Below are 55,684 nucleotides of genomic sequence, written 5' to 3'. Positions count from 1 at the left end.
CCGAGATGATCGGCGCCGTCGCAGGGTCGATATCCCGCCGGACGTAGAGCGCCTGCACCAGCCGCCCGATTTTCTGGGCAAAATAGCCTTGCTGTTCCGGCACCTTGCTCATGCGCAACGCGATGTCGGCATCGCCCCGCGCAAGGTCGAGCTTGTCGCGGGTGCTGATGATGACGATTTCGATCCCTCCGGCGGCGGCGGAGATCGTCGTCGCATGCATGGTCAGGAACAGGCTGATCGAGGTCGTGGCGGTGATCCTGACCGGCGCGCTATCCGAGGCCCGCGCTGCCCGCGCCCGACTGGCGAAACGCTCGGCAGCGGCGGCGACCTCGCTTGCATCCTGCGCCAGGGCCTGGCCGAGCCCGGTCAGGATCAGGCGATTGGCGGCGCGCCGGAACAGTTGCAGCCCGAGCCTTGCCTCGAAAGCCTTCAGCCTCCGAGCGACTGTAGCGTCGCTCAGTCCGAGTTGCGCCGCCGCCACGGCCAGCGCCCCGCTTGTGGCGATGGTGTGGAAGATTCCGATGTCGTCCCAGCCGGGGGAAACCAGATCGCTGTGGCGTCGAGCTTGAGAGGGAGGAGGCTGCCCCATGCGGTCACTGGCCAGGCTTGCGGGGAGCGAGCGACATGGCTCGCAAAGACGTGACGGGGATCGCGGGAGGGCTTGTTCGACATGCCGGCAGGGTGCCGGCTCCGATCCGTCTTGGCAGCCCCGTAACCGTGACGGGCAGGCCTCCAAAAACGACGGGGTGCCAATGGCCTGGCCATGCTTGCCAGGCCAGACGCCTCACAGGTCGATCAGCTCGCCGGCGAAGGCCGCGCGCTCCTGGATGAAGATGAAGCGGGCTTCCGGCTTGTTGCCCATCAAGCGCTCGACAGTCTCCGAGGTCTCGTCGCGGGCCTCGTGCTCGACCATGACCTTGAGCAGGATGCGCTTGGCCGGGTCCATGGTGGTTTCCTTGAGCTGGGCCGGCATCATTTCGCCCAGGCCCTTGAAGCGGCTGATCTCCGGCCTCTTGCCCTTGAAGATGCTCTCGATCAGCTCGTCCTTATGGGCGTCGTTGCGAGCATAGACCGACTTGCCGCCATGCTGGAGCCGGTAGAGCGGTGGCACGGCGAGATAGAGATGCCCCTTCTCGATCAGGCGCGGCATCTGCCGCCAGAAGAAGGTCACCAGCAGCGAGGCGATATGGGCGCCGTCGACGTCGGCGTCGGTCATCACGATGACCTTCTCATAGCGCAGATCATCCTCGCGGAACTGGAGGCCGATGCCGCAGCCCAGAGCCAGGATCAGATCGGCGAGCTGCTGGTTGGCGTTGAGCTTTTCGCGAGTGGCATTGGCGACGTTCAGGATCTTGCCTCGCAACGGCAGAATGGCCTGCGTCGCACGGTTGCGCGCTTGCTTGGCCGAGCCGCCGGCGGAATCGCCCTCGACGATGAAGAGCTCCGAGCCGGCGGCGCCCGCGCTCGAACAATCCGCAAGCTTGCCGGGCAGGCGCAGCTTGCGGGTCGCGGTCTTGCGCGAGACTTCCTTTTCGAGGCGGCGGCGAAGGCGCTCCTCGGCCCGGTCGACCGACCAGTCGAGCAGGCGCAAGGCCTGCTGCGGCGCAGCGGCGAGCCAATGGTCGAAGGCGTCGCGCACCGCGTTCTCGACGATGCGGGCAGCCTCCAGCGTCGCCAGCTTGTCTTTGGTCTGGCCCTGGAACTCCGGCTCGCGAATGAAGACCGAAAGCATGGCGGCGCAGGTCGCCATCACGTCGTCGGACGTGACCTGGGCCATGCGCTTGGACTGGCCGATGCGCTCGGCATGGTCGCGCAGACCGCGCAGCAACGCGACGCGCAGGCCCTGCTCATGCGTGCCGCCTTCCGGCGTCGGGATCGTGTTGCAATAGGAGGAGGAGAAGCCGTCCTCGCCGGTTGCGAGCCAGGCGATCGCCCATTCGAGCGAGCCATGGCCGCCATCCCTGGTGATCTTGCCCGAGAAGATCGGCTCGGCGACGAGGTCCTTGCCCTCGATCTCGCGGCCAAGATAGTCGCGCAAGCCGCCGGGGAAGCGAAAGACGGCTTCCGGCGCGACATCGCCTTCTGGCTGCAACAGCGAGGGTGCGCAGCGCCAGCGGATCTCGACGCCGCCGAAGAGATAGGCCTTGGAGCGGGCCATGCGGAACAGGCGCGCGGGCACGAAATGCGCACCCTCGCCAAAAATCTGCGCATCGGGGTGGAAGCGCACGCGCGTGCCGCGCCGGTTGGCGACCGGACCGACCGTCTCCAATGGACCCTGCGGCAAGCCGCGCGAGAAGTGCTGGCGGTAGAGCGTCTTGCCGCGCGCGACCTCGACCTCGAGCCGATCGGACAGCGCATTGACCACGGAGACACCGACGCCGTGCAGGCCGCCAGAGGTCTCATAGGCCTTGGAGTCGAATTTTCCGCCGGCATGCAGCGTCGTCATGATGACTTCGAGCGCCGATTTGCCCGGGAATTTCGGATGCGGGTCGACGGGAATGCCGCGGCCGTTATCAGTCACGGCGATCGAGCCGTCGTCCAGCACCTCGACATCGATGAAGCTGGCGTGCCCCGCCACGGCTTCGTCCATGGCGTTGTCGATCACCTCGGCAAAGAGGTGGTGCAGGGCGCGCTCATCCGTGCCGCCGATATACATGCCGGGCCGGCGCCGCACAGGCTCCAGCCCTTCGAGCACCTCGATCGCCGAAGCGTCATAGCCGGCTTCGGACAAGGTACCATTGCGTGGCGGCGCCGAGGCCGGAGAGGGCTTTGCGGGAGTGGCAGGATTGGCGGGAGTGGCAGGTGCGGAAGCCACGGCGCGCGGCTCCGGCTTTGGCTGCGCCGGTGGCTGCCGGTCGCCATCCCCGCCGAAAAGATCGCCGTTCTCCGTCATGGCCGTGGTCGATTCCCTGATTCGCAACTGCGAATGATAGCGCAGGCGGATACAAACCGCGCTGCGACACTGCCTATAGGCGCAAATGGTTTGAGGAAAAATGCGACAGGGCGCATCATACGATGTGACGCTGTGGACAGAGTGTCGCGCACTTGTCACGGGACTCGGTAAATGAGCTTGGAACCGGACCCGTTCAGCCTGCGTTAACCACACCGGAGCGAGGATCATCAAATGGCTACCGGGGCTATGCGGATCGCCGCGAGGCGATAGGGTTCCGGATAGGGGAGGTTATCGTGACGTTGCGTCAGTCTGTGCCAAGCATCAGGGTTGCGGGTCTCGAACGGGCGGCCCGCATGGCCGGCGAGGCTTTCGGCCACGAGGATCTCGGCCCGCTTCCCAGCTTCTCCTCCCAGGCGCCGCAGACCTCGCATCTTGTCTGGCTGCTTGCCGCGCTCGCGGCGGCCGCCGGTTTCGCGGCGATCCTCTTGCGCTGACATCCTTGGCGCTGACATCCTTGGCGCTGACATCCTTGGCGCTGAAACGACGCGCCCGGCTTCCTCCGACGAAATATCAACCTTTCGCTGCGTAGGGTGCTCTCCGATCCCTAGGTTTCGGGAAGCCTTCAGGCTTTTCGTTTCGACGCATCGTCGTGCCGGCGGGGTTCGCTTCTCCCAAGGATCATTCGGGCGAAGGTCGCGGGGGTGTCGGCATGCGCAGCGTGATCATCAGCGATTTCGGTTCGGTCAATGGCGGTGCCGCCAAGGTCGCGATCGAGAGCGCGCGGGGGCTGGCCGAGGCGGGCGTCGAGATCGTCTTCGCCTGCGCCATCGGCCCCGTCTCCGACCGGCTCGATCATCCCCGCATCCAGGTCGAAATGTTCCGAGGCGAGGAGATCTGGAAGGTCGGCAGCAAGCTTGCCGCCGCGCGCCAGGGCATCTGGAATGCGCCGGCCCATGCCTTCCTGAGCGCGCTGCTGTCGCGCCAGCCGGCCGGGACGCTGGTGCATCTGCATCAATGGACCAAAGCCTTCAGCCCGGCCGCGATTGCGGCGGCAGGTGAAAGCGGGCTGCCGGTCGCAATCACCATGCACGACTATTTCTCGTTTTGCCCCGTCGGTGGCTATTTCGACTTCAAGGCTGGCGCGCCCTGTATGCGAGAGCCGATGTCGGTCAGCTGCATCGCCAGCAATTGCGACCGTGCCTCTTACGTCCACAAGCTGGTGCGCGTCGCCCGGCAATGGCGTTCGGACGAGGCGATGCGCAGTCTCAAGGCGCCGCTCTTCATCCATGTCAGCGATTTCGCTCGCCGCTTCGCCGAGCCGTTCCTGCCCAAGACCGCGCGCCATGTCGTGGTCGAGAACATGATGGAAGCCGAAAAGCGCCCGCCAGCGGACGTTGCGAGCAACCGGCATGCGCTGTTTCTCGGGCGTTTCACGCAGGAGAAGGCTGGCGACATACTGGCGCGCGCAGCGCTAATCGCCGGCATGCCGGTGCGTTTCGTCGGCGAGGGGCCGCTAGCGGAGGAGATCGGGCGGATCAATCCTGACGCCGAGATTCGTGGCTGGGTTCCAGCCGAGCGCGTCTTCGACGAGATCGGGCAGGCGCGCTGCCTCGTTCTGCCTTCGCTCTGGTACGAGCCGGGGCCTTTGGTGATCGCCGAAGCGCGCTCGCTTGGCGTACCCGTCGTGCTTGCGCGCACCACGGGACCGGCGAGCTGGATCGTCGATGGCGAGGATGGGGTTCTGGTCGATGGTGGCGATATCGAAGGGCTGGCAGCGGCGCTCGACCGAATGAAAGACGATGCCGTGGCAGCCGCGATGGGGCAGGCTGCCTATCGCCGCTATTGGGCCGACCCGCTGACGACCGAGCGCCATGTGACGCGCACGATCGACGCCTATCGCGGCGCCATCACGGGTGAGGTGCTACGAACCGTTTCGGCCTGAGGTCAGCCCGGTTTGCGGAACCAGGCTCCCGACCGGACCGCGGCCAACAGCATCATGCCGTAGACCACGAGCGCCAGGCCCAGCGCTGCAAACAGCGCCTGAAGCGAACCGCTCAGGCGCAGCACGAGCCAGCCGCCGCCGAGCGCGATGGCGAAGCGGACGAAGCCCGCCGTCACGGGCCACAACAACCGGCCAGCGCCCTGCGAAGCGAAATAGAGAGCGAGACCCAACCCGAAGAAGCCGTAGGTCGGGCCGACATAGCGCAGATACTGGCTGCCCGTCTCGATCGCGCCCGGAGCCGTCGTGAACAGGCCGAGCCAGGCGGCGGGCCAGAGCGCCGCCGCCAGTCCGATCGCCTCGGTCATGGCGAAGGCGATGCCGCCGCCGATCATCGCAACCCGCATCGCCCGCCCGGGCTGGTCGGCGCCGATATTGGTACCGACGAGTGCGACCAGCGGCGCGCCGAGGCCGAAGACGAGCGGGATCAGGAGATATTCCAGCCGCGCCCCGGTGCCGAAGCCTGCCACCGCATCGACCCCGGCATGAGCCGCGACCATCGCCGTCGACAGCGCGATGGTGACGTTTGTGAAGAGCGAGGTGATGGAGCCGACGGCGCCGATGCGCAAGATGTCGGCGAAGATCGCCCAGCGCAGACGAATCCAGGCGAAGCGCACAACATTGCGGCCGGACAGGATGTACCAGCCCAGCACAAGCGCGCCGCCGAGATAAAAAAGCACCAGCGCAGCCCCGCCGCCGGCGATGCCGAGCGCGGGAACCGGCCCATAGCCGAAGATCAGCAGTGGCGAGAGAGGCACCAGCAGCGCGACACCGACGCAGATCACCAGCGCCGGAACCAGCATGTTGCCGGTGCCACGGATGATGCTGGCGAGCCCATTCATGATCCAGAGGAGGGCGGTGCCGGCAAAGACCACGTCGGAATAGGCTAGCGCCGCCTCGAGTTCGCCTCCCGTGCCACCGAGCGCCTGGTAGATCGGCCGGCCGAAGGCGAGCATCACGACCGAGAAGAACAGGCCGAGCGCGAGATTGATCAGGATCGCATGCAGAACGACGGCGTCAGCCTCGATGCGGCGACCGGCACCGAGTGCGCGCGCCACAGCAGACGAGATACCGCCCCCCATCGCGCCGGCGGAGATCATCTGCATCAGCATGACCGGAGGAAAGACCAGCGCCATGCCGGCAAGCGCGTCGGTCCCGAGGCGGGAGATCCACCAGGTCTCGATCAGCCCCGTTGCCGATTGCGCCAGCATGATCAGGATATTGGGCCAGGCCATGCGCAGCAGCATCGGCAGGACCGGATCCTGGAGCAGCCGCAAGGTGCGCGCGCTATGGGCCGGCGGCATGGCGGTCGTCGGAGCGTGAACGGCGCTCATGCGCTCGACTCCGCCGTGGCGGCGTAACGCTGCTTGATTGCTGCCGTCGCGGCGGGACCGGGCGCATTACGGAAGACCGGGTCCGAGAGCGGCCGGCCGCTGACGCGATCAACCAGGATCGGCTCGGCCGCAGTTCCGGTTTCGCCGTTCAGAATGATGACGCTCGCACCTTCCGGCGCGAAATGACGGTTGCCCCAGGTCAGCAGCGCTTGCAGCACGGGGCGGAAATCACGTCCTCGCTCGGTCAGCAGGTAGTCGAAGCGCTTCGGACGGTCGCTATAGGGGCGCCTTTCCAGCAAGCCGCTCTCGATGAGACCATTGAGCCGCAGCGTCAGCATGTTCGGCGCGATGCCGAGGCTGGCCTGGAAGCCGTCGAAGCGCGTGATGCCGGCGAGGGCGTCCCTCAGGATCAGGATGCTCCACCATTCCCCGACGCGCTCCAGGCTGCGCGCGACCGGGCAGGCCATCGCGCCGAAATCCTTGCGTCGCATCCAGATGACTCCCGTTCAGTGACTTGCATCATGATAGCTAGTTTGCGCCGGCTTTCATTATGCAAGTTGCAACTGGCTCCCTTGCGTCCAGGCACAAAAAAACCGGGGCATTTCTGCCCCGGTTTCGCAGGTGGACCGCAAGACGCGCGGTCGGGAGGAAGCGTGATTCCGCCTGAGCCCGATGGCTCAGTAGGAGTAGTACATCGCGAACTCGACCGGGTGCGGCGTCATCTCGAAGCGCATCACATCCTGCATCTTGAGCTCGATATAGCTTTCGATGAAGTCGTCGTTGAAGACGCCGCCTGCCTTGAGGAAGGCGTTGTCCTTCTTCAGGCAATCGAGCGCTTCACGCAGCGAACCGCAGACGGTCGGGATCTTCTTCAACTCGCGCGGCGGCAGGTCGTAGAGGTCCTTGTCCATCGCCGGGCCCGGATCGATCTTGTTGATGATGCCGTCAAGACCGGCCATCAGCATCGCGGCAAAGGCGAGATAGGGGTTCGCCATCGGATCGGGGAAACGAACCTCGACGCGCTTGGCCTTGGGCGAGGTCGTCCACGGAATACGGCAGGAGGCAGAGCGGTTGCGCGCCGAGTAGGCGAGCAGAACCGGGGCCTCATAGCCCGGAACGAGACGCTTGTAGGAGTTGGTCGAGGGGTTGGTGAAGGCGTTCAGCGCCTTGGCGTGCTTGATGATGCCGCCAATGTACCAGAGGCACTCCTGCGACAGGTCGGCGTATTTGTTGCCGGCCATGATGGGCTTGCCGCCCTTCCAGATCGACTGGTGGACGTGCATGCCCGAGCCATTGTCGCCATAGATCGGCTTCGGCATGAAGGTCGCGGTCTTGCCGTAGCTCTGCGCGACGTTGTGGATCGCGTACTTATACACCTGCATGGTGTCGGCCATGTGGGTCAGGGTGTCGAACTTCAGGCCGAGCTCGTGCTGGGCCGAGGCGACCTCGTGGTGATGCTTCTCGACCTTGGCGCCCATGGCCGCCATGGCCGCCAGCATTTCGCCGCGCATGTCCTGCGCCGAATCCTGCGGCGGGACGGGGAAGTAACCGCCCTTGGTGGCGATGCGGTGGCCGAGATTGCCGCCTTCATAGTCGGTCATGCCGTTGATCGGCAATTCGACGTTGTCGAGCTTGAAGCCCGTGTTGTACGGGTCGGCGGAGATCTTGACGTCGTCGAAGACGAAGAACTCGGCCTCGGGGCCGACATAGATGGTGTCGCCGATACCGGTCGACTTCAGATAGGCCTCGGCCTTCTTGGCGATGCCGCGCGGGTCGCGGTTATAGGGCTCGCCGGTGGCGGGCTCGAGCACGTCGCAGGTGATGACCATGGTCGCGGCGGAGAAGAACGGGTCCATGACGGCCGTCGTCGGATCCGGCATCAGCAGCATGTCGGACTCGTTGATGGCCTTCCAGCCAGCGATCGAGGACCCGTCGAACATCGTGCCCTCGGCGAAGATGTCCTCATCGATCATCGTGATGTCGAACGTCACATGCTGCCACTTGCCGCGCGGGTCAGTGAAGCGGAAGTCGACATACTTGACGTCGTTGTCCTTGATCGCCTTGAGGACATCCTTGGCGCTCTTCATCTCAGCATTCCTCTTGAAAGCAGTTTCTCAACATTGACTGATCCGCGGTGTGTCCAGACCACCGGGACGCAGAACCTTCGGGTTGGGATTGAAGCCCTTAGATCGCGTCCGCGCCGGTCTCTCCGGTGCGGATGCGGATCGCCCCCTCCACCGTCGATACAAAAATCTTGCCATCGCCGATGCGGCCCGTCTGGGCCGCCTTCTTGATGGCCTCGATGGCGGCCTCGACCATCTCGTCGGCGAGCACGATCTCGATCTTCACCTTGGGAAGAAAATCGACGACGTACTCGGCGCCGCGATAGAGCTCGGTATGGCCCTTCTGGCGCCCGAAGCCCTTGGCCTCCAAAACGGTGATGCCCTGCAGGCCGACCTCCTGAAGCGCCTCTTTCACCTCGTCCAATTTGAACGGCTTGATGATCGCCTCGATCTTCTTCATGCGCCGACCGGCCTCCCTCGCGCGTGATGAGACCTGGACTTCCCTCCAGGCTTGCGAACCGCCTGCTCGCCGCCGAAAACAGCAAAGGCTCCGTCAGTCACGGCCCCAGCGTCTCGTCAGGCGAGCGAAACACCCGCTCTTCTTGCTCATAGCATCGGCGTATGCCCCCCGCCACGTGGAAGAAAGCCTCCCGACGCCTGATGATAGGGCACAAAATAGCACATAAATTGATCATTTGATTAATTTAAGAGCAATCACCTTTGTGTCACTCCGTGCTTGCCGGACATGAGCGGCTTCTGGATGATGCCTTCGTGGATAGAGCTGACAAAACCGGGCTGGTGCTGCTGAGCGTGGCCGATATGGCTGCGGCCGATCGCGCGACGATCGCGGCCGGCACGCCGGGGCTCGCGCTGATGGAGCGGGCAGGGCGAGCGGTCGCCGATGCGGTCAGCCGGCGCGCTCGCCCAGGCGACGGCGTGCTCGTGCTCTGCGGCCCGGGAAACAATGGCGGCGACGGCTTCGTCGCGGCGCGCTTGCTGCGCGAGCGCGGCTTTGGTGTCACCGTCGCGCTGGCCGGCGAGCGTTCGGCCTTGACGGGCGATTCCGCCGCCATGGTGGTGCGCTGGACCGGGGCGATCGAGCCGATCGCGGCCATCGAGCCGCGCGATCACGCTTTGATCGTCGACGCGCTCTACGGCGCAGGGCTCAACCGGCTCCTGGCCGGCGATGTTGCCGGGCTCGTCGCAGCGATCAATGCAGCGGACAGGCCTGTGATCGCTGTCGATGTGCCGAGCGGGCTGTCAGGCGATAGCGGCCGGGCCGAGGGGGCGGTCGTGCAGGCCGACGAGACCGTGACCTTCTTTCGGCTGAAGCCCGGCCATTTGCTCGAGCCCGGGCGTGGGCTGTGCGGGGTCGTCACGCTCGCCCAGATCGGCCTGAGTCCGGAGACCGTCTTCGGCGCGGGCGGATTGCGCCCTGCCATGTTTCGCAATGGCCCCGCCTTGTGGCGCGAACTCTGGCCGAGGCATCGACGCGATACCCATAAATACCGCCGCGGCGCCGTCCTCGTCGTGGCTGGCGGACTTTCCGGGGTCGGCGCGCCACGGCTCGGCGCACGGGCGGCGCTCCGCATCGGCGCGGGTCTCGTCACGGTTGCTTGCCGTCCCGAAGCCTTGGCGGCTCATGCCGCGCGCGGGCCCGACGCCTTGATGCAGAGGCCGATCCCGACGGAGGCCGCGCTTCAGGCCCAGCTCGATGACGAGCGTCTTGGCGTCGTCCTGATCGGGCCGGCTCTGGGGCTCGATGCCGAGGCGAGGGCTGCCGTGATGGCAGTATTGCGCGCCGACATTCCGGCGGTGTTCGATGCCGATGCGTTGACGCTGCTCGCCTCGCGGCCGCGATGGCTGCGCCGCCGGGCTAAGCCTTGTGTGCTGACGCCGCATGAAGGCGAGTTCGCGCGCTTGTTCGGCGACAACGAGCGAATCGTCACGCAGGCGTCAAAGCTGGAACGGGCGAGGCTGGCCGCTGCCGCCTCGGGCGCAGTCGTCGTGCTGAAGGGGCCCGATACCGTGATCGCCGACCCCGATGGCAGGACGGCGGTCAATGCGACCGGGTCCTGGGCGCTGGCGACGGCAGGGGCGGGCGATGTACTCGGTGGCCTCATCGCCGGATTGCTGGCGCAGGGAATGCCGGCCTTCGAGGCGGCCTGTGCCGCAGTCTGGCTGCATGGCAAGGCTGGCGAGACGCTCGGTCCGGGCCTGATCGCCGACGATCTGCCGGAAGCGATCCCGCCTCTCGTCGCGCCCGCCTTGGCGGATGATGATGCCTGAAGGGGCTTCAAGCCTTCAGGCCCACCCTCCGAGGAAGGTGGGCCTGATCAGCTATTTCCTGACCATCAGGCAGGATAGAACGCGATGCCTATCAGTCCCGAAGTTCGATCAGGTGCCGGCGGCATAGGAAACGGCAGGCGCGGCGTGAAGCTGATCCTTGGTCAGGCTGATCTTGCCGTGATCAGGATACATCGCCGGAGCCCTGGGGGCCGGCGGCGCTGAGGCGATACCGCCTCCGGCCATGCCGCCAGAGCCGCTGCCTGCGCCGCCACTTGGAGCCGGGACAGGCGCTGCGGTGACCAGGGGCTGGTCGCTCCAGCTCACCTGCTCGAAGGGAATGGCGACATCCTTGGCGCCGATGCCGAGGAAACCGCCGACGCCGACGGTGATCATCTCGACCTTGCCGGTCTTGTCGAACAGCACCTCTGTCACGCCACCGACCTTCTTGTCGTCGGGGCCGTAGATATTGACGCCGATCAATTTCGAGGCACGCCACTTCCCCTGGCCGGCGAGATTCTGCTCCGGAGCCTTGGTGCTGCTAGCGGACGGGGCCGGCGCGGAGGTGGAGGGCGACGGCGCGTTCGGGCTCGGAGCACTGGTCTGGGCGATGGCGGTTGCCGCGAGCATGGCGAAACCGATGGACGTCAGAGCGATACGACGCTTGAACATGTGAGCCTCCTGTCAGTAACCGCAAGTAGCGGTATGCAGGAGCAACGCGCGGGCAGCGCATTTGTTCAGGTCGTGGGCGGGTGAATTTGTTTTTCCTGGCGGAGATGCGCTTGAATTCGAGCTGATGCGCATCTGCAACATGTGTGTTGCAGATGCGAAATCGTCAAGATGCGATTCTATCGCCCATATTTTGCCTCAATCCCGATCCGCCAAGAACGCCTATGTCATATGCCATTTGAAATGCCACTGCGGAGACTATGCGCCCTCGGCGGACATCCTGCGAATCGGCTGGCCCTGCGATCTCAATTGACCGGGCTGCACTCCATTCGCACCCGCTGGCCTGGCTGCGCGAATGTCTGGCAGGACACGGAGGTCGGCAGCGGTGCGGGGCTCTCCGCGGTCGAGGCCGGAATGAGCTTGGGCGTGGGCGCCGCTGGCCTTGGCGTGGCGAGATGCGTCGGGGCGGGCCTAGGCTTGCTCGGCTGCAGATGTTTAGTTGAAGGAGCCGCGATCGGCTGAGGCTCTGTCGCCGGCATCGTTTCCACGAGAGCGACCTGGGGCTGCTGCGGCCTCTCTTCCTCCTTGGGCCTCTCTTGCACCTTGGTCTCTTGCACCTTGGGTTGCCAAGGCCGCCAGGCGCTCAATTGCGTGAAGGCCTCCATGGTCGGCTTGGTGATCGATTCCGCTGCCGGCATCGCTTGTCCCATGCATCCCGCAAGAGCCAGGCCGGTCAGGCACGCCGCAGTTGCGCGGCAATTGATGGTCATCATCGTCGCCCCTTCCTGCTACTTCTTCCGCCGCTATAGCGAAGTGTCGCCTAAATCGACGACATGCGTGTGTAAATCTGTGCAATTCGGCGTTGCGTGTCAATTTTTCCGGCTTGGCTCAGCGGATAGAAGCGCAGAAACCCTCATATCACGAGGCGTTAACGCGGGTTCCGCGAGATTCTCAACCTTGGAAATCTGCTTCCGAGTGCCCAAGCAGGAGGCCGTTCACGTCTTCAATCACAACGTTGCTGAAGGCGCTGGTGAGCGGGGAGGGGATCGAACCCTCGACCACATGATTAAAAGTCACGTGCTCTACCACTGAGCTACCCGCCCTCACCGGTGCGCTGACATAGGCAGGCGTCGCGCGCGGGTCAACATTGTTCGTAAGGCCGCTTCTGTGGCAGAAGCGCGCCGGAGGTTCGCGATGTTCGTTTTGCCCAGATCCACTACAGCAGGAGCCGCCGGTCTCGATGCCGTTCGGGATTGATACGACGATGGCTGCTGCGCCTGGAGCGCAACGCCCGGTCTGGCTGGCCTGGACGATGGCGTTTCTGGTTTCGGCCCTCGTGCTGGGCGGGGTGTTGTTCGGATTCGTCGTGGCGCTCGATCCGTTCGGGCTGCGGGTGCAGGCCGGCGTGCCGGCGCGGCCGCTCATGGATCTCAACCAGCGCTATATGTATCCGCAGCTCGTGCGCTCGGGTGCGTTCGATTCGGGGGTCTTCGGCACCTCGACCATGCGCTTGCTCGATCCTGCGATTCTGTCGCGCTCGATCGGCGGGCGCTTCGCCAATCTCGCAATGAATGCGGCCACGCCCTGGGAACAGGTGCAGATGGCTGACCTGTTTGCGCGCACTGTTACGGCGCCGAAAGCCGTGATCTGGGGACTCGACCTGACCTGGTGCGAAAGTGACGCGACCACGCCGGCCAAACGCCTGACGCCACGACCGTTTCCGCCCTGGCTCTATGACGGCGCAAGCTGGGCCGACGCGCCCAGGCAGTTGAACCTGACGACGCTCGAGATCTCGGCACGGTTGCTCGCGCACAGGCTCGGTTACCTGCCTGCACGCATCCGCGGCGATGGCTACGAGGTCTTCACGCCGCCCGAGGCCAGCTATGATCTGGCGCGGGCGCGAAGCCATCTTTATCCCGACAATCACGGTTTCGCGCCGGATTTAACACCGCTGTCGCCGCCAGCGGCCGTCAGCGAAGCCGAGCGTCTGAGCTGGCGCTTTCCAGCCTTGGCCTGGCTAGACGAGGCCTTGTCTTCGTTTCCCGCCGGCACCTCGAAGCTGATCGTGCTGCCGCCGACGCATATCGCCGCGCAGCCGCGCGAAGGCTCTGTCGCTGCGCAGCGCTACAACGCTTGCAAGGCCGCCTTGCGCGGGCTCGCTGCGCGCCAGGGCGCGACCATCGTCGATTATGCGCATGGATCGGCAGTGACTGAGGTCGACCAGAACTACTGGGACCCCCTGCATTTCAGGTTGCCAATCGCGCGGCGCGTCGAGGCCGATCTGGCAGCCGTCTCGCATGGCCAGCCTCTTGCGCCCGATGGTGCCGCACGGCTCGTGCGGCCTTCGCGTTAACCCGCCGGAAACCAACCCGGCCTAGCCTGCCGGCATGGTTATTCGTCGCGGTGTCAGATCCGTCCTCGTCACGCTCGCGCTCTACCTCGTCTCGGGCGCGGTGGTGAGCTATTTCCTGTTCCACGCCCAGCACGGCGCGCGCGGGCTGGAGGCGCGCGACACCTTGCAGGGGACGTTGCGCGGGATGGAGGCAGAGCTCGCTGCCCTGACCGTCGAGCGCAAGAGCTGGGAGCAGCGCCTGTCGCTGGTACGTGACGAGGCGGTCGATCGCGACCTGCTCGAGGAGATGGCGCGCAACACGCTTGGTCGCATTCACAAGAACGACGTCATCCTGATGGGGCGCTGAGCGCTGCGGATGCCGGTCAATAGTCCCCGGCACATCGATTAACTGGATTCCAGTTAATTCTTGAAAATTCTGCAATTGCAATGATTTAGCAAATGCTGCAGTGCGAGATGGCTCTCTCGCCAAGGGTTTTGCGATCCTCTACAACCAAGGTCGAATGACCCTGGAGGACCGCTGATGGCCGTTGCCGCGCGTAAGACAAAAGCTCCCGCTCAATCCAAGGCCGCCGCGAAGACGGCGACCAAGACGGGCTCCGCCAAGGCCGGAGTCGACAAGGGGGCGTCCAAGGCGCTCAGCAACATGCCGACCTTCGACAAGGCGGAAGAGCTTCACGCTTATCGCGAGATGCTGCTGATCCGCCGCTTCGAGGAAAAGGCCGGCCAGATGTACGGCATGGGCCTGATCGGCGGCTTCTGCCACCTCTATATCGGGCAGGAAGCCGTCGTCATCGGCATGCAGATGGCCTCCAAGGATGGCGATCAGGTCATCACCGGCTATCGCGACCATGGCCATATGCTGGCATGCGGCATGGAATCACGCGGCGTGATGGCAGAGTTGACCGGGCGGCAGGGCGGCTATTCCCGCGGCAAGGGCGGCTCGATGCACATGTTCTCCCGCGAGAAGAATTTTTATGGCGGCCACGGCATCGTTGGCGCGCAGGTCTCGCTCGGCACCGGCCTGGGCTTTGCCAACTGGTATCGCAATGACGGGCGGGTCTCGTTCGCCTATTTCGGCGACGGCGCGGCCAATCAGGGCCAGGTCTATGAGAGCTTCAACATGGCCCAGCTCTGGAAGCTGCCGGTCGTGTATGTGATCGAGAACAACCGTTACGCCATGGGCACCTCGGTCAGCCGCGCCTCGGCGCAGACCGATTTCTCGCGGCGCGGCCTCTCCTTCGGCATCCCCGGCGAACAGGTCGACGGCATGGATGTGCGCGCCGTGCGCGCCGCCGCCGAGCGCGCCATCGAGCACGCCCGCTCCGGCCAGGGACCCTATATCCTGGAAATGCAGACCTATCGCTATCGCGGCCATTCGATGTCCGACCCGGCGAAGTACCGCTCCAAGGACGAGGTTCAGCGCATGCGCGAGGAGCACGATCCGATCGAGCAGGTGAGGGGGCGTCTGACCCGCGACTTCAAGGTGAGCGAGGACGAGCTCAAGGCGATCGACGCCAAAGTCCGCGAGATCGTCAACGACGCGGCCGAATTCGCGACGCACGATCCCGAGCCCGACGTCTCTGAGCTCTGGACCGACATCACGCTGGAGACGGCGCGCGCCTGAGGGGCGCGCCCGCTTCCGCAGGCCTCTCGGCCTTAATCCTAATCCCCGCGTCTTTCAGAAATCCGGGTGCGTTCATGCCGATCGACATTCTCATGCCTGCTCTTTCGCCGACGATGGAGCAGGGCAAGCTCTCCAAATGGCTGAAAGCCGAAGGTGATACGGTCAAGGCCGGCGACATCATCGCCGAGATCGAGACCGACAAGGCGACCATGGAGGTCGAAGCCGTCGATGAAGGCATCCTGGCCAAGATCCTGATCGCCGACGGCACCGAGAATGTCGCTGTCAACACGCCCATCGGCGTGATTGCGGCCGAGGGCGAGGATGTCAGCGCGGCGAGCAAGCCGGCCGCTGCCAAGCCTGCCGAGAAGCCTGTCGAGCCCGAAGCCAAGGCTGCGCCGGCGCCAGTAGCCTCCGCGCCGCCAAGCGTACCGGCTCAGGCAAAGTCCTATGACGCGTCCTCCGAATTCCCGGCAGGCGCCGAGGTCGCGACCATCACGGTGCGCGAAGCCTTGCGCGACGCCATGGCCGAGGAAATGCGCCGCGACGGTGATGTCTTCGTCATGGGCGAGGAGGTCGCGGAATATCAGGGCGCCTACAAGGTCACCCAGGGGCTGCTGCAGGAATTCGGCGCCAAGCGCGTCATCGATACGCCAATCACCGAGCACGGCTTTGCCGGTATCGGCGTTGGCGCGGCGCTGACCGGCCTGAAGCCGATCGTCGAGTTCATGACCTTCAACTTCGCCATGCAGGCGATCGACCATATCATCAACTCCGCCGCCAAGACGCTCTACATGTCGGGCGGCCAGATGGGTTGTCCGATCGTCTTCCGCGGCCCCAACGGCGCTGCGGCCCGCGTCGGCGCGCAGCACAGCCACGACTACGCCGCCTGGTATTCCAATGTGCCGGGCTTGAAAGTCGTCGTTCCCTACAGCGCCTCGGATGCCAAGGGTCTGCTCAAGAGCGCCATTCGCGATCCGAACCCGGTCATCTTCCTCGAAAACGAGATTCTCTACGGCCGGACCTTCGAGGTTCCCAAGAGCGATGATTTCCTGGTCCCGATCGGCAAGGCCAAGATCGTGCGCCCGGGTACGGACGTCACCATCGTCTCCTTCGGCATCGGCATGACCTATGCGCTGGGCGCGGCCGAAGCGCTCGCCAAGGAGGGCATCGAGGCCGAAGTCATCGATCTGCGCACGATCCGGCCGATGGACATCGAGACGGTCGTCGCCTCCGTGCAGAAGACAAATCGTTGCGTCGCCGTCGAGGAGGGGTTCCCGCAGTCGGGCGTCACCGCCGAGATCGGCATGCGCATCATGGAGGCAGCGTTCGACTATCTCGACGCGCCGGTCGCCCGCGTCACCGGCAAGGACGTGCCGATGCCTTACGCCGCGAACCTCGAGAAGCTCGCCTTGCCGAATATCGGCGAGGTCGTCGCTGCGGCCAAAGCCGTTTGCTATCGCTGAGAAGGGTGAGCCATGGCGTCCTGTGAGCCGAACGGAAATCGGGCATTGCTGGCCGCGTGTCTGTTTGGCATGGGCGCGCTGCCGACAGCGGAGGCTATGGGGGCCCCGATGAGGGCCTCGGTGAAGCCGACGCCCTTCGTACATGCTGAGTTCGAGCGGCTTTCAGCCACGAGTCGCGCCCAGTCGATCAATCAACTGGCCCAGCGCGTCTGGGGTCGGTCCTGCGTCAACTCCAGTCAATCCCTGGCGGCGCTTGGACCAAAGGCGGCTTCCTGGCACGTCTCCTGTGATCGGAGTGGGCAGCTCGACTACATGCTCCTCCTCCCGGTCCAGTCTCGGAGCGAGAGCGCTGTCTTAATCTATTGCGGACCGTCGACCACCGGCGGCCGCGCCTGTGCCGCGAATTAACAAGCCCATGTGCCCTGATACGCGTTTTTCAGCGATCAAAAGTGAGCTGATGCCATGCCCGTGAACATCCTGATGCCCGCGCTCTCTCCCACCATGGAGAAGGGCAATCTCGCCAAATGGCTCAAGAAGGAAGGCGACACGATCAAGTCCGGCGACATCATCGCCGAGATCGAGACCGACAAGGCGACGATGGAGGTCGAGGCCGTGGATGAAGGCATCCTGGCCAAGATCCTGGTGCCGGACGGCACGGCCGATGTCGCCGTCAACGAGATCATCGGCGTGATCGCGGCCGAGGGCGAGGATGTGAAGGCGGTTGCCGCTCCGGCCAAGGCTGAGGCTCCCAAGGCCGAGGCTGCGCCCAAGGCGGCTGCTCCCGCGCCGACCGCCGAGGCGCCCAAGGCGAGCGAGGCTCCCAAGGCTGCCGCTCCGGCGGCCTCGGCCAGTGGCGAGCGCCCCTTCGCCTCGCCGCTCGCCAAGCGTCTGGCCAAGGAAGCCGGCCTCGATCTCGGAAAGATCCAGGGCTCGGGCCCGCATGGCCGCATCGTCGAGAAGGATATCGAGGCTGCGAAGGCCGGCGGAACCGCCAAGGCGGCGCCATCCGCTGCTCCTGCGGCCGCACCCAAGCCCGTTGCAGCGCCGCTTGCCGCCGGTATGTCCGACGAGGCGGTCAAGAAGCTGTTCGCGCCGGATTCCTACGAGGAAGTGCCGCATGACGGCATGCGCAAGACGATCGCGCGCCGCCTGCTCGAATCCAAGCAGACGATCCCGCATTTCTACCTGACGATCGATTGCGAGCTCGACGCGCTGCTCAAGCTGCGCGCGGAACTCAACGCCGCCGCGCCCGAAAAGGACGGCAAGCCGGCCTACAAGCTCTCGGTCAACGACCTCGTGATCAAGGCGTTGGCGCTTTCGCTGCGCGCGGTGCCTGAGGCCAATGTGAGCTGGACCGAGAACACCATGCTCAAGCACAAGCATGCCGATGTCGGCGTCGCGGTCTCGATCCCCGGAGGGCTGATCACGCCGGTGATCCGCGATGCCTGCCACAAGACGCTGAGCCAGATCTCCAACGAGATGAAGGACCTGGCTGCCCGCGCCAAGAACCGCAAGCTGAAGCCCGAGGAATATCAGGGCGGCACCACGGCGGTCAGCAATCTCGGCATGTTCGGCGTCAAGGACTTCGCGGCGATCGTCAATCCGCCGCATGCGACGATCCTGGCGGTCGGCGCCGGCGAGCAGCGCGCTGTCGTCAAGGGCGGGCAGCTCGCGGTCGCGACCGTGATGTCAGTGACGCTCTCGACCGACCACCGTGCGGTGGACGGCGCACTCGGGGCCGAACTGATGCAGGCCTTCAAGGGCTTCATCGAGAAGCCCATGGCGATGCTGGTGTGAGGGGTGGCCGTTCAGTAGTCCGCCGCCCACTCCAAATCCCTCCCACAAGGGAGGGAAGCGCTCAGGCGATCCCATGTCCGATTACGATGTCACCATCATCGGCTCCGGCTCCAGCGGCTATGTCGCTGCTGCACGATTAGAGAGGGCGCGAGTTCCCGGAATGAGCTTTGGTTTTTTTGCCCCTGCGGTACTGTTTCTCGCGCTGGCGGGATGCGTATCCAATTCGCCGCCGCAGGCGCCGGTAAGCCGCGAGCCGAGCGACCCTGCCGTTCACGCCGCTGGCCTCAAGATTGTCGGCCGGACTTTCTTTGCGGGCAGCGAAGGCAATCTCAAGGGCAGCATTTATTTCGGGCCGGGCCGCCAGGCACTCCAGGTCGCGCCGGAGCGCGGTATCAGGCGCCTGCGTTGGGGCATCGTGAAGAACGCCGAAGGGCTGAATGGCCCCGCGGTCTGTGTGAGCGGCGACTACTATAATATTGCGCCGGCAAGCAGCACGGTCACGGTCCAGAAAAACGGAGTGACCGGGCTCTGCGCGCCTGTCTCCGTATTCGCCCGGATCCGCAGCAGCCAGGGCAACACGCTTGGCTTGGGAACCATCATTCAATGACGGGAATGTTGGCAACAGCTGGCGATGCGCTTGCTCGGATGCGAGCAGGCAAGGGGCGCGTGTTGTACCGGATCGCCGGGTTGCTTGCGCTGGTGCTGTCCGGGACCTTGGAGGCGTATGCACAACCGGCCATTGTCGAATTCGGGCCAGCCGTTTCGCAGCAGTTTCGCAGGCCGCGCGGCCTGTTCGCGGCGCGCTCGGTCATGACGCAGGCAGAATACGGCGCAAGGAACACCCTGCCGAAGGGCAATAGTGGCCCAGCCTCGCTGCCCCAGGCCCATGCCGATCCCGACGTGATCGCGTCGTTCTTCGGCGACCGCACGATACTGACCCACAGCCAGCAGCATGGCACGCAGATCGAGTATATCAGCCGAAGTGGCGAGACATCCCTCTGGTATCCCGGCGATGACATGATCCTGCGGGGGGCGTTTGTCGTGCTGTGGGAGAAGGGCGCTGCGGAGATCGACGATCCGCAGGATGGCCGCTACCGGGGCCAGATCAACCTCAACTATGTCTGCTTTCGCTATGCGGCGAATTCCTACAACCCGACTACGGGCCATCGTGGTGGCGGCTTCGAATGCGGGACTTACGCGAGTCAGCGCGCTAGGCTGAAGGAAACGCGCAAGGGCGATGTGTTCGGCCTTGCCAGGCGCGACGCTGCACCGTTCCCGCTCGGGCGCGAGGCACAATCGATAGCAGCGCTTCAGAAACGTGTAGGGGCGGTGCGGCCATGAGATTTGGCCGGACGGCCTTTGGTTCCATGCGCCAGGCATGGCGAGATGTGGCTTAAAACAAGGGGCAGCAACATGTCCGACTACGACGTCATCATCATCGGCTCCGGCCCCGGCGGCTATGTCGCCGCCATTCGTGCGGCGCAGCTCGGTTTCAAGACCGCGATCGTCGAGCGCGAGCATCTTGCCGGCATTTGCTCGAACTGGGGCTGCATCCCGACCAAGGCGCTGCTGCGCTCGGCCGAGATCCTGCATTACGGCCAGCACGCCAAGGATTACGGGCTGAAGCTGGAAGGCAGTTTCACGGCCGATCTCGCCGCTGTGGTGGCGCGTTCGCGCGGCATTGCGGCGCGCATGAACAACGGCGTCCAGTTCCTGATGAAGAAGAACAAGGTCGACGTGATCTGGGGCGAGGCAAAGCTCACCAAGCCCGGCACGATCGCGGTCGCACCGACCAAGAAGCCCGCCATGCAGCCGCAAGTGCCGCCGCCCAAGGGGGCCAAGGGCGAGGGCACCTATACCGCCGACCATATCGTCATCGCGACCGGCGCGCGGCCACGCGCTCTGCCCGGCATCGAGCCCGACGGCAAGCTGATCTGGACCTATTTCGAGTCGATGGTGCCGGCGAAAATGCCGAAATCGCTGCTCGTGATGGGCTCGGGCGCGATCGGCATCGAATTCGCCTCGTTCTACCGGACGATGGGCGTCGAGGTCACCGTCGTCGAGGTGATGCCCCAGGTCGTACCGATCGAGGATGCCGAGATCGGCGCCTTCGCGCGCAAAGCCTTCGAGAAGCAGGGCATGAAGATCCTTACCGGCGCCAAGGTCACCAAGGTCGAGAAGGGCGCCGATAGCGTCACTGCTCATATCGAGGACGAGAAGGGCGGCAAGCAGACCATCACCGCCGACCGGATGATCTCGGCCGTCGGCGTCGTCGGCAATATCGAGAATCTGGGCCTGGAAGCACTCGGCGTAAAGACCGATCGCGGCTGCATCGTCATCGATGATTTCTGCCGCACCAATGTGAAGGGCGTCTATGCGATCGGCGATGTCGCGGGTCCGCCGATGCTGGCGCACAAAGCCGAGCATGAGGCGGTGATTTGCGTCGAGGCGATCAAGGGGCTGCATCCGCATGCGATGGACAAGCTGATGATCCCGGGCTGCACCTATTGCCATCCGCAGATCGCCAGCGTCGGTCTGACCGAAGCGAAGGCGAAGGCGGCCGGCTATGAGCTCAAGGTCGGGCGCTTCCCCTTCGTCGCCAACGGCAAGGCGGTGGCACTCGGCGAAGACAGCGGTCTGGTCAAGACGATCTTCGACGCCAAGACCGGCAAGCTCCTCGGCGCGCATATGGTCGGCGCTGAAGTGACCGAACTGATCCAGGGCTTCGTTGTGGCCATGAACCTCGAGACCACCGAGGAAGAATTGATGCACACCATCTTCCCGCATCCGACGATCTCGGAGACGATGAAGGAGAGCGTGCTCGACGCCTATGGGAAAGTGCTGAACGCGTGATCAAGCGACAGGCCACGGTGGGAGAACGAGCTGTTTACGGGTTCGTAGACAGCCTCCTGTTCCTTGTTTTGTGGTTTGTTGTGACGGTTTGCGCCAAGGTAAAATCGCCCTTTGGCTTTCACAAGCTGCCTTATACCGAAGCTCATTTGCTCAGGTATCTGGAAGTCATGTCGTGGATGACGTTGGCATTTTTCATTGCCAGCATCATTTTTCACCGATTTGCGGGCGGATCGCCGGGAAAGCTTATGATTGGCTATCGGACGCAACGCGTCGACGGCAGCCGCATAAGCTGGCGAGGCGCAATTGTGCGAGCGCTGGCAATGTTTGGTCTCGGGATGGTGATACTCGCCCCTGGACCGCTCGCATTCTATGTCTTTGGACTTGATCCTGCGCAGGTGTCCCGGCCGCTGCTTCTCGCTGGGCTGATGCTTTGGTTTGGCATTGCGTTGTACCCCTTTCGTGGCAACGATGCCGGAGCACGAAGACCAGCAATCGAGCAATGGTTGGGCATTGAAACAGTTTGGGTCGAGACACCCGCCGATGTGAAACTTGGACTATAGGCGCGCGCAATCAGGCGAAGGCCGCTAGGAGAGCACCATGGATATGCGAGCAATTCTCGTCGCCATCGTCATCGGTCTTGTCGCAGGCTGGCTCGCCAGCATCGTCGTAGGCGGTGGCGGGCTGGTCCGCTACATCATCACCGGCCTGATCGGCGCCTTTGTCGGCAGCTTCCTGCTCTCGGCACTCGGCATTAATCTCGGCATCGGCAATCCGCTCGTCTCACAGATCATCACGGCGACGATCGGCGCGATTGTGGTGGTCCTGCTGGCACGGCTGATCGCCTGATACTGTGATCGATCCTGCAATCCGCGCGGTGCGGGAGGGGCTATCGCTGCGATGACCACCCGCCCGCGCAAACCCCGTGGTCCCGAGCGGACCATCCCAGACGACAAGGTCGAGATTCTGCCGCCCGGCGACGGCCTGATGCTCGACTGGCGCGTGCTGGCGCCGACGATCGCGTTGGGCACCGTGACTGGGTTCGTCGCCAGCCTGATCGTGGGCGGTGGCGGGCTGGTCCGCCACGCCGTCGTCGGCGTGCTCGGCATGCTGGCCGGACAGGGGCTGGTGCGGTTGACCGGTTGGCGTGTGCGCACCGGCCATGGTTTTCTCGACGAGATGGCGATGGCTGTATTGGGTGCAATTCTTGTGGTTCTTCTGGCGCGCTTTATCGCGTGACTGCAAATAGTTGCGTAGGATGGTTCCGTTTCTGCCCTGTTTCACAATGAGCTGAAAGGTCAAGGACGATGGACTCTATCAATGCCGCGATGTCGGCGCAGCCGGGCTACGGCTTCTTCGCGACGATCTTTATCGGCCTTCTTGCCGGTTGGATCGCGGAGCGCATCACGTCTTCGAGCCATGGCATCCTGACCAATATGCTGGTCGGCGTCGCCGGCTCTTTCCTTGGCAGCCGGCTGGCGGAATTGCTCGATATCCCGATCTTCGGCTTCGTTCGCACCCTGGTCGCCGCGGTCGCGGGCGCGGTCATCGTCATCGTGGTCTGGAACGCCTTCCGTAAGCCTGTTGCCTGACGCGACATCGGCTCCTGTTGTCGTCCGCCTCAAGGCGGATTAGCTAGAGGGCAGGCGGGGGCGTTGACCCCGGTCTGCCACATATATGGAAGTTTTTGAGCATGGCGCTCGTTCTTGATCTGCTGAACCGCGATCCGCGACCCAATGTCGGCAATCCCCAGGCGGAGGCTTCGCCGCCGGCCGCGGAACTGCGCCATCCCGAGAAGCAGAAGCGGCCCGAGAATCCGATCCTGCGCAAGCCGGACTGGATCAGGGTCAAGGCGCCGGGCTCGCCGAAATGGGCTGAGACCCAGAAGATCGTCAAGGAAAACAAGCTCGTCACGGTCTGCGAGGAGGCCGGCTGCCCCAATATCGGTGAGTGCTGGGAGAAGAAGCACGCCACCTTCATGATCATGGGTGACACCTGCACGCGGGCCTGCGCCTTCTGCAACGTCAAGACCGGTGTGCCGCAGCCTCTCGACCAGGATGAGCCGCATAAGGTGGCGCAGGCCGTCGCCAAGCTCGGGCTGGAGCATGTCGTCATCACGTCGGTCGACCGCGACGATCTCAAGGATGGCGGCGCCGAGCATTTCGCCCGCGTCATCCGCGCGATCCGCGAGGCTTCGCCGGGTACGACGATCGAGATCCTGACGCCGGACTTCCTGCGCAAGCCCGGCGCGCTGGAGGTCGTCGTCGCGGCCAAGCCCGATGTCTTCAACCACAATCTCGAAACGGTGCCCGGCAAATACCTGACCGTGCGGCCCGGCGCGCGCTATTTCCATTCCTTGCGCCTGCTCCAGCGGGTAAAGGAGCTCGACCCGACGATCTTCACCAAATCCGGCATCATGGTCGGCCTGGGCGAGGAGCGGAACGAGATTCTCCAGCTGATGGACGATCTGCGCTCGGCCGATGTCGATTTCATCACCATCGGCCAGTACCTCGCGCCGTCGCGCAAGCACCATGCGGTGATCCGCTTCGTCACGCCCGAGGAGTTCAAGGGCTTCGAGGCGATCGCCTATGTGAAGGGCTTCCTGATGGTGTCCTCGACGCCGCTGACACGCTCCTCGCATCACGCCGGTGAGGATTTCGCCAAGTTGCGCGCTGCGCGTTCCGCGAAGCTCGGCTGAGGACGCCCAGACCGTCATGCCGATGTTCAACAACGCCCGCCGGGTGAAGCACTCGCCCGAGCAGATGTTCGCGCTCGTCGCCGATGTCGAGAAGTACCCGCAATTCCTGCCGCTCTGTGAGGGGCTGACGGTGCGCAAGCGGACGCCGCGCGAGGGCGGCGGCGAGGTTCTGCTCGCCGATATGAGCGTCGGCTATAAGGCGATCCGCGAAACCTTCACCAGCAGGGTGACGCTCGACCCGGCCAATCTCAAGATCCTGGTCGAATATGTCGACGGGCCGTTCCGCTATCTGGAGAACCGCTGGACCTTCAAGCCGGGCGACGGCGGCTGCGAGGTCGGCTTCTTCATCTCCTACGAATTCGCCAGCCGCATGCTCGGCCTGCTGATGGGCGCGATGTTCGACAAAGCCTTCCGCAAGTTCGCCGAAGCTTTCGAGCGTCGGGCGGATGTCGTCTATGGGCGGGGCAAGCCGGCGCCACCCACAGCCGAGGCCTGACGACCGCGTCAGACTGCGTCGCGCGCGGCTTCACGCAGCATGTCGAGCGCAGTGACGACCGTCAGACGGCGAATCTCGTCGCGTGACAGAGGTCCGAAACGCTGTTCGCGATGAACGGTCGCGTGGCCCCCGGCACAAGCGAAATGCACCAACCCCACGGGCTTCTCCACGCTGCCGCCGCCGGGGCCGGCCACGCCCGTGACGGCGATGGCGAGGTTGGCGGCAAGCCGCATCCAGCCGCCCTCGGCCATGGCGCGCGCGACCGGCTCGCTGACCGCGCCATGGGCTTCGATCAATTCGGCCGGCACGCCAGCGAGCGCACTCTTGGCCGCGTTGGAATAAGTCACCAGGCCGCCATTGACGACATCGGAAGAACCGGGGATCGCGGTCAGCGCGCCGGCGATGAGGCCGCCGGTGCAGGATTCGACGGTCGCGACGGAGAGCCCAGCCTTACGGCAGGCATCGAGCACCTCGGTTGCCAACTCGGTGATCTCGGCGTCGAACATGGCTTTACTCCGGTTCCGGCAAGCGGATTGTGGCGGTCGCCAGGGCGGCCAGGCCTTCTCCGCGCCCCGTGAAGCCCATGCGCTCGGAGGTGGTCGCCTTGATGGCGACCTGATCGATGCGGATCTCGGCGGCGGCGGCGATCGCAGCGCGGATCGCTTCGCGATGCGGGCCGACCTTGGGCGCCTCGCAGACGATGGTGAGATCGAGGAAGTCGATGCGCCCGCCGCGCTGCCTGACGCGCCCGGCTGCGAAGGCCAGGAACTGCGTGGAGGCAGCGCCCCTCCATTGCGGATCGCTAGGCGGGAAATGCGTGCCAATATCGCCCTCGGCCAAAGCGCCGAGAAGCGCATCCGTCAAGGCATGCAGCGCGACATCCCCATCGGAATGCGCCAGCACACCGCGATCATGAGCGATGCGGACGCCGCCGAGCCAGACATGGTCGCCATCGCCGAAGGCGTGGACGTCATAGCCGGTGGCAACGCGCACATGAAGAGGCGCGCCCTGGGAGCGATCGAAGTCCTGCGGATGGGTGAGCTTCACGTTGGCTGGGTCTCCAGGAAAGGTTTTCACAGGATGCCCTGCCCATTCCATCAGAGCCGCATCGTCGGTGAAGCCCGACAGGCCGGCAGTTGCTGCGGCCTCATGAGCCGCTAGCAAGGCTTGGAAGTGGAACCCCTGAGGCGTCTGCACGCTGACGAGCGTATCGCGGGGCGGTGTCTCGGCGACGCGACCATCGCTACCGAGGCGCTTGATCGTGTCAGTCACCGGCAGGGCGGGGATGGCTGCGATCTCGCCTTGGAGCGCGTCGACCGCGCGGCGCATGAGCGCGGCGGTGACGAAGGGGCGGGCCGCATCATGGACCAGCACGATGCCGCCGAAGCCGGTGGCAGCAAGTGCTTGCAGGCCCAGGCGCACGGAATCCTGCCGTGTTGCGCCGCCTTGCGCCGGCGGGAGCAGCTTCCCTGTCGGCAAGTCGGCGACAGCGTGGGCATAGCGTGCCTCATCGCCTGGCCCGATGACGACCATGACATGATCGATCGCAGCGTCAGCCAAAAAAGGCGTCAGGGCCTGCGCAAGAACTGGCCGACCCGCGAGGGCGCGATATTGCTTGGGCAGGTCTCCGCCGGCGCGCAGCCCGCGCCCGGCGGCGACAATCAGGGCGGCGACGACTGCACGGCGGCTGTTTGTTTCTGTGAGCACGAGCAATGGTCCAGCAGGGGCAATAGTCCAGCAGGGATTGGGTGATAGTGGCACGGCGCGCGATCGCCAAGTCCGGAGGCGGGATGCTCGGCAAGCCCATGCGGCAGGGGTGCGGCGATGATGCACTGCAATATGTTTCGAGGCCTCTTGCGCTCTCGCAGCAATGTCCAATAAATATGCATAATGGAAGTTGCCTCAAATTCGAGCGCTGACGTAGCGATCCTGCCGGACGTCGCTCCTGTTTCGCGCGCTTTCCTGGCGCCGATGTCGGGTGTCACCGACATCGTGATGCGTCGGATCGCGGCGCGCCATGGTGCAGGCCTCGTCGTCTCCGAGATGGTTGCCTCCGACGAGTTCGTCAGGGGCAGCGAGGAGGCGCGCATTCGTGCGGAGGGAGCCGGCGTCTCTCCCCACGTCGTCCAGCTCGCCGGCTGCGATCCGCATTGGCTGGGCGAGGCGGCGCGGCTGGCCGAGGCCAATGGCGCGGCGATCGTCGATATCAACATGGGCTGCCCGGCCAAGAAGGTCACGGGTGGCTGGGCGGGCTCGGCGCTGATGCGCGATCTCGACCATGCGATCGGGCTCGTCGAAGCTGCGGTGAAGGCCGTGAGCGTGCCTGTCACCGTCAAGATGCGGCTGGGCTGGGATGATGCCTCGCGCAACGCGCCGGAACTGGCGCGCCGCGCCGTCGCGTCGGGCGCGTCAATGATCACGGTGCATGGCCGAACCCGGCAGCAATTCTACAAGGGCGTCGCCGATTGGGGCGCTATCCGGGCGGTGCGCGAGCAGGGCGATTTTCCGCTCGTCGCCAATGGCGATATCCATGACGAGGATGATGCGCGCAATTGCCTTGCCCAATCGGGTGCTGATTTCGTGATGGTCGGCCGCGCCGCGCTCGGCAGACCATGGCTGGTCGGCGAGATTGGCGCTGCGCTTGCCGGGCGGGCGTCCCCGCAGCTCGGCCTTGGCCAGAAATTCGCCATCGCGCGCGACCACTATGAGGGGCTGCTCAGCCTGATGGGCGTCGCCCATGGCGTGCGCCATGCCCGCAAGCATCTGGCGGCCTATGCCGACGAGGCCGTGGCGAGCGGTGGCATGCCCGACCCCGAGCAGCGGCGCGCGCTCCTGACTTCTGACGATCCGCATCTGGTGCTCGGCGCATTGACGCGACTGTTTTCTCCGGAGCTCAGCCGCGCTGCGGCCTGACCGAAAGGTGTTGCGTATGGCAATGGCGTTTTTCGATGGCGGCGGACGGGGCAGGGACGATTTCCTGCTCGATCCGATCGAGATGCAGGCCCTCAACGTGCTGCCGATGCCGGTTGTCGTGATCGGCGAGGGTCATGGCATCCTCTACGCCAACACGGCCGCCGAGGACTTCTTCCAGTCTAGCGCCGTCGTGCTGAAGCGGCAGCGCATCGACGATCTGATCGCCTTTGGCTCGCCGGTGCTGGCGCTGGTGGAGGAGGTGCAGCGGCGCGGAGCGAGCGTCAGCGAATATCGGCTTGACCTCGGCTCACCCCGCCTCGGCGTCGATCGCGTGGTCGATGTCTTTGCCTCTCCTTTGTCCAGCCAAAGCGATGCCGTCGTGCTTATGCTGCAAGAACGGACAATTGCTGAAAAAATGGACAGACAGCTGACCCATAGAGGGGCAGCCCGTTCGATCACGGCGCTGGGGGCCATGCTGGCCCATGAGATCAAGAACCCGCTATCGGGCATTCGCGGCGCGGCGCAGCTGCTTGAGGCCTCGGTACCCGACAGCGAACGCATGCTGACGCAGTTGATCTGCGACGAGACCGACCGGATCGTGAAGCTCGTCGAACGGGTCGAGCTCTTCGGCGACGAGCGCCCGAGCGAACGCGATGCCGTCAATGTGCATGACGTGCTCGACCATGTGAAACGACTGGCGCAATCGGGCTTTGCGCGCCACATCCGCTTCAACGAGGTCTACGATCCGTCGTTGCCGCCGGTGGCCGGCAATCGCGACCAGCTCGTTCAGGTCTTGCTGAATTTGATGAAGAACGCGGCCGAATCCATTGGAATGCAATCGATCGATGGCGAGATCACGCTGACGACCGCTTACCGGCCAGGCATCCGCATGCAGCTCGCCGGCTCGCCGGGTCGGATCGCCCTGCCGCTCGAGATCGGCATCCGCGACAACGGGCCTGGCGTGCCCTCGGACCTGCTGCCGCACCTGTTCGATCCCTTCGTCACCACCAAGGCACAAGGCAGTGGCCTTGGACTTGCACTCGTTGCCAAGGTGATCGGCGATCACGGCGGAATCGTCGAATGCGAATCCGTTCCTCGTCGTACGACTTTTCGAATTCTGCTGCCTCTGCACCAGCCCCGGGCGCGGCAGACAGTTTAAGGCCTACAGGACCACAGTGAATGCCGACCGGTAACATTCTCGTCGCGGACGACGACGCCGCGATCCGCACCGTCCTCAATCAAGCCCTTGCCAGGGCCGGATATGAGGTGCGGACCACCGGCCAGGCGGCGACGCTCTGGACCTGGGCCGCGCAGGGCCTCGGCGACCTCATCATCACCGATGTGGTAATGCCCGACGGCAACGCCTTCGACCTGCTGCCGCGCATCAAGCGGGTGCGCCCCGAACTGCCGATCATCGTGATGAGCGCGCAGAACACCTTCATGACGGCGATCAAGGCCTCCGAGCGCGGCGCCTACGAGTATCTGCCCAAGCCCTTCGACCTGAAGGAGCTCGTCGCCATCGTCGGACGCGCCCTGTCGCGGCCGCGCGGCGATGGTGGCAGGGCCAATGCGGCCGAGCCTGACGATATTCCCCTGATCGGCCGCTCGCCGGCGATGCAGGACGTCTACCGCGCGCTTGCCCGGCTGATGCCGATCGATCTCACCGTGATGATCAACGGTGAGTCCGGCACCGGCAAGGAGCTGGTCGCACGGGCGCTGCACGATTACGGCAAGCGCAAGAACGGTCCATTCGTGGCGATCAACATGGCCGCGATCCCGAAGGACCTGATCGAATCCGAGCTGTTCGGCCACGAGAAGGGCGCCTTCACCGGCGCGCTGACGCGGTCGTCGGGCCGCTTCGAGCAGGCCGAGGGCGGCACGCTCTTCCTCGACGAGATCGGTGACATGCCGATGGAGGCCCAGACGCGCCTGCTGCGCGTGCTGCAGCAGGGCGAATACACCACCGTCGGCGGCCGGACGCCGATCAAGACCAATGTGCGCATCGTAGCCGCGACCAACAAGGATCTGCGCATCTCTATCGCGCAGGGGCTATTCCGCGAGGATCTGTTCTTCCGGCTCAACGTGGTGCCGATCCGCCTGCCGCCCTTGCGCGAGCGCGTCGAGGACATTCCGGATCTGGCGCGCCATTTCTTCTCGCTGGTCGAGAAGGAGGGGCTGCCGCATAAGCAGATCGATTCGGAAGCGATGGACGTGATGCGGCGCTATCGCTGGCCCGGCAACGTCCGCGAGCTCGAAAATCTCGTCCGCAGGCTCGCGGCGCTCTATCCGCAGGAGACGATCACCGCGCCGATCGTCGATGCGGAGCTCCAGCCGGCTTCGCCGACGACGAGCTTCTCGGGCGGAACGGCGCCCGAGCGGGCCGAGACGCTGTCGGGCTCTGTCGAGCGCCATCTCAACCAGTATTTCGGCGGATTCGGCGATAATATCCCGCCGCCTGGCCTGTATCACCGCATTCTGCGCGAGGTCGAGCCGCCTTTGATCGCAGCAGCCTTGGCCGCGACGCGGGGCAATCAGATCCGTGCCGCCGAATTGCTCGGCCTGAATCGCAACACGCTGCGCAAGAAGATTCGCGAATTGGACATGCAGGTCGTGCGCTCGCCGCGCTGACGCTTCTGCCGGGGGCGGCCCGCCGCCTTTCATATGTCGCATTTTGACAACACCGTTGCGGCGGCGCATCTATGCCGCCCGCAAGCTTGGATGTCCGTCCGCGCTTGCCGCACCGGAGTTGTCGAAGAACCGTGTCAGCCTCGATTAGCGATGTCAGAATCATGCCGCGTGGGGAGGATCCGCCGCGCCGTGTGTCGGGCTGGCTCGGCGCAATCGTCGTCGTTTTCGCGCTTGTCTCGGCGCTCGTCACCTTCCTGGTGCTGTCAGGCGTCACGCCGATCGCCCCGGTCCATGAGGTGGTCGTCGGCGTCTTCATCCTCAACGCCCTGCTGATCCTGCTGCTGCTGGTCATCGTCGCTTTCGAGACGGCGGTGCTGATCCGGGCGCGGCGAGCCGGCGCCGCTGCGGCCGGCCTTCATGTCAGAATCGTCGGTCTTTTCAGCATCATCGCGACATTGCCTGCGATTCTCGTTGCGGTGATCGCAACCGTGACCATCGAGCGCGGGCTGGAGCCCTGGTTCTCCGACCGGATGCGCGACGCGATCTTCAAATCGGTCGAGGTTGCCGATGCCTATGCCGCGGGACAGTGCAAGTCGCTTGGGCGCGAGATCCGGATCTTCGCTGACGATCTGGCACGCGCGAAGCCTGCCTTCGATGTCGACCGCAAATGGTTCGAGAACTTCCTGACAGCGCGCGCGACAGCTCTCGGCGTGCCGGTGGCGGCGATCATGAGCCCGCCCGACAAGGTGCTGGTACGAGCGAATATCGATATTCTGCGCGATGCGCCCAAGCCGGATCAGGCTGCGTTCGACGATGCGCAGTCGGCCCCGGAGCCGATCTGCGTCGTGCCCGAGACCAGCCGGATCTTTGGCGCACTCGTCAAGCTGCCGACCTATGACAACGGGTTTCTCTATATCGCTCGCGAGGTTGATCCGCTCGCGGTTGAGTTTCCCGCCGTCGCGCGCGGAGCGGCGGTCGAATATCTCGCCATCGACGCCCGGCGAAAGGGCGTGCAGATCGCCTTCGCCTCGATGTACGGGCTGATTGCGGTGATCCTGCTGCTCTCGGCGATCTGGCTCGGTCTCAGCTTCGCCAACGGCCTCGTCGCGCCGATCCGGCGGATGATCCATGCGACCGACCAGGTCTCCAGCGGCAATTTCTATGTCCAGGTGCCGATCCGACGATCGGAGGGGGATCTTGCCCATCTCGGCGAGACCTTCAACAAGATGACGGCGGAGCTGCGCCGACAGCGCGATGGCTTGGTGACCGCAAGCGAAGTGATCGACCGACGACGGCGCTTCACCGAGACGGTTCTGTCGGGCGTCTCTTCGGGCGTCGTTGGTCTCGATGGCGACGGCCATATCACCATCATCAACCGCTCAGCCGAGGGGTTGCTCGGCACCGGCGGGCGGGTCTTCGGCGAGCCGATCGCACAGGTCGCTCCCGAGATCGCCGCTTTCGTTGGCGATGCGCTGCATGGGCGCCAGCGGCAGAGCGCCGGCCAGGTCGCGATCACCCGGGCCGGACGCGACCGCATGGTCAATGTTCGTGCAGTCCGCGAGGGCGAGGGGGCGGGCGCCGGGCTCGTGGTGACGCTCGACGACATCACCGATCTGGTCTCGGCGCAGCGCACGGCCGCCTGGGCCGATGTCGCGCGCCGTATCGCCCATGAGATCAAGAACCCGCTGACACCGATCCAGCTCTCGGCCGAGCGCATCCGTCGCAAGTTCGGCCGCGTCATCGTCGAGGACAAGGAGATCTTCGATCAGTGCACCGCCACGATCGTCCGTCAGGTCGAGGATATCCGGCGGATGGTCGATGAATTCTCCTCTTTCGCCCGCATGCCCAAGCCGTCGCTGTCTCGCGACGACATCGTCGAGACGGTGCGCCAGATCGTCTTCCTGATGCGGGTCGGCAACCCCGAGCTGACGATCTCGGAGAACCTGCCGGCGACGCCGGTGTTGGCTCAGTTCGACCGTCGATTGATTTCGCAGGCACTGACCAATGTGATCAAGAATGCGACGGAGGCGATCGAGGCCGTGCCGATGGAGACGCGAGGGCCCGGCCAGATCGAGGTTGCATTCGCGCGCTATGAGGATGGCCGGATCGTCATCGACGTGATCGACAACGGCAAGGGCCTGCCCGCCGACCAGCGCCAGAAGCTGCTGGAGCCCTATATGACGACGCGCGAGGGCGGCACCGGGCTGGGACTGGCGATCGTCGGCAAGATTCTCGAGGACCATGGCGGCGGGATCGAGCTTCTCGACCGACCAGACGCCGCGGAGGGGCGGCGCGGGGCGCGGGTCCGACTCTGGTTCCCCGAAACCGGCCCCGCTGAAGATCCGGATAACGAGACTGCGAATGGCCGCGACACGAGCGCGTCTGACGCCCGAGACAAGCGAAATGGAATTGCCGTATGAGCGCCGATATTCTGGTCGTTGATGACGAAGTCGATATTCGCGAGCTGGTGGCCGGCCTGCTGGAGGACGAGGGTTACCGCACGCGCAAGGCGGGCTCCGCCGACGAGGCGCTCGCGGCGATCGCGGCGCGCCGGCCCAACCTCGTCTTCCTCGACATCTGGCTGCAGGGCAGCCGGCTCGACGGTCTGCAGGTGCTCGAACTGATCAAGGAAAGCCATCCCGATCTCGCGGTGGTGATGATCTCGGGCCATGGCAACATCGAGACGGCGGTCTCGGCGATCAAGAGCGGCGCCTATGATTTCATCGAGAAGCCGTTCAAGGCCGACCGACTCGTATTGGTGGCCGAGCGGGCGCTGGAGGCTTCGCGGCTCAGGCGCGAGGTCCGCGAGCTGAAGAAGGGCTCGGTGCAGGCGAGCCGGATCGTCGGCCATTCGACCGTGGTCAATCAGTTGCGCCAGACGATCGAACGCGTCGCCCCCACCAATGCCCGCGTGCTGATCAGCGGCGAACCGGGCTGCGGCAAGGAATTGACGGCGCGCACGCTGCACGAAGCGTCGAGCCGCTCTTCGGCGCCCTTCATCGTCATCAATGCGGCGACGATCACGCCCGACACGATGGAAGAGGAGCTCTTCGGCGTCGAGGGCGGAGAGGGGCGTACGCGCCGCGTCGGCGCCCTTGAGGAGGCGCATGGCGGCTCGCTCTATATCGACGAGATCGGCGACATGCCGCGCGAGACGCAAAACCGCATCCTGCGCGTGCTGGTCGACCAGAACTTCCAGCGCGTCGGTGGCGCAACGCGGGTGCATGTCGATGTGCGGATCATTTCGTCGACCAGCCGCGACCTGGCGCAGCTGATCAGCGATGGGCAGTTCCGCGAGGACCTCTATCACCGCCTCAGCGTCGTGCCGGTCAAGGTGCCGGCGCTGTCGGACCGGCGCGAGGACGTGCCGGAATTGATCGAATTCTTCATGGACCAGATCTCGGTCGCAACCGGCCTGCCGAAGCGGCGCATCGGCTCGGACGCGATGGCCGTGCTGCAGTCGCATGAATGGCCGGGTAACGTTCGGGAACTGCGCAACAATGTCGAGCGATTGATGATCCTGACCAAGGGCGATCCCACGGCGGATGTCACGGTCGAGATGCTGCCGGCCGAGGTCGGCGCCATGGTGCCGACGACGCCGTCCGGCTCGGGCGGCGAACGGCTGATGAGCCTGCCGCTGCGCGATGCGCGCGAAATCTTCGAGCGCGAATATCTGATCGCCCAAATCGCCCGCTTTTCCGGCAATATCTCGCGAACCGCCGAGTTCATCGGGATGGAACGCTCGGCCTTGCATCGCAAGCTGAAGTCGCTCGGGGTCGGTTAAGCGGCGGCTAAGCGCTTATTGCATGTCCGTCTGCACGATACGCAGGCGTCATGCGCAAATAGGATGCGGCATCGCCCTTGCTTTGTCATAGAACTCGACGATCTAATGCAGGATCGGTGTTTCCAAGCGGCGCGCTCAATGCGTGACCGCGAACGAAACGAAATGGATCGCGGGTGCAACCCGATGAGAGATCCCAACAATAGGGGCTACCCATGGCCGCAGAGCGGGCACAAAACCTTCAGGACACTTTCCTCAATCACGTTCGCAAGCAGAAGATTCCTCTGACGATCTTCCTCGTCAACGGCGTGAAGCTGCAGGGCGTTGTTACCTGGTTCGACAATTTCTGCGTGCTGCTGCGGCGCGACGGACATTCGCAGCTCGTTTACAAGCATGCGATCTCGACGATCATGCCGGGCCACCCCGTGCAGCTGTTCGAGCCAGAGGAAGTGGACAAGGCCTGAGCCTCATGGCCGGTCGCGACGGGGCAGACGAGACCGAGAAGACCGTCAAGCCGCTCGACGAGATCGAACGCGATATCGCGGCCAATACACGCGCCTATGTCGTAGGCCCGTATTCGCAGCGCCGCGGCGCGGGTAGCGCTGACACGAATCAGCGCTCCTTCGCGGCACGGCTCGATGAGGCCGTCGGCCTCGCCGCCGCCATCGATCTGACCGTCATCGAGCCGATCCAGGTTCTGCTCACGGCGTTTCGTCCTGCCACCTACCTCGGCAAGGGCAAGGTCGAGGAGCTGGCCGAGCGCATCAAGATCGAGGAAATCGGCCTTGTCGTGATGGATTGTGCGTTGTCGCCGGTGCAGCAGCGCAATCTCGAGAAAGCGTTCGGCTGCAAGGTGATCGACCGCACCGGCCTGATCCTCGAGATCTTCGGTCGGCGGGCGCGCACACGCGAAGGCACGCTGCAGGTCGAGCTTGCACATCTCAACTACCAGAAGAGCCGGCTGGTGCGGTCCTGGACCCATCTTGAGCGCCAGCGCGGCGGCTTCGGCTTCCTCGGCGGCCCCGGCGAGACGCAGATCGAGGCGGACCGGCGCATCATCCAGGAGCGCATGACCAAGATCGAGCGCGATCTTGAGAGCGTGAAGCGGACCCGCTCGCTCCATCGCGCAAGCCGTAAACGTGTGCCTTATCCGGTGGTTGCGCTGGTCGGTTATACCAATGCCGGGAAATCGACGCTGTTCAACCGGCTGACCTCGGCGGAGGTGCTGGCGCAGGACATGCTGTTTGCCACGCTCGACCCGACCGCGCGCGCGATCAAGCTGCCGCACGGCGCGCGGATCATGCTCTCGGACACGGTCGGCTTCATCTCGGACCTGCCGACGCAGCTCGTCGCGGCCTTCCGCGCGACGCTGGAAGATGCAATCGAGGCCGATGTGCTGCTGCATGTCCGTGACGTGGCGCATGAGGACACGCAGGCCCAGGCCGCCGACGTGCAAGGCATCCTGCGCGATCTCGGCATCGATCCCGACGATGGCCAACGCGTGATCGAGGTCTGGAACAAGTCGGACCTGCTCGATGGGTCGGAACGCGAGCGCCAGCTTGGCCTCGTCGCATTGAAGTCCGAGGCTTCGCGGCCGGTGCTGGTCTCGGCGCTGACTGGCGACGGCATTGCCAGGCTGACGGACGCGATCGAGGCGCGCATCGCCAGGAGCCGACCGGTCTACCGGCTGGTGCTGGCACCCGGCGACGGCAAATCGCTTGCCTGGCTGCACGCCAACGGTGAAATCCTGGAGCGGGCGGATGCGGAGGACGGGGCGCTGAGCCTCGTCGTGCGGCTGCCGCCGGAGCGGGAAGGGGCCTTTGGCGCGCGGTTCCCGGAGGCGGAGCGACAAAGCTAGGCCTCCAAACGCAGCGGATAATGTGATCTCGGTCGAGGAGCACATCGCATGATTGGCGCGGATGAAACGGTTGTCGTGATTGGCGGTTCTTCCGGAATTGGCCTGGCCGTCGCGCAGCTGGCGGCCTCGCAAGGCGCGCGCGTGGTCATCATTGGACGTGAAAAGACGAAGCTGGAGGCCGCAGTCTCCACGATCGGACCGTCAGCGCGTGGCGAAATCGTTGATGCCCAGGATCGCACTGCCCTGGCGCTGTTCTTTCAGAGGCTTGGGCCTTTCAACCACCTGGTCTTGGCGGCTTCCGGCGGTCGCGGGGCCGGAGCGTTTCGCGAACTCGACGGCGACGGGCTGCGCGCCGGCTTCGAAGCCAAGTTCTGGGCGCAATGGAACGCAGCCCAGGCGGCGCTTCCGACGCTTCAATCCGCCGGCTCCATGGTCTTCATCACGGCGGCTTCGTCGCGGCTGGCAAATCCCGGAACCTCAGGGCTCGCAGCCGTCAATGGCGCGCTCGAGCGCATGGTCGTGACTCTGGCGCGGGAGTTGGCGCCAATCCGCATCAATGCGGTATCGCCGGGCGTGATCGATACGGGCTGGTGGGATGACAAGCCGGCTGGCCTGTTTGAGAGTTCATATGGCAAGGCTCCGCTCGCCCGCCCCGGCCAGGCGGATGAGGTCGCTGATGCGGTGCTCTTCCTGATGGGAAACGCCTTCGTCACTGGGGTGATTCTGGACGTCGATGGCGGCTTGCATCTGACATAGTGAGTGGCTAGGGCCGCGGCCTCGCGCCTCAGCCTGTGCGGGGCAGCGATGCCTTCTCCGCGCGCTTGACCTGTTGCCAGAGCGCTTCCAGCTCTTCGAGCGTGGCGTCCTTCGCGTGGCGCCCTTGAGCCTCCAGCGCGGCCTCGATGCCCTTGAAGCGGCGCTCGAACTTGGCGTTGGCGGCGTGGAGGCAGCCTTCCGGGTCGGCATCGACATGGCGGGCGAGATTGGCGACGACGAAGAGCAGATCGCCGATTTCCTCCCGGATCGCCGCCTTGTCGCCGAGTGCGAGCGCCTCCTCGATTTCGGCGGTCTCTTCCCGGACCTTGTCGAGCACGAGCCTGGCGTCGTTCCAATCGAAGCCGACGGTCGAGGCTTTGGCCTGGAGTTTCCAGGCGCGGCTGAGGGCGGGCAGGCTCTGGGTGACGCCCGCCAGCACGCCCTTGTCCTCGACCTGCTCGGGTAGCCCGGCCGCTTGCCGCGCTGCGGCCTTCTCAGCCCTTTCCTGCGCCTTGATGCTGTGCCAGAGCGCCTTGACCTCAGCGGGAGACAGATCACGCGCATCGCCAAAGACATGCGGGTGGCGGCGAATCATCTTGGTGGTGACGGCCTCGACCACGTCGGGAAAGGCGAAAGCGCCTTCCTCCTGCGCCATCTGCGCGTGGTAGACCACCTGCAGCAACAGATCGCCGAGCTCGTCCTTGAGGTCGAGCCTGTCGCCGCGTGCTATCGCATCGGCGACCTCATAGGCCTCCTCGACCGTATAGGGCGCGATCGAAGCGAAATCCTGCTCCAGATCCCAGGGGCAGCCCGTACCGGGCGTGCGGAGCGCCGCCATGATCTCGATCAGGCGGGCGATGTCGCGGGAAGGCTTCAACGCTGCAAATCTCCGTGAAGTGAGATAGCCTCGTCCCATGATTCAAGTGACGCCGTCCATCGTGATCGACGAGAGCGAGCTCGAGGAAAGCTTCGTGCGCGCCTCTGGCCCAGGCGGCCAGCACGTCAACAAGGTGTCGAGCGCGGTTCAGCTCAAATTCGACATCCGGCGCTCGCCCTCGCTGCCAAATGACGTCGCGGTGCGCCTGATGAAGCTCGCCGGCAGCCGGCTGACGCAGGATGGCGTCATCGTCATCGTGGCGCAGGCGCAGCGCAGCCAGAAACGCAATCGCGAGGAGGCGCGGGAACGCTTGTTCGAGCTGATCCGGGCGGCGGCGGTCCGCCCGCAGACGCGCCGGCCGACGAAGCCGACCAAGGCCTCGAAGGAGCGGCGGCTGGTCTCCAAGGACAAGCGCGCCTCGATCAAAGCCGGCCGCTCCAAGCCAGGGGCGGATTAGTGGCGGGTGAAGCTTCGGACGTGCCGCGCGGCAAGCGCGCGGAGCGCAAGCCACCACGTCGCATCACGCCCGACTATCTGCAGCGCGCCGCCATGCACTATCTCGAACGCTATGCGGCGCCCGCAGCGCAGCTTCGCCGCGTGCTGGAGCGCAAGGTCGTCCTGAGCTGCCGCCACCATGGCGACGAGCCTGCCCGGTTCTCAAGCTTGCTCGATGAAGTGGTGGCGCGCTGCGTCGCCTCCGGACTGGTCGATGACCGCCGTTTTGCCGAGGCGCGCGCGGCAAGCTTGCGCCGGCGAGGCCAATCCACGCGGGCGGTGGCGGCAAAACTTGCGGCGAAGGGCGTGACGCGCGACCTCGCGACCGAGGCTAGCGCGGCCGAGCCAGAGGACGAATTGGCCGCGGCGCGCATCGCCGCGAAACGCAAGCGGCTCGGGCGCTGGGGAAGGGGCGACCGCGCCGCCAACCGTCAGAAGGATCTGGCTGCGCTGGCGCGCGCTGGCTTCAGCATGGCGATCGCCCGCACCGTGGTGGACGAGGCGGACGATGAGGATGGGCCATGAGGATGCCCGGCGAGGTCGAAGTCGTGAAAGGCGGGTGGGGCGCCTGGCGCTTCCCGCCGATCACAACCTCATTCCAACCGGATGTTCGCTTCGTTGACGACCTTGCCCCAGCGGACGACCTCGGCAGAGACGAATTTGGCGAAATCCGGCCCGTAGAGCGCTGGGATGGCTGATCCGTTCCTCTTCCAGGCCTCCACGATCATCGGTGCCTTCAGGGCCTTCTGGAGCTCCTCGCTCACCCGGGCGACGATCGGTGCCGGCGTGCCTTTGGTCGCCCAGATCGCATACCAGGTCGCAACATCGTAGCCGTCGAGCCCGGCTTCCCTCGCGGTCGGGACTGAGGCGATCACCTCGGAGCGGGTCGGAGCTGCAACTGCCAGCGCACGCAGCGCGCCGCCGGAGATCTGTGGCGCGGAGGAGCCGAGCCCGTCGAACATCACGTCGACCTGGCCGGCGACGAGGTCCTGCATGGCAGGGCCGGCGCCACGGTAGGGGACATGAGTGAGCGGCGCCTTCGCCAGGAGCTTGAAGAGCTCGCCGGCCAGGTGATGCGTCGTGCCGTTGCCGGCCGAGGCATAGTTCAGCTTGTCGGGATTGGCCTTGGCGAAGGCGATCAGCTCGGCGAGGGTCTTGGCCTCGACCTTCTTGGGATTGACGACGATGACCTGCGGCGGCTGCGCGATCACGCCGACGGGAATGAAATCCTTCTCGATGTCATAGTCGAGCTTCGGATAGAGCGCGGGCGCGATGGTGTGATGGGCGGCGCCGATGAAGAAGGTGTAGCCGTCGGGTGCAGCTTTCGAGGCAGCCGAGGCGCCGACCGTGCCGCCTGCGCCGCCGCGATTGTCGATGATGATGCGCTGGCCGAGCTGCTGCTCCAACTGCGCCGCGATCGGCCGGGCAAAGGCATCCGTGCCGCCGCCGGCGGGGAAAGGCACGATGAAGGTGATCGACTTTGTCGGCCAGGTCTGCGCGACGGCTGGAGCCGTCGCTGTCGTTGCGAGCCCGGCCGCGGTGAGCAGCAGCAGGATTCGGCGTGAGATGAACATGATGAGAGACCTCCCGTGAATTGTGAAATCAGGCTCTTTTCGGCCATTTGGGATGGAAAGCGGCGCAATCGCGGCTGCTATCTCACGGATTAGGGCATTGGACTGTTGCTTTAGCAAGCACATGGCTGGGAGTGGGGGCATCAGGTGATTGACTTATCTTGCCTTGCCACCGATCAGGGAGGTCATGAGCCGCCTCGACAGTTTCATCCGCCGTCTCGAGGCCCAGCGCCGGGTTCTGGACTGGGCTGCCGCCGCCATCACGGGGCGGGACGGGCTCGTGCTCGAGCTGGGCCTCGGCAATGGCCGGACTTACGACCATTTGCGCGAGATCCTGCCGGAACGCGTGATCTACGCCTTCGATCGTGAGGCCAGGGCCAATCCGCGTTCGCTGCCGCCGCCCGAGGCGCTGGTGCTGGGCGACATGGCGCAGACGCTGCCGGCCTTCGCCGCTGCGCATGGTCGCCGCGCCGTCCTGCTTCATGTCGACGCCACGACCGGTGTGCCCGAGCGCGACGCCGTGGCATTGGCCTGGCTGCCAGGGCATGTCGCGGCGCTCGCCGCAGACGACGCGCTCATCATCAGCGGCTCGGAATTGATCGACGAGGCGCTGCTGGCGACGCCTTTGCCCGAGGGCGTGCCGCTCGGACGCTACTTCGCCTATCGGCGCAGGGCGAAGGCCTGAGCAGCGCCTTTTCGGCGGCAATTGGTCAAGGTGGGTTCAGGATCTGATCCAGCGGAGTGTCCAGCCGCTCAGCCGGCGCCAAGACCTACAACCCAAGGCGGTCCATGATCCGGCCGTGAAGGACGACGCTGCGCACTGCCAGGGGCCAGAAGCCATGAAAGCGGATGGGCTTCTGGGAGACGAGGGGCAAGTCCAGTTCAGCCGCCGCGCCCTTGATCAACCGCGCCGCCAATTGTTCGGCGATCGCCGTGCCCAGGGCGACGCCGCGGCCGTTGCAGCCGAGATAGATCAGCGCGTTCTCCGCCGGCTCATGCAGATGCGGCCAGTGATCCTGCGTCATGGCGAGCCGGCTGTTCCAGCCATGGGTCCAGGGCTGCCCGGCGAGCTCGGGCCAGAGACGCTGGGCGTAGTCGGTGAGGTAGGCGATGTCGCCCGGATGCGAAATCGGACGCATCGGGCCGCGCCCGCCGATCAAGAGACGATCATGGGTATCGACCCGATAATAGACGGTGATGCGCCCGCTCTCGTAGACGGATGAGCGCGCCGGGAGGATACGCCGCGCCAGATCGCTCGGGAGCGGAGCGCTCGCGGCGATGGCGCTGAACACCGGGACGATCGTCCGCTTCAGCCTGCTCCAGAGATCGTCCGTAAAGCCGTTCGTCGCGATCAGGATCTTGTCGGCCTGAACGGTTCCGCGGTCGGTCTGGAGGACCCAGCCGGTAGGCGTTCGCTGGAGAGCCCGCACGGGGGTGCGCCCGTGGATCTTCGCACCGGCAGCCAGCGCCGCCTTGGCCAGGCCACGCACATAAGCCAGCGGGTTCACGTCGCCGCCGCGATCGTCGCGCATGGCGGCAAGGTAGCGATCCGTGCCTGTCGCCTCGGCGATCTTGTCTCGATCGAGCATCGTCACCGGCATGCCCCGCGCGATGCATTGGCGCGCAGTCGCCTCGACTCCGGCGACCGCGCGTTCGCTATAGGCCACGCGCAGGGTTCCGTTCTGGCGGGCTTCGCAGGCGATGCCAAGGCGCTTGATCAGAGCCAGCGTGCGGTTGGGCGTGTCATAGGCGAAGGCGACCATGCGCGCGCCAAGATCGGGCCCATAGCTGGCCTCGATCACGTCGGGATCGAATTTCAGGCCGGGGTTGAGCTGCCCGCCATTATTGCCTGAGGCGCCCCAGCCAGGCTCCTGCGCTTCGAGCACGGTCACATCGACGCCGGCTTCCGCCAGGTGCAGGGCCGTCGTCAGCCCGACGATCCCGCCGCCGATAATGGCGACCGAGGTCCGAAGCGAGCCCGCGAGGGGCGGGGTGTCGGGAGCCGCCGGCGCATCGAGTTGGTAGACGTTCGGGGGCAATGGTTTCGATGTAGGATCGGGCTTCAATGTAGGATCGGGCTTCAATGTCGGCTCGGTCATGACATGTTCCAACGGCCTTGGCGGCGCCTGTCCCTGGCTTGGGAACGCCTGTGGCATGCGGGCGCCGGGTGCTCATGGCATCCGGCGATCAGCATCAGTCCGTGCCGGCTTCGAGGAAGATCTTTCCAGGGTTCATCAGGCCGGCCGGGTCGAGCAGCTGCTTGATGCCCTTCATCAAGGCGAGTTCGGCGCTGCTCTTGGTCCGCGCCAGGCGCTTGCGATAGCTCGTGCCGACGCCGTGCTCGGCGGTGATGCTGCCGCCCATCACTACGGCGATATCGTCGACGATGACGTCGATCGCGTCGGAAGCGTCCTCATACGCCTGGACGTCGGCGAAACGCTCATGCGGGAACAGCACGACGACATGGATGTTGCCGTCGCCGATATGGCCGACCATCATCACATTCGCATCCGGATAGGCGGCGAGGATGCCGGCTTCGATGCGGGCCGTGAATTCCGGCTGCTGCGCGACCGGGACCGAGCTGTCATGCGACATGGTCTTGCCCGCGAGCTTGAACTCGCCGGTCACGCCATGGCGCAGTTTCCAGATCGCCTCCTCCTGGGCGAGGCTTGCCGCGATGATCGCGTCGCTGACCAGCCCGGCCTCGAAGGCCTCGGCCAGCAGGCTTTCCATGGATTGCCCGATATCGGAGTCCGGCAAAGCGTCGCCGGCTTCGAGCAGGAGGTACCACGGCGCCTTCTGGGCGAAGGGCATTGTCGTGCCCTGAACGTAGCGCAGGACGAAATCCATGTAGGACGAGCCGATGATCTCGAAGCTCGAAATCTGCTCGCCGAAAACCTTTCGCGCCCGCTCGAACATCGCGAGCGCGTCCTCGACGCTGGCGAGCTGCATCAATGCGATCGAACGGGTCCGCACCGCCGGGAACAGCTTCAGCACCGCTGCGGTGACGACGCCGAGCGTGCCTTCCGCACCGATGAAGAGCTGCTTCAGATCGTAGCCGGCATTGTCCTTGCGCAGCCGGCGCAGACTGTCGAGCACGGTTCCATCGGGCAGGACGACCTCAAGGCCGAGCACGAGCTGACGCGTATTGCCGTAGCGCAGCACGGAGATGCCACCGGCATTGGTCCCGATATTGCCGCCGATCTGGCAGCTGCCCTCGGCGCCGAGGCTCAGGGGAAAGAGCAGGCCTTCACGCACAGCCGCAGCCTGGATCTCGGCAAGAATGCAGCCGGCCTCGACCGTGATCGTCTCCTCCGCGACCGAGAAGGCGCGGATGCGGTTCATGCGATCGAGACGCAAAACGATGCCGGGCTTGCCCGAAAGCGGCGTCGCGCCGCCGCACAGGCCGGTATTGCCGCCCTGCGGCACGATGGCGACGCCAGCCTGCGCACAGGTCGCGACGACATGCGAGACCTCGTCTGTATTCGCCGGCTTCACCACCGCCAGCGCTTCGCCGTGATAGCGAGTGCGGTGGTCAGTGACGAAGGGGGCGACATCGCCGGGTTGGGTGACGACGTAGCGCTCCCCGACGATGGTCCTGAGATCCGCGAGGAGAGCTTCGTGCGTCATGGCGTTCTTGAGGCGCTGGAGAGTGGAAACCGCTCCGGAAGCTCCCGGAGCGGCATGGTTGCAAGAGGGTTTGAGCTCAGCTCAGCATCCACTCGGCATAGCGCTTCTGGGCGGCGGTATAGTTCGCGCTCCACCATTCCGCGTTGACGATGACGTTCTTGCCGTTCGTCAGGTCGGGGAGATAAGCCTTCGCCGGCGAGGCCTTGACCTGCTCCACCGCCGCGACCGTGTTGGGCAGGTAGTAGCCGCGGATCGCCCATTCGACCTGGCGATCGGGCCGGAGGCAGAAATTGATGAAGCGCATCGCCGCTTCCTTGTTCTGCGAGCCCTTCGGCACAGCGAAATAGTCGAGCGAATTGACGGTTTGCTCGAAGGAGAAGTCGAGCGGCGATCCGGCCTTCTGCGCCGCCTTCACCCGGTTGAAGTAGCTATAGGAGAAGTCGCCCTCGTTCTGGACCACCGAGTTGACCTGCTCGGGTGTGGTGCTGGTCCATTTGGTGACATGCGGCTTGATCCGATCGAGGGCCCGGAAGGCGCGGTCGACGTCGAGCGGGTAGAGGTCCTTCGGCGCCACGCCATCGGCCACCAGCGCGACTTCGAGCGTCTCGGAGGCGAGAGCGCGCATCACGCGCCGTCCAGGGTATTTCTTGACGTCGTAGAAGCCGGCGAAATCGACCGGGTGCTTGCCGTCGGGATGGCGCTTGGCGTCCCAGAGCAGCCCGCCGCTATAGAGATAGATCGGCATGTAAGTGGGAGCGCCGGCCTGCACGACCTCGCCGGGCTTGATGATCGACATATCGAGCGGCTCCCACAGGTCATCCTTGGCGCCTGAGGTCGCGAAGGCGGCGGGGGCGTCGATGACGTCCCACTGCACGGCCTTGCTGAGGACCTGGGCCTTGACCTTGGCCATGTCGCCATTGTCGACGAGCGTGACCGGGATACCGGTTTCCTTGGTGAAGGGATCGGCGAAAACTTCGCGCACCGACTTGTTGTAGTCGCCGCCCCAGGAGGTCACGGTCAGCGTCTTGTCTGCCGCTTGCGCGCGTCCGGTGAAGATGGCGGGTGCCGCGATCAAGCCTGCAAGGCCGGCGGCTCCGCCGCGCAGCAGGCCGCGGCGCGAGGTCGAGAATGTCTTGTCAATCATGGTCACCGTTCTCCCCTTATTGATTTCGTGTCGATCGAAGGCAGGCATCGGCTTTCAGTGGGGCGTGGAAGGCGGCAGCAGACGCGCATGCGCCGGCGGCCAGCCGGCCCGGACCTCGTCACCACGCTTTGCGATCGGGCGGTCGGGCTGGTTCAGCTCCTGGACGATGATCGTCGACTGGTCCTCGCAGCGGACGAAATGCCTGACGACGCCTCCGAGTAGGATCGAATCGTCGATCTTGCCGCTGACGCTCGTCACCCCCAGTCCGCCAGTCAGCGTCATGTTCTCGGGACGCACGAGGAGCATGGCCTTGTCCCCGGTCGAGACGGCGAAGTCGGCTGCGGGCACAGGGAACGTCCCGATGGCCGTGCGCAGCGAAAGGCCGCCCGGCCCGCCTGCTTCCACGATTCCGGGAATGAGGTTCGAGCTGCCGATGAATTCGGCGGAGAAGACGGTCGCGGGCTTGAAATAGAGTTCGTCGGGCTGGCCCTGCTGCTCGATCTTGCCGCCATTCATCAGCACGATGCGATCCGACATCGTCAGCGCTTCGTCCTGGTCATGGGTGACGTAGAGCATGGTGATGCCGAGATCGGCATGCAGGCGCTTGATCTCGAGCTGCATCTGCTCACGCAGGTTCTTGTCGAGCGCGCCGAGCGGCTCGTCCATCAGGATCAGCGCGGGATTGTAGACGATGCAGCGGGCGAGCGAGATGCGCTGCTGCTGGCCGCCCGAGAGTTCGCGCGGGCGGCGGCCGGCGACATGGCCGAGCTGGATCAGGTCGAGCACCTGCTCGACCTTGCACTTGATCTCGTCCTTCGGCAGATGCCGGACCTGCAGCGGGAAGGCGATGTTCTCAAATACGGTCATATGCGGCATCAGGGCGTAGTTCTGGAAGACCATGCCGAGGCCCCGCTGGTTCGTCGGCAGCGTGGTAGCGTCGCGCCCGTCGATGACGATGCGACCGGAACTGGGCGTGATCATGCCGGCGATCAGGTTGAGCAAAGTGGATTTGCCCGAGCCGCTGGGGCCGAGCAGCGTGACGAACTCACCCTTGCGGATCGTCAAATCGACGCGCTTGAGGGCATCGACCTCGCCATAGCGCTTGGTGACGCCTTGAAGTTCGACCATCGCCCGATCGCCTTCGGCGACCGGGATGCTGGCCGGTGCGGGCGCGACAGTCATGGGCGTGGCAGTCATGGATTAGCCTCGGTCTTGCGCTGCAGGGCGATGATGCCCAGGGCGATCAGCAGCGACAGCAAAGTGAGCAGGGTGGAGACAGCCGCGAGGACCGGCGTGAGCTCCCAGCGGATCGAGCTGTACATCTTCACCGGCAGGGTCATCGCCTTGGTTCCAGTGAGGAAATAGGCGACGACGACCTCGTCCAGCGACATCAGGAAGGCGAAGAGCGACCCGACCGCGATCGACGCCTTCAACTGGGGCAGCACGACGCGGAAGAAAATGACCGGCCGCGAGGCACCCATGATCGAGGCGACCGTCTCCAGCGAGACGTCCGAGTGCTGCAGACCCGACATCACCGACACCATGATGAAGGGCGTCGTCAGCATGATGTGCGAGAGAACGAGGCCGGTCGTCGTATCGAGCAGGCCCCAGTTCGAGAACTGCAAATACAGCCCAAGCCCCAGCACGATGACGGGCACCAGCATCGGCATCATGAACAGGCCGCGCAGCAGGCTGCGTCCCGGCAGCCGCGAGCGCACCAGCGCATAGGCGGCGGGCACGGCGAGGATCAGCGTCAGCACGGTGGTCACAGTCGCCACGAGAAGGCTCTGCACCATCGAGCCCCACCAGGCCGGATCGGTGAAGAACTGCTGATAGAGCGCGAGCGTAAATTGCCGCGGCGGGAACTCGATCTGGCCTGGATTGCCGAACGAGATCGGGATGACGATCAGGCTCGGGAGCAGCAGGAAGACGTAGCAGAGCCAGGCCGCCGTCGCGATCAGGTTGCGATTAAGCCGGCTCGAGCCGAAGAGCGCGTTCATGCGGCTGCTCCCGAGAGACCGGAGGCGCCGCGCACTTTGCCGAGCAACGCGACCAGGACGCCGGAAATCAGGAGCAATACGACTGCCGTCGCCGATGCGGCCGTCCAGTCGAGCGTCTGGCGCGTGTAGAAGTCGACCAGATTGGCGACCATCATGTCCTGCCGCCCGCCGAGCAGGGCAGGGGTGATGTACATGCCGATGGACAAGGTGATGTTGATCAGCACGCCGGCGATCACACCGGGCAGGCTGAGCGGCAGTGTGATCTTCCAGAAGATCCGCAGCGGCTTGGCGCCCATGGTCTCTGCCGCCAGGATCAGGGTGCGGTCCTGGGCCAGGAGGCTGCCGAGGATCGACAGGATCATGAAGGGCAGCAGGAAATTGATCATGCCGAGGATGACGCCGACGCGGTTGAACATCATCGGCAGGTTGATCTGGCCGCCGCTGACGAAGCCGAGCAGTTGATTGACGAGGCCCTGATTGCCGAACACGGCGGTGAGCGCGAAGCTTTTCACCAGGATGCTGGTCCAGAACGGCAGCATGACCATGATGAGATAAGCGGTGCGCCGGCTCGGCGGCTGCGCCGCCAGATGCATCGCCACGGGGTAGCCGATGAGCAGGCTGACGAGCGTGCCGGACAGGCTGATCTCGAACGTGTTCTTCAGCACCTTGAGGAACAGAGTGCTGCTCAGAAGCTCCGCATAGGCCTGGAGTGAAAACTGGCCGGGATAGACGCTGGTCCAGACAGTGAGCGCCAGCGGATAGACCAGGATCGCCAGCATCAGCAGGGTCAGCGGCGCCAACAGCATCAGCGCCGAGGGCAGGCTGAGTTCCGATGCCGTGCCTGATTGGGCCACCTGCGGCGCTTCCTTCGATCCGGCAGGCGCAGCGGCGCCTCGCAATGCTCACCAGGGGTGGCGAGCGCCGGAACTATGGCAGTCGATTTTCAGGAGCGCAATTGAGATTTTCAAAATTCTGAAAATCTGAGCCGCATCAGATATCGGCGTTGACCCAGAAGACCGAGGCGGGTCGCGCCGTGACATTCGCGAAGTGATGCGGCTTGGAGCTCGAGAAGGCGAAGCAGTCGCCTTCGTTCAGGCTGTAGGTTTCGCCATCGATCTGGAGCTCCAACGTTCCCGACAGGAGAAACCCGATCTCCTCACCCTTATGCGTGTAGGGCTGCGCTCCGGAGCTGCAGCCGGGCTGGATGACCATGAAAAAACCCCTGAGCCTTTCGCTGGCTGCCGGTGAGGCGATGTCCTTCCGGATGCCGTCGATGTCGAGCAATCGCGAGCGCTGGCCAGCGCGGACGATATACTGGCTTTCGGTACCTTTTGAGGTGTTTTGCGAGGGATCGATGAGCCAGGCCGGCATGACGCCGAGCGCATTCGCGACCGTGTAGACGGTCCGGACAGTCGGCGAGACGAGGCCGCGCTCAAGCTGCGACAAGGTACCGATGGAGACGCCTGTCGCCTTCGACAGCTCCGTCAGCGTCATGCCCGCCTTCGATCTCAGATCGCGGATGCGCTGCCCCAGCTTCTGCGTCTCGTCATCGGGATCGGTCGTGCTGGGCGCTGCGCGCGAGGCGCTGTCGTCGACGATCTTGATCTGCGGCATTGACGGGACGCATCCATGGCTCGGCCGCCGCTGCTCCGGTCGCGGCGGCGGGGTCTCACACGCTATACGGATAACGGCATATCATGAAGATGCCAAACCAATTTTCAGAAAACGAAAAATTTGTACTAGAGCGGGCCAGGGAAACTTCCTATCGTCGGGCTCCGCCGGCCGATTGGCTGGGCCCTTTCCGGAAAGATATCCATGTCCGCTTCGATCGACTGGCACGCCCGCGCCGCGGCGCTCTCCATCAATGGTCAGGCTTTCATCGGTGGTCACTATCTGCCCTCCCTGTCCGGTTCCACATTCGCCTGCGTCAACCCCGCGACCGGCAAGGTTCTGACCCAGGTCGCAGCCTGCGAGGCGGAGGATGTCGACCGCGCGGTTGCCGTCGCACGCAAGGCTTTCGAGTCCGGCGTCTGGTCTCGCATGGCGCCCCGCGAGCGCAAGACACGGCTCGCCGCCTTCGCAGACCTGATCTCGGCGCACACCGAAGAGCTCGCGCTGCTCGAGACGCTCGACATGGGCAAGCCGATCCGCGACAGCCTGGCTGTCGACCTGCCGCTCTCAGCGCAGTGCATCCGCTGGTACGCCGAGGCGATCGACAAGGTCTATGATGAGATCGCGCCAACGCCGCCGACGGCAATCTCCTTGATCAGGCGCGAGCCGCTCGGCGTGGTGGCCGCGGTCGTGCCGTGGAATTTCCCGCTGCTGATGGCGGCCTGGAAGATCGGCCCGATCCTGGCAGCTGGCAATTCCCTCATTCTCAAGCCGGCCGAGCAATCCTCACTGACCGCGATCAAGCTCGCGGAACTGGCGACGCAGGCAGGCATCCCCGACGGCGTCTTCAATGTGCTGCCCGGCTATGGCGAGAAAGCTGGCCGGGCGCTCGGCCTGCACATGGATGTCGATGCGGTGGCCTTTACCGGCTCGACCGAGGTCGGGAAATACTTCCTGCAGTACTCCGGTCAGTCCAACATGAAGCGGATCGGTCTGGAATGCGGTGGCAAGAGCCCCAACATCATCCTTGCCGATGCGCCCGATCTCGACGCTGCCGCGACCGCCGCTGCCTGGGGCATCTTCTATAACCAGGGCGAGGTCTGCAATGCCGGCTCCCGCCTGATCATCGAGCAGAGCGTCAAAGATCAGGTCGTCGAGAAGGTCATGGCGGTCGGCGCGGCGATCAAGGTCGGCGACCCGCTCGATGCCACGACCGAGATGGGTGCAATGGTCGATGCCGGCCAGACCGAGCGCGTGATGGCCTATATCGAGAAGGGCAGGGCTGAGGGCGCCAGGCTGCGGCTCGGCGGCAAGCGTATCGCCGGCGAGGGCTGTTTCATCGAGGCGACCCTGTTCGACGATGTGACGAGCGGCATGACGATCGCCCAGGAGGAGATCTTCGGCCCGGTGCTCGCCACCATCGCGGCCAAGGATCTCGATGAGGCTGTCGCGATCGCCAACGACACGATCTACGGGCTGGCGGCCGCCGTCTGGACCCGTGACATCAACAAGGCCTTCAAGGCGTCCTCGGCGCTGCGCGCCGGCGTGGTCTGGGTCAACTGCTTCGATCACGGCGACATCTCGTCCCCCTTCGGCGGCTTCAAGCAGTCCGGCTTCGGCCGCGACAAATCCCTGCACGCGCTTGAGAAATACACCGAGCTGAAGGCCACCTGGATCCATCTCGGCAATTGAGATTCCGGCAACTGAGAACGACAGCGAGCGCATGATGGCTGATCTGATGTTCCGCGGCCTGATCCCCGCCTTTCCCACGCCCTTGAAGGCTGACGGTTCGATCGACGAGAACGGGCTGGAGCGCATCGTCGCCTATCAGATCGAGAAGGGTGCATCAGGCCTCGTGCCGCTTGGCGGCACCGGCGAAGCGACGGCGCTGACGGCAGCTGCGCGCAAGCGCGTGCTGGAGGTCACCGTATCCGCTGCGGCCAGGCGCGTGCCGATCATCGCCGGCGTGCTCGATCCGGGCCTGGGTGGAGCACTCGATACCGGGCGGCTTTACCGCGAGGCTGGTGCCGACGGCCTCATGGTGATCCCGCCTTATTATACGCGGGCTGATCAGGAGGGCGTGCTGCGCTATTTCCGGGCGCTGGCGCCTGAGCTCAAGCTGCCGATCATCTTCTACGACAATCCCTATCGTGCCCACATCGTCACGGCGCCTGCGACGATCGCACGGATGGAGGCGGAGCGTCTCATCGTCGGCATGAAGGCCTCCAACACCGATCTCTACCATCTCGACCAGCTGTCGAAGCTGGTCAGCGATACGTTCTGCCTGCTGAGCGGCCAGGACACTTTGTTCGTCCAGCAGGTAATCCTGGGCGCGAAGGGCGGCATCCTGACCTCCGCATCGCTGCTCCCGGACTATTGGGCGAATGTCCAGATGCTTGCCGAGACCGGGCGAGTCAGCGAAGCGCTGGCGGCCCAGGGGCGCTTGAACCCGCTGATGGACGCCCTGTTCTCGGAGCAGTTCCCCGAAGGCGTGCGCCGCGCCTTTGCGATGCTCGGGCTGCCGATCGGCCGGTCCTTGCCGCCGGTGGGGGAATTGTCCGCGGGAGGAGAGGCAAAGCTGCAGGACGCGGTGAATGCGCTCATCGCGGCAGGAGCATTGCAGAAGATCAGCTGATCGCCTTCATTCGCCGGCTACAGATCATTCGGCGAGTGCTTCCTTGCGCGTCTTCAGGATCGCCGGAGACAGGAGAGCGAGCAGAAGGACAGCGACGACAGCGAGCAATACGGCGCTGATCGGCCGGGACAGGAACACGGAAAAATCCCCATCCGACAACAGCATGGCGCGGCGGAAATTCTCCTCGAGCTGCGGGCCCAGAACCAGGCCCAGCAGCAGCGGCGCCGGCTCGACCCCGACCTTGATGAAGAAGTATCCGATGCCGGCGCAAGCCAGCATCAACCAGACATTGAACAGGCTGTTGGCGATGCCATAGGTGCCGATGCAGCAGAACAGCACGATCGCCGGGAACAGCAGGCGATAGGGGATCTTCAGCATCGAGACCCAGAGGCCGACCAGCGGCAGGTTGATCACCAACAGCATCAGATTGCCGACCCACATCGAGGCGATGACGCCCCAGACGAGTTTGGGCTGCTCGGTCATGATCTGCGGGCCGGGCTGGATGCCTTGCATCATCAGGGCGCCGATCATCAGCGCCATCAGCGCATTGGCGGGAATGCCGAGCGTCAGCAAGGGGATGAAGCTCGTCTGCGCGCCGGCGTTGTTGGCGGCCTCGGGCCCGGCGACACCCTCGATCGCGCCCTTGCCGAAGCGAGAGGGATCCTTGGCGAGCTTCTTCTCCAGCGCATAGGAGGAGAAGGGCGGCAACGCCGCGCCACCACCCGGCAATACGCCCAGCACCGAGCCCAGCAGCGTGCCGCGCACCATGGCCGGAAAGGCAGCCCGCAGATCAGCCCGGCTCGGGATCAGATCGCGGATCGACTGGCTGACGACGCGGCGCTCGGACGGTCTTTCCAGATTGGCGATGATCTCGCCGAGGCCGAACAGCCCCATGGCAACCGGCACGAAATCGATTCCATCAGACAATTCGGCGACGCCGAAGGTCATGCGCGCGGCGCCCGACGAGACATCGATGCCGATGAGGCCGAGCAGGAGGCCGAGCAGCACCATCGCCAGCGACTTGGCGACCGAGCCATGCGCCAGCACGACGGCGGCGATCAGCCCGAGCACGAGCAGGCTGAAATACTCGACCGCGGTGAATTTCAGCGCCAGCACCGAGAGCGGAACGCTCAGCACCGCGATGATGACGGTCGCAACCGTGCCGGCGAAGAAGGAGGCGATCGCCGCAATGGCGAGCGCCGTTCCGGCCTTGCCCTGCTTGGCCATCTCGTGGCCGTCGATGCAGGTCACCACGGAAGAGGTTTCGCCCGGCACATTGACCAGGATGGCGGTGGTCGAGCCGCCATATTGCGCGCCGTAATAGATGCCGGCCAGCATGATCATGGAGCCGGCCGGGGTCAGCCCGAACGTGAAGGGCAGAAGCAACGCGATCGTCGGAATCGGCCCGATGCCGGGCAGCACGCCGATCGCCGTTCCGATCACCACCCCGATCAGGCACAAGCCGAGATTATTGAGCTCGAGCGCCGTCGAGAGACCCATCAGCAGATTGTCGAAGAGTTCCATCGGTCGGTGAGCCTTCAGCGCGGCCAGAGCGGAACCGGCAGCGCCAGAACCTTGATGAAGAGGATGGCCGCCGCGCAGGAGAGCAGCAGCGCGAAGGGGACCGTCTCGCGAAGGCGTCCTTCGCGGGTGGCGAAACCGGCGAGGATCACGGTGACGACCGAGGCGATGGCAAGCCCCAGCCGCTCCGCCGTCAGCGCGAAGATGCCGACCGCGCCGAGCACGGCGAGCAGCGAGCGGATCTGCACGGGCGCGATCACCGGACCTGCCCGCCTCGCCCCGCGAGCGCAGAAGAACAGGCCGAAGCCGAGCAGCCCGAATGAGACGACACGCGGCATGTAGCCCGGCCCCATATCCGCGGCATTGCCGACGACGAGGTGGCGGGTCGTAATCAACGCAGCCGCCGCCACCGCGACGAGGAACAGGCCGAAGAGCAAATCCTGCCAGTCGATCCGGGAACGGGTCATCGGCCAGGCTCCAGCTCAGCTACCTTTGATGCCGGCTTCACGGATGATGCCGCCCCAGCGGGTGGTCGCATCCTTCAGCCAGGCGGAGAAATCGGCAGGCGAGCCGGCCCGGACGACACCGCCCTGTTCGGCGATCCTGGCCTTGATGTCGGGCGTCTCGAGGATCTTGCCGATCTCCGCGTTGAGGCGCGTGATCATCGCAGGCGGAGTGCCGGCCGTGGTCAGGATGCCTTGCCAGGTGCCGGCATCGCCGCCGGGCAGCCCGGATTCCTTGAAGGTCGGCAGCCCCGCGACGCGCTCCTCGCCGGTGACGGCGAGGCCGACGAGCTGCTTGTTGGCGACGAAGGGCAGTGTCGCAGTCGATCCATTGATGATGACGCCGCTCTCGCCGGAGACCACGGCGCGCGAGGCCGCAGCCCCGCCCTTATAGGGCACGTTCTTCCACTGGATGCCGAGCTCCTTCGCCATGGAGACAGCAGTGATGTGGTTGGCAGCACCCACACCTGAGTTTGCGACGGCGAGCTTGTTTGGATTGGCTTTGGCGTAGGCGATCAACTCCTGCGCGGTCTTCGCCGGAATGGATTCATGCACCGCCAGGACATAAGGGCCGAACATAACCATCGAGACCGGCGCCAGATCCTTGTTGGGATCATAGGTCAGGTCCGAGAACAGGCTGGGCGCCGTCGCGAGCGAACCGACATCCATCAGCAGCAAGGTGTGGCCGTCGGGCAGCGCCTTGGCGACGGCATCGGCGCCGAGATTGCCGGCGGCGCCGGGCTTGTTCTCGATCACCACGGGTTGGCCGATCGCCGCCGAGAGCTTGGGGCCGATCAGGCGCGCCAGGATGTCCGAGGTTCCGCCGGGCGCGAAGGGCACGATGAGGCGGACGGGGCGCTCGAAATTCTGGGCCGCGGCAGGGTGGATCGCGAATACGACGCCGGCAAGCGCCGCGAGGGCAAGGCCTTTTGTGGCAATCGCGGACAGGCGGGACGGTGATCTGAATATGGATCTGGACATGATTTCCTCCGGTGGGGTGCAGACCGGCCCGGACCGGCCGGGCAACGAGCGTGCAGGCAGTCTTGAGAGCTGCCTTGTCAGCCTGGAGGATAGGTCAGGCACGATGCGCCAATGAGTTAGATTGGCAATGGAACGATATCTTTTTTGGATCGCACAATAGCGCGAATGGGCTTGTGGTCCCTTCGACCTCGCCTACTCTCGGGCGCAGACGGCAAAAGCCGCGCTGCCTGTCCTGGGAGGGAAACATGAAACGATCGATCACGCGCCGGGCGGCGCTCAGTCTGCTTGGCGGTGGGCTTGCTACGCCCCTCATCGCGCGCCGTGGCCTGGCCCAGGCCTATCCGGCAAAGCCCGTGACGGTGATCATCCCCTTCGGCGCCGGCGGCACGACCGATCTGATCGGGCGCATCATCTGCGAGAAGCTGTCGCAGCGCATGGGCAAGTCCTTCGTCATCGAGAACCGGGCCGGGGCCGGCGGCAACACCGGCGTCGCGGCTCTCGCCCATGCCACGCCCGATGGCTACACCATCGGCATGACGACCGTCGCCACGCACGGCATCAATCCAAACCTCTTCAAGGACAAGCTGCCCTTCAAGGCGCTCGAGGATTTCGAGTTCCTGTCGCTGGCCTCCTCACAGCCGAATTTCATGTGCTGCCACCCCTCTTTACCTGCGCAGAACGTCGCGGAGTTCATCGCCTATCTGAAGGCCAATCCCGGCAAGGAGACATTTGCGTCCTCGGGGCTGGGCACCTCCATCCATCTCTGCGGCGAGCTGTTCATGCAGCTCGCGGGCGTGAAAATGCAGCACGTCACCTATCGATCCTCCGGCGCATTGATGCAGGATGTCATCGCCGGCAACGTCAAGATAACCTTCGACAATTTCACCTCGCCCTATCCGCATTACAAGGCCGGCGCCGTGCGCGGGCTTGCCGTCACCACGACGCAGCGGCCCAAGATCGCGCCCGAGATTCCAGCCCTCTCCGAGACGCTGCCGGGCTTCGACATCGCCTCCTGGAACGGCTTCCTCGCTCCGAAAGGGACGTCCAAGGAGATCTGCGACAGGCTCGTTGCCGAGCTGCAGGCCGTGCTGAAAGACCCGTCCGTGACCTCGCGCTTCGAGGAGCTCGGTGCGGCGACGACGCCTTCCAGCGGAGAAGGGGCCAGGGCGAAATCGACCGCCGAGATCGCCAAGTTCAAGGACATCATTGAAAAGGCCGGGATTAGCATCCAGAACTGACGCCGAGCCTCGCCCGGGATGCGGCACGGGCAGCCGATGCGACACGGGCAGTCTTGGGAGAGGCGGAGCATGTTCGAGCTGAGCCAGCTGCGCTGCTTCGTCGCCGTCGCGGAGGAGCTGCATTTCGGCCGCGCCGCCGTGCGGCTGAACATGACGCAGCCGCCGCTCAGCCGCCAGATCCAGATCCTCGAGCGGGTGCTCGACGTGATATTGCTGGAACGCAGCAACCGCACGGTGAAGCTGACGCCGGCGGGCCAAAGCTTCCTGGCCGAAGCGCGTCGCCTGCTCAAACTCGCCGAGAGCGCGGCGCTGCTTGCAAAGCGCGTCGCCAATGGCAAGGCCGGCTCGATCAATATCGGCTTCACCGCGACCTCGGCCTATTCCTATGTGCCCGAACTCGTGGCGGCCTGCCGGCGTGAATTGCCCGATGTCGAGGTCTCGCTAAAGGAGATGGTCAGCGGCGACCAGCTCAAGCGGCTCGATTCCGGCGAGATCGACATCGGCCTGCTGCGCCCGCCGATTCCGCGCAACGGCCTGCGCGCCTTTCGGGTCACGGCCGAGCCATTGATCGCGGCCGTGCCGTCAGGGCACGCGCTGGCGCGGGGCGAGACGGTTCTGCTCGATGACCTCGTGCGCGAGCCCTTCATCATGTATGCGCCCTATGAGGCGCGCTATTTTCACGATCTCCTGGTCGAGCTGTTCTCGCGCACCGGTCTGGTACCGAACTATGTCCAGCATCTCGCTCAGATCCACTCGATCCTGGCCATGGTCCATTCCGGCGTCGGTGTCGCGCTCGTGCCGGAGACGGCAATGAACCTGCATTTCAGCGGCGTCGCGCTGCGCCGGATCGAGTTGCCACGGCAGCGGCCGGCCGAGCTCTTCTTCGTCAGCCGCGACGACAACGACAATCCGCTGCTGCCGATCATCGCTGCGCTCGCAAAGGGGCTCGCGCAAGATCTGCCAAGGACCGGCTGAACGATCCAATCAATGGATCGACCGATACAGTGATTGGTCTCC

At 64.9% G+C, this 55,684-nt stretch carries 53 protein-coding genes and 1 tRNA gene (1 of these 54 only partly in view); 32 read left to right on the top strand and 22 right to left on the bottom strand.

Annotated features, from left to right (window positions below; translation table 11 throughout):
* Window positions 1-589, bottom strand: the 5' portion of a protein-coding gene (locus tag ACSQ3P_RS05855; RefSeq protein ID WP_436164642.1) for a LysR family transcriptional regulator. Its footprint begins 350 nt before the window's first position; only the first 589 of its 939 coding nucleotides appear in the window; the start codon lies at window positions 587-589; its stop codon lies off the left edge, out of view.
* 195 nt (window positions 590-784) lie between these two features.
* Complete coding sequence (gene parE / locus ACSQ3P_RS05850) at window positions 785-2,893, bottom strand: DNA topoisomerase IV subunit B (RefSeq protein ID WP_436164641.1); 2,109 nt, start codon at window positions 2,891-2,893, stop codon at window positions 785-787.
* A gap of 293 nt (window positions 2,894-3,186) precedes the next feature.
* On the opposite strand from parE, the gene ACSQ3P_RS05845 reads away from it, so the two are divergent.
* On the top strand, window positions 3,187-3,387 hold the full coding sequence (locus ACSQ3P_RS05845) for a hypothetical protein (protein WP_436164640.1): 201 nt from the start codon (window positions 3,187-3,189) through the stop codon (window positions 3,385-3,387).
* 215 nt (window positions 3,388-3,602) lie between these two features.
* Window positions 3,603-4,835 carry a glycosyltransferase family 4 protein gene (locus ACSQ3P_RS05840; RefSeq protein ID WP_436164639.1) on the top strand — a complete coding sequence of 411 codons (1,233 nt, stop codon included), beginning with the start codon at window positions 3,603-3,605 and terminating at the stop codon, window positions 4,833-4,835.
* A 2-nt stretch (window positions 4,836-4,837) separates the two neighbouring features.
* On the opposite strand, the gene ACSQ3P_RS05835 is transcribed toward ACSQ3P_RS05840, so the two are convergent.
* The 4 genes from ACSQ3P_RS05835 to ACSQ3P_RS05820 form a co-directional block, all read right to left on the bottom strand.
* Window positions 4,838-6,226 carry an MATE family efflux transporter gene (locus ACSQ3P_RS05835; protein ID WP_436164638.1) on the bottom strand — a complete coding sequence of 463 codons (1,389 nt, stop codon included), beginning with the start codon at window positions 6,224-6,226 and terminating at the stop codon, window positions 4,838-4,840.
* The gene (locus ACSQ3P_RS05830) at window positions 6,223-6,717 is read right to left on the bottom strand and encodes a winged helix-turn-helix transcriptional regulator (RefSeq protein ID WP_436164637.1); all 495 of its coding nucleotides are present in this window, start codon (window positions 6,715-6,717) and stop codon (window positions 6,223-6,225) included. The genes ACSQ3P_RS05835 and ACSQ3P_RS05830 overlap by 4 nt, the downstream gene beginning before the upstream one ends.
* A 186-nt stretch (window positions 6,718-6,903) precedes the next feature.
* Window positions 6,904-8,313: a type I glutamate--ammonia ligase gene (gene glnA, locus ACSQ3P_RS05825; protein ID WP_310153620.1), complete on the bottom strand. Its 1,410-nt coding sequence runs from the start codon at window positions 8,311-8,313 to the stop codon at window positions 6,904-6,906.
* Between the two features lie 97 nt (window positions 8,314-8,410).
* On the bottom strand, window positions 8,411-8,749 hold the full coding sequence (locus ACSQ3P_RS05820) for a P-II family nitrogen regulator (protein WP_066620066.1): 339 nt from the start codon (window positions 8,747-8,749) through the stop codon (window positions 8,411-8,413).
* 359 nt (window positions 8,750-9,108) lie between these two features.
* Here ACSQ3P_RS05820 and ACSQ3P_RS05815 point away from each other — a divergent pair, with 359 nt between their 5' ends.
* Complete coding sequence (locus ACSQ3P_RS05815; RefSeq protein WP_436165170.1) at window positions 9,109-10,578, top strand: NAD(P)H-hydrate dehydratase; 1,470 nt, start codon at window positions 9,109-9,111, stop codon at window positions 10,576-10,578.
* A 108-nt stretch (window positions 10,579-10,686) separates the two neighbouring features.
* Here the strand turns inward: ACSQ3P_RS05815 and ACSQ3P_RS05810 are convergent, their stop codons facing one another.
* Window positions 10,687-11,247, bottom strand: coding sequence for a PRC-barrel domain-containing protein (locus tag ACSQ3P_RS05810; protein WP_436164636.1), 561 nt, complete (start codon window positions 11,245-11,247; stop codon window positions 10,687-10,689).
* A 1,025-nt stretch (window positions 11,248-12,272) separates the two neighbouring features.
* A tRNA-Lys gene (locus ACSQ3P_RS05805) sits at window positions 12,273-12,347 on the bottom strand.
* 137 nt (window positions 12,348-12,484) lie between these two features.
* Between ACSQ3P_RS05805 and ACSQ3P_RS05800 the strand changes: the two genes are divergently transcribed.
* From ACSQ3P_RS05800 to ACSQ3P_RS05735, 14 genes are all read left to right on the top strand, one after another.
* Window positions 12,485-13,597, top strand: a complete 1,113-nt coding sequence (locus ACSQ3P_RS05800; RefSeq protein WP_436164635.1) for a hypothetical protein — start codon at window positions 12,485-12,487, stop codon at window positions 13,595-13,597.
* Between the two features lie 34 nt (window positions 13,598-13,631).
* Window positions 13,632-13,943 (top strand): FtsB family cell division protein, encoded by a 312-nt coding sequence (locus ACSQ3P_RS05795; protein WP_436164634.1) that lies wholly within the window; start codon window positions 13,632-13,634, stop codon window positions 13,941-13,943.
* Window positions 13,944-14,240: 297 nt separating this feature from the next.
* Window positions 14,241-15,221 carry a pyruvate dehydrogenase (acetyl-transferring) E1 component subunit alpha gene (gene pdhA / locus ACSQ3P_RS05790; RefSeq protein WP_069693804.1) on the top strand — a complete coding sequence of 327 codons (981 nt, stop codon included), beginning with the start codon at window positions 14,241-14,243 and terminating at the stop codon, window positions 15,219-15,221.
* Between the two features lie 74 nt (window positions 15,222-15,295).
* Window positions 15,296-16,684, top strand: coding sequence for a pyruvate dehydrogenase complex E1 component subunit beta (locus tag ACSQ3P_RS05785; protein WP_436164633.1), 1,389 nt, complete (start codon window positions 15,296-15,298; stop codon window positions 16,682-16,684).
* Between the two features lie 462 nt (window positions 16,685-17,146).
* Window positions 17,147-18,481, top strand: coding sequence for a pyruvate dehydrogenase complex dihydrolipoamide acetyltransferase (locus tag ACSQ3P_RS05780; protein ID WP_436164632.1), 1,335 nt, complete (start codon window positions 17,147-17,149; stop codon window positions 18,479-18,481).
* Window positions 18,482-18,554: 73 nt separating this feature from the next.
* Window positions 18,555-19,088, top strand: a complete 534-nt coding sequence (locus ACSQ3P_RS05775) for a hypothetical protein (RefSeq protein ID WP_436164631.1) — start codon at window positions 18,555-18,557, stop codon at window positions 19,086-19,088.
* Window positions 19,085-19,822, top strand: coding sequence for a hypothetical protein (locus tag ACSQ3P_RS05770; RefSeq protein ID WP_436164630.1), 738 nt, complete (start codon window positions 19,085-19,087; stop codon window positions 19,820-19,822). Before ACSQ3P_RS05775 ends, ACSQ3P_RS05770 begins: the two co-directional genes overlap by 4 nt.
* A gap of 72 nt (window positions 19,823-19,894) precedes the next feature.
* Window positions 19,895-21,334, top strand: a complete 1,440-nt coding sequence (gene lpdA / locus ACSQ3P_RS05765; RefSeq protein WP_436164629.1) for a dihydrolipoyl dehydrogenase — start codon at window positions 19,895-19,897, stop codon at window positions 21,332-21,334.
* Entirely contained in the window at window positions 21,331-21,894 is a 564-nt protein-coding gene (locus ACSQ3P_RS05760; RefSeq protein WP_436164628.1) for an RDD family protein, read from the top strand. The genes lpdA and ACSQ3P_RS05760 overlap by 4 nt, the downstream gene beginning before the upstream one ends.
* Window positions 21,895-21,931: 37 nt before the next feature.
* Window positions 21,932-22,180, top strand: coding sequence for a GlsB/YeaQ/YmgE family stress response membrane protein (locus tag ACSQ3P_RS05755; protein ID WP_436164627.1), 249 nt, complete (start codon window positions 21,932-21,934; stop codon window positions 22,178-22,180).
* Window positions 22,181-22,231: 51 nt separating this feature from the next.
* Complete coding sequence (locus tag ACSQ3P_RS05750; RefSeq protein WP_436164626.1) at window positions 22,232-22,570, top strand: GlsB/YeaQ/YmgE family stress response membrane protein; 339 nt, start codon at window positions 22,232-22,234, stop codon at window positions 22,568-22,570.
* Between the two features lie 68 nt (window positions 22,571-22,638).
* Window positions 22,639-22,923, top strand: coding sequence for a GlsB/YeaQ/YmgE family stress response membrane protein (locus ACSQ3P_RS05745; protein WP_436164625.1), 285 nt, complete (start codon window positions 22,639-22,641; stop codon window positions 22,921-22,923).
* Window positions 22,924-23,024: 101 nt separating this feature from the next.
* A complete protein-coding gene (gene lipA / locus ACSQ3P_RS05740; RefSeq protein WP_436164624.1) occupies window positions 23,025-24,029 on the top strand; it encodes a lipoyl synthase in 1,005 nt (334 codons plus the stop codon).
* A gap of 16 nt (window positions 24,030-24,045) precedes the next feature.
* Entirely contained in the window at window positions 24,046-24,525 is a 480-nt protein-coding gene (locus ACSQ3P_RS05735; RefSeq protein WP_436164623.1) for a type II toxin-antitoxin system RatA family toxin, read from the top strand.
* Between the two features lie 8 nt (window positions 24,526-24,533).
* On the opposite strand, the gene ACSQ3P_RS05730 is transcribed toward ACSQ3P_RS05735, so the two are convergent.
* Window positions 24,534-25,031, bottom strand: coding sequence for a CinA family protein (locus ACSQ3P_RS05730; protein ID WP_436164622.1), 498 nt, complete (start codon window positions 25,029-25,031; stop codon window positions 24,534-24,536).
* A 4-nt stretch (window positions 25,032-25,035) separates the two neighbouring features.
* Window positions 25,036-26,232, bottom strand: coding sequence for a bifunctional 2-C-methyl-D-erythritol 4-phosphate cytidylyltransferase/2-C-methyl-D-erythritol 2,4-cyclodiphosphate synthase (locus tag ACSQ3P_RS05725; protein ID WP_436164621.1), 1,197 nt, complete (start codon window positions 26,230-26,232; stop codon window positions 25,036-25,038).
* Window positions 26,233-26,415: 183 nt separating this feature from the next.
* Between ACSQ3P_RS05725 and dusB the strand changes: the two genes are divergently transcribed.
* The 8 genes from dusB to ACSQ3P_RS05685 all read left to right on the top strand — a co-directional run bounded on the left by dusB (window position 26,416) and on the right by ACSQ3P_RS05685 (window position 36,461).
* Entirely contained in the window at window positions 26,416-27,438 is a 1,023-nt protein-coding gene (dusB, locus tag ACSQ3P_RS05720; protein ID WP_436164620.1) for a tRNA dihydrouridine synthase DusB, read from the top strand.
* 82 nt (window positions 27,439-27,520) lie between these two features.
* Window positions 27,521-28,597 carry a two-component system sensor histidine kinase NtrB gene (locus ACSQ3P_RS05715; protein WP_436164619.1) on the top strand — a complete coding sequence of 359 codons (1,077 nt, stop codon included), beginning with the start codon at window positions 27,521-27,523 and terminating at the stop codon, window positions 28,595-28,597.
* Window positions 28,598-28,617: 20 nt separating this feature from the next.
* Window positions 28,618-30,066: a nitrogen regulation protein NR(I) gene (gene ntrC, locus ACSQ3P_RS05710; protein ID WP_103716763.1), complete on the top strand. Its 1,449-nt coding sequence runs from the start codon at window positions 28,618-28,620 to the stop codon at window positions 30,064-30,066.
* Window positions 30,067-30,227: 161 nt separating this feature from the next.
* Window positions 30,228-32,486: an ATP-binding protein gene (locus ACSQ3P_RS05705; RefSeq protein WP_436164618.1), complete on the top strand. Its 2,259-nt coding sequence runs from the start codon at window positions 30,228-30,230 to the stop codon at window positions 32,484-32,486.
* Window positions 32,483-33,850: a nitrogen assimilation response regulator NtrX gene (ntrX, locus tag ACSQ3P_RS05700; RefSeq protein WP_436164617.1), complete on the top strand. Its 1,368-nt coding sequence runs from the start codon at window positions 32,483-32,485 to the stop codon at window positions 33,848-33,850. The genes ACSQ3P_RS05705 and ntrX overlap by 4 nt, the downstream gene beginning before the upstream one ends.
* Window positions 33,851-34,062: 212 nt before the next feature.
* Complete coding sequence (gene hfq / locus ACSQ3P_RS05695; RefSeq protein WP_069691554.1) at window positions 34,063-34,311, top strand: RNA chaperone Hfq; 249 nt, start codon at window positions 34,063-34,065, stop codon at window positions 34,309-34,311.
* 5 nt (window positions 34,312-34,316) lie between these two features.
* Window positions 34,317-35,705 carry a GTPase HflX gene (gene hflX, locus ACSQ3P_RS05690; protein WP_436164616.1) on the top strand — a complete coding sequence of 463 codons (1,389 nt, stop codon included), beginning with the start codon at window positions 34,317-34,319 and terminating at the stop codon, window positions 35,703-35,705.
* A gap of 48 nt (window positions 35,706-35,753) precedes the next feature.
* Complete coding sequence (locus ACSQ3P_RS05685; RefSeq protein ID WP_436164615.1) at window positions 35,754-36,461, top strand: SDR family oxidoreductase; 708 nt, start codon at window positions 35,754-35,756, stop codon at window positions 36,459-36,461.
* Window positions 36,462-36,489: 28 nt separating this feature from the next.
* On the opposite strand, the gene mazG is transcribed toward ACSQ3P_RS05685, so the two are convergent.
* Entirely contained in the window at window positions 36,490-37,338 is an 849-nt protein-coding gene (gene mazG / locus ACSQ3P_RS05680; protein WP_436164614.1) for a nucleoside triphosphate pyrophosphohydrolase, read from the bottom strand.
* Window positions 37,339-37,375: 37 nt separating this feature from the next.
* Between mazG and arfB the strand changes: the two genes are divergently transcribed.
* Both arfB and ACSQ3P_RS05670 read left to right on the top strand, forming a co-directional pair.
* Window positions 37,376-37,795 (top strand): alternative ribosome rescue aminoacyl-tRNA hydrolase ArfB, encoded by a 420-nt coding sequence (gene arfB / locus ACSQ3P_RS05675; RefSeq protein WP_436164613.1) that lies wholly within the window; start codon window positions 37,376-37,378, stop codon window positions 37,793-37,795.
* Window positions 37,795-38,358: a regulatory protein RecX gene (locus ACSQ3P_RS05670; protein ID WP_436164612.1), complete on the top strand. Its 564-nt coding sequence runs from the start codon at window positions 37,795-37,797 to the stop codon at window positions 38,356-38,358. Before arfB ends, ACSQ3P_RS05670 begins: the two co-directional genes overlap by 1 nt.
* Window positions 38,359-38,426: 68 nt before the next feature.
* On the opposite strand, the gene ACSQ3P_RS05665 is transcribed toward ACSQ3P_RS05670, so the two are convergent.
* Window positions 38,427-39,407, bottom strand: coding sequence for a Bug family tripartite tricarboxylate transporter substrate binding protein (locus tag ACSQ3P_RS05665; protein ID WP_436164611.1), 981 nt, complete (start codon window positions 39,405-39,407; stop codon window positions 38,427-38,429).
* Window positions 39,408-39,591: 184 nt separating this feature from the next.
* Between ACSQ3P_RS05665 and ACSQ3P_RS05660 the strand changes: the two genes are divergently transcribed.
* On the top strand, window positions 39,592-40,089 hold the full coding sequence (locus ACSQ3P_RS05660) for a class I SAM-dependent methyltransferase (RefSeq protein ID WP_436164610.1): 498 nt from the start codon (window positions 39,592-39,594) through the stop codon (window positions 40,087-40,089).
* A gap of 85 nt (window positions 40,090-40,174) precedes the next feature.
* On the opposite strand, the gene ACSQ3P_RS05655 is transcribed toward ACSQ3P_RS05660, so the two are convergent.
* From ACSQ3P_RS05655 to ACSQ3P_RS05625, 7 genes are all read right to left on the bottom strand, one after another.
* Window positions 40,175-41,503 carry an NAD(P)/FAD-dependent oxidoreductase gene (locus ACSQ3P_RS05655; protein ID WP_436164609.1) on the bottom strand — a complete coding sequence of 443 codons (1,329 nt, stop codon included), beginning with the start codon at window positions 41,501-41,503 and terminating at the stop codon, window positions 40,175-40,177.
* Window positions 41,504-41,597: 94 nt separating this feature from the next.
* Complete coding sequence (locus tag ACSQ3P_RS05650; RefSeq protein WP_436164608.1) at window positions 41,598-43,034, bottom strand: FAD-binding oxidoreductase; 1,437 nt, start codon at window positions 43,032-43,034, stop codon at window positions 41,598-41,600.
* 76 nt (window positions 43,035-43,110) lie between these two features.
* A complete protein-coding gene (locus ACSQ3P_RS05645; protein ID WP_436164607.1) occupies window positions 43,111-44,178 on the bottom strand; it encodes a polyamine ABC transporter substrate-binding protein in 1,068 nt (355 codons plus the stop codon).
* A gap of 54 nt (window positions 44,179-44,232) precedes the next feature.
* Window positions 44,233-45,375 carry an ABC transporter ATP-binding protein gene (locus ACSQ3P_RS05640; RefSeq protein WP_436164606.1) on the bottom strand — a complete coding sequence of 381 codons (1,143 nt, stop codon included), beginning with the start codon at window positions 45,373-45,375 and terminating at the stop codon, window positions 44,233-44,235.
* Window positions 45,372-46,178: an ABC transporter permease gene (locus ACSQ3P_RS05635; RefSeq protein ID WP_436164605.1), complete on the bottom strand. Its 807-nt coding sequence runs from the start codon at window positions 46,176-46,178 to the stop codon at window positions 45,372-45,374. Before ACSQ3P_RS05635 ends, ACSQ3P_RS05640 begins: the two co-directional genes overlap by 4 nt.
* Complete coding sequence (locus ACSQ3P_RS05630) at window positions 46,175-47,032, bottom strand: ABC transporter permease (RefSeq protein ID WP_436164604.1); 858 nt, start codon at window positions 47,030-47,032, stop codon at window positions 46,175-46,177. The genes ACSQ3P_RS05635 and ACSQ3P_RS05630 overlap by 4 nt, the downstream gene beginning before the upstream one ends.
* A 136-nt stretch (window positions 47,033-47,168) precedes the next feature.
* Window positions 47,169-47,792: a cupin domain-containing protein gene (locus ACSQ3P_RS05625; RefSeq protein WP_436164603.1), complete on the bottom strand. Its 624-nt coding sequence runs from the start codon at window positions 47,790-47,792 to the stop codon at window positions 47,169-47,171.
* Window positions 47,793-47,993: 201 nt separating this feature from the next.
* Between ACSQ3P_RS05625 and ACSQ3P_RS05620 the strand changes: the two genes are divergently transcribed.
* Both ACSQ3P_RS05620 and ACSQ3P_RS05615 read left to right on the top strand, forming a co-directional pair.
* Entirely contained in the window at window positions 47,994-49,481 is a 1,488-nt protein-coding gene (locus ACSQ3P_RS05620) for an aldehyde dehydrogenase (protein ID WP_436164602.1), read from the top strand.
* Window positions 49,482-49,515: 34 nt separating this feature from the next.
* Window positions 49,516-50,424 carry a dihydrodipicolinate synthase family protein gene (locus ACSQ3P_RS05615; RefSeq protein ID WP_436164601.1) on the top strand — a complete coding sequence of 303 codons (909 nt, stop codon included), beginning with the start codon at window positions 49,516-49,518 and terminating at the stop codon, window positions 50,422-50,424.
* A 24-nt stretch (window positions 50,425-50,448) separates the two neighbouring features.
* Here ACSQ3P_RS05615 and ACSQ3P_RS05610 read toward each other — a convergent pair whose 3' ends face one another.
* The 3 genes from ACSQ3P_RS05610 to ACSQ3P_RS05600 are packed head-to-tail and all read right to left on the bottom strand — an operon-like array spanning window position 50,449 to window position 53,429.
* Window positions 50,449-51,948 (bottom strand): tripartite tricarboxylate transporter permease, encoded by a 1,500-nt coding sequence (locus tag ACSQ3P_RS05610; protein ID WP_436164600.1) that lies wholly within the window; start codon window positions 51,946-51,948, stop codon window positions 50,449-50,451.
* Between the two features lie 14 nt (window positions 51,949-51,962).
* The gene (locus ACSQ3P_RS05605; RefSeq protein WP_436164599.1) at window positions 51,963-52,412 is read right to left on the bottom strand and encodes a tripartite tricarboxylate transporter TctB family protein; all 450 of its coding nucleotides are present in this window, start codon (window positions 52,410-52,412) and stop codon (window positions 51,963-51,965) included.
* Window positions 52,413-52,427: 15 nt separating this feature from the next.
* Window positions 52,428-53,429, bottom strand: coding sequence for a Bug family tripartite tricarboxylate transporter substrate binding protein (locus ACSQ3P_RS05600; protein WP_436164598.1), 1,002 nt, complete (start codon window positions 53,427-53,429; stop codon window positions 52,428-52,430).
* A 245-nt stretch (window positions 53,430-53,674) separates the two neighbouring features.
* On the opposite strand from ACSQ3P_RS05600, the gene ACSQ3P_RS05595 reads away from it, so the two are divergent.
* The gene (locus ACSQ3P_RS05595) at window positions 53,675-54,667 is read left to right on the top strand and encodes a Bug family tripartite tricarboxylate transporter substrate binding protein (protein ID WP_436164597.1); all 993 of its coding nucleotides are present in this window, start codon (window positions 53,675-53,677) and stop codon (window positions 54,665-54,667) included.
* A 69-nt stretch (window positions 54,668-54,736) separates the two neighbouring features.
* Window positions 54,737-55,642 (top strand): LysR substrate-binding domain-containing protein, encoded by a 906-nt coding sequence (locus tag ACSQ3P_RS05590; RefSeq protein ID WP_436164596.1) that lies wholly within the window; start codon window positions 54,737-54,739, stop codon window positions 55,640-55,642.
* Window positions 55,643-55,684: the final 42 nt, after the last annotated feature.

This window comes from Allobosea sp. LjRoot9 (genome assembly GCF_964252745.1).
Taxonomy (GTDB): domain Bacteria; phylum Pseudomonadota; class Alphaproteobacteria; order Rhizobiales; family Beijerinckiaceae; genus Allobosea.
The sequence above is the reverse complement of the archived record's forward strand: the minus strand, read 5'-3'. Positions and strand labels throughout refer to the sequence as shown.

Coding starts and splice junctions, on each gene's coding strand:
- lpdA (WP_436164629.1), top strand. CDS start 19,895: ATGTCCGACTACGACGTCATCATCATCGGCTCCGGCCCCGGCGGCTAT.
- ACSQ3P_RS05665 (WP_436164611.1), bottom strand. CDS start 39,407: ATGTTCATCTCACGCCGAATCCTGCTGCTGCTCACCGCGGCCGGGCTC.
- ACSQ3P_RS05610 (WP_436164600.1), bottom strand. CDS start 51,948: ATGGAACTCTTCGACAATCTGCTGATGGGTCTCTCGACGGCGCTCGAG.
- ACSQ3P_RS05810 (WP_436164636.1), bottom strand. CDS start 11,247: ATGTTCAAGCGTCGTATCGCTCTGACGTCCATCGGTTTCGCCATGCTC.
- ntrC (WP_103716763.1), top strand. CDS start 28,618: ATGCCGACCGGTAACATTCTCGTCGCGGACGACGACGCCGCGATCCGC.
- ACSQ3P_RS05705 (WP_436164618.1), top strand. CDS start 30,228: ATGCCGCGTGGGGAGGATCCGCCGCGCCGTGTGTCGGGCTGGCTCGGC.
- ACSQ3P_RS05755 (WP_436164627.1), top strand. CDS start 21,932: ATGGATATGCGAGCAATTCTCGTCGCCATCGTCATCGGTCTTGTCGCA.
- ACSQ3P_RS05715 (WP_436164619.1), top strand. CDS start 27,521: ATGCAGGCCCTCAACGTGCTGCCGATGCCGGTTGTCGTGATCGGCGAG.
- ACSQ3P_RS05660 (WP_436164610.1), top strand. CDS start 39,592: ATGAGCCGCCTCGACAGTTTCATCCGCCGTCTCGAGGCCCAGCGCCGG.
- ACSQ3P_RS05650 (WP_436164608.1), bottom strand. CDS start 43,034: ATGACGCACGAAGCTCTCCTCGCGGATCTCAGGACCATCGTCGGGGAG.
- ACSQ3P_RS05655 (WP_436164609.1), bottom strand. CDS start 41,503: ATGACCGAGCCGACATTGAAGCCCGATCCTACATTGAAGCCCGATCCT.
- ACSQ3P_RS05840 (WP_436164639.1), top strand. CDS start 3,603: ATGCGCAGCGTGATCATCAGCGATTTCGGTTCGGTCAATGGCGGTGCC.
- ACSQ3P_RS05635 (WP_436164605.1), bottom strand. CDS start 46,178: ATGAACGCGCTCTTCGGCTCGAGCCGGCTTAATCGCAACCTGATCGCG.
- ACSQ3P_RS05625 (WP_436164603.1), bottom strand. CDS start 47,792: ATGCCGCAGATCAAGATCGTCGACGACAGCGCCTCGCGCGCAGCGCCC.
- ACSQ3P_RS05770 (WP_436164630.1), top strand. CDS start 19,085: ATGACGGGAATGTTGGCAACAGCTGGCGATGCGCTTGCTCGGATGCGA.
- ACSQ3P_RS05685 (WP_436164615.1), top strand. CDS start 35,754: ATGATTGGCGCGGATGAAACGGTTGTCGTGATTGGCGGTTCTTCCGGA.
- ntrX (WP_436164617.1), top strand. CDS start 32,483: ATGAGCGCCGATATTCTGGTCGTTGATGACGAAGTCGATATTCGCGAG.
- ACSQ3P_RS05795 (WP_436164634.1), top strand. CDS start 13,632: ATGGTTATTCGTCGCGGTGTCAGATCCGTCCTCGTCACGCTCGCGCTC.
- ACSQ3P_RS05600 (WP_436164598.1), bottom strand. CDS start 53,429: ATGTCCAGATCCATATTCAGATCACCGTCCCGCCTGTCCGCGATTGCC.
- ACSQ3P_RS05605 (WP_436164599.1), bottom strand. CDS start 52,412: ATGACCCGTTCCCGGATCGACTGGCAGGATTTGCTCTTCGGCCTGTTC.
- ACSQ3P_RS05730 (WP_436164622.1), bottom strand. CDS start 25,031: ATGTTCGACGCCGAGATCACCGAGTTGGCAACCGAGGTGCTCGATGCC.
- pdhA (WP_069693804.1), top strand. CDS start 14,241: ATGCCGACCTTCGACAAGGCGGAAGAGCTTCACGCTTATCGCGAGATG.
- parE (WP_436164641.1), bottom strand. CDS start 2,893: ATGACGGAGAACGGCGATCTTTTCGGCGGGGATGGCGACCGGCAGCCA.
- lipA (WP_436164624.1), top strand. CDS start 23,025: ATGGCGCTCGTTCTTGATCTGCTGAACCGCGATCCGCGACCCAATGTC.
- ACSQ3P_RS05645 (WP_436164607.1), bottom strand. CDS start 44,178: ATGATTGACAAGACATTCTCGACCTCGCGCCGCGGCCTGCTGCGCGGC.
- ACSQ3P_RS05735 (WP_436164623.1), top strand. CDS start 24,046: ATGCCGATGTTCAACAACGCCCGCCGGGTGAAGCACTCGCCCGAGCAG.
- ACSQ3P_RS05595 (WP_436164597.1), top strand. CDS start 53,675: ATGAAACGATCGATCACGCGCCGGGCGGCGCTCAGTCTGCTTGGCGGT.
- ACSQ3P_RS05815 (WP_436165170.1), top strand. CDS start 9,109: ATGGCTGCGGCCGATCGCGCGACGATCGCGGCCGGCACGCCGGGGCTC.
- ACSQ3P_RS05620 (WP_436164602.1), top strand. CDS start 47,994: ATGTCCGCTTCGATCGACTGGCACGCCCGCGCCGCGGCGCTCTCCATC.
- ACSQ3P_RS05830 (WP_436164637.1), bottom strand. CDS start 6,717: ATGCGACGCAAGGATTTCGGCGCGATGGCCTGCCCGGTCGCGCGCAGC.
- hflX (WP_436164616.1), top strand. CDS start 34,317: ATGGCCGGTCGCGACGGGGCAGACGAGACCGAGAAGACCGTCAAGCCG.
- ACSQ3P_RS05750 (WP_436164626.1), top strand. CDS start 22,232: ATGACCACCCGCCCGCGCAAACCCCGTGGTCCCGAGCGGACCATCCCA.
- glnA (WP_310153620.1), bottom strand. CDS start 8,313: ATGAAGAGCGCCAAGGATGTCCTCAAGGCGATCAAGGACAACGACGTC.
- hfq (WP_069691554.1), top strand. CDS start 34,063: ATGGCCGCAGAGCGGGCACAAAACCTTCAGGACACTTTCCTCAATCAC.
- ACSQ3P_RS05835 (WP_436164638.1), bottom strand. CDS start 6,226: ATGAGCGCCGTTCACGCTCCGACGACCGCCATGCCGCCGGCCCATAGC.
- ACSQ3P_RS05780 (WP_436164632.1), top strand. CDS start 17,147: ATGCCCGTGAACATCCTGATGCCCGCGCTCTCTCCCACCATGGAGAAG.
- ACSQ3P_RS05640 (WP_436164606.1), bottom strand. CDS start 45,375: ATGACTGCCACGCCCATGACTGTCGCGCCCGCACCGGCCAGCATCCCG.
- ACSQ3P_RS05775 (WP_436164631.1), top strand. CDS start 18,555: ATGTCCGATTACGATGTCACCATCATCGGCTCCGGCTCCAGCGGCTAT.
- ACSQ3P_RS05590 (WP_436164596.1), top strand. CDS start 54,737: ATGTTCGAGCTGAGCCAGCTGCGCTGCTTCGTCGCCGTCGCGGAGGAG.
- ACSQ3P_RS05785 (WP_436164633.1), top strand. CDS start 15,296: ATGCCGATCGACATTCTCATGCCTGCTCTTTCGCCGACGATGGAGCAG.
- ACSQ3P_RS05745 (WP_436164625.1), top strand. CDS start 22,639: ATGGACTCTATCAATGCCGCGATGTCGGCGCAGCCGGGCTACGGCTTC.
- ACSQ3P_RS05615 (WP_436164601.1), top strand. CDS start 49,516: ATGGCTGATCTGATGTTCCGCGGCCTGATCCCCGCCTTTCCCACGCCC.
- ACSQ3P_RS05820 (WP_066620066.1), bottom strand. CDS start 8,749: ATGAAGAAGATCGAGGCGATCATCAAGCCGTTCAAATTGGACGAGGTG.
- ACSQ3P_RS05800 (WP_436164635.1), top strand. CDS start 12,485: ATGCCGTTCGGGATTGATACGACGATGGCTGCTGCGCCTGGAGCGCAA.
- arfB (WP_436164613.1), top strand. CDS start 37,376: ATGATTCAAGTGACGCCGTCCATCGTGATCGACGAGAGCGAGCTCGAG.
- dusB (WP_436164620.1), top strand. CDS start 26,416: ATGGAAGTTGCCTCAAATTCGAGCGCTGACGTAGCGATCCTGCCGGAC.